The organism is Chengkuizengella axinellae (genome assembly GCF_030730905.1).
Classification (GTDB): domain Bacteria; phylum Bacillota; class Bacilli; order Paenibacillales; family KCTC-33759; genus Chengkuizengella; species Chengkuizengella axinellae.
Map to the genome: position 1 here is coordinate 1 of NZ_JAVAMP010000007.1, position 57,671 is coordinate 57,671.

The 57,671-nt window shown below is 34.1% G+C and carries 29 protein-coding genes (1 of these 29 running past the window's edge); 3 read left to right on the top strand and 26 right to left on the bottom strand.

Annotated elements, in window-relative coordinates; all coding sequences use genetic code 11:
• A partial coding sequence (locus Q5Y73_RS14215; protein WP_305992580.1) for an Ig-like domain-containing protein occupies positions 1-2,585 on the bottom strand: 2,585 nt, incomplete at its 3' end.
• 1,272 nt (positions 2,586-3,857) lie between these two features.
• Between Q5Y73_RS14215 and Q5Y73_RS14220 the strand changes: the two genes are divergently transcribed.
• A complete protein-coding gene (locus Q5Y73_RS14220) occupies positions 3,858-4,190 on the top strand; it encodes a helix-turn-helix domain-containing protein (protein ID WP_305992581.1) in 333 nt (110 codons plus the stop codon).
• A gap of 281 nt (positions 4,191-4,471) precedes the next feature.
• On the opposite strand, the gene Q5Y73_RS14225 is transcribed toward Q5Y73_RS14220, so the two are convergent.
• The 19 genes from Q5Y73_RS14225 to Q5Y73_RS14315 all read right to left on the bottom strand — a co-directional run bounded on the left by Q5Y73_RS14225 (position 4,472) and on the right by Q5Y73_RS14315 (position 39,081).
• Positions 4,472-5,605, bottom strand: coding sequence for a response regulator (locus Q5Y73_RS14225; protein WP_305992582.1), 1,134 nt, complete (start codon positions 5,603-5,605; stop codon positions 4,472-4,474).
• 161 nt (positions 5,606-5,766) lie between these two features.
• On the bottom strand, positions 5,767-8,910 hold the full coding sequence (locus Q5Y73_RS14230) for a hybrid sensor histidine kinase/response regulator (protein ID WP_305992583.1): 3,144 nt from the start codon (positions 8,908-8,910) through the stop codon (positions 5,767-5,769).
• A gap of 164 nt (positions 8,911-9,074) precedes the next feature.
• Positions 9,075-11,312, bottom strand: coding sequence for a cellulose biosynthesis cyclic di-GMP-binding regulatory protein BcsB (locus tag Q5Y73_RS14235; protein WP_305992584.1), 2,238 nt, complete (start codon positions 11,310-11,312; stop codon positions 9,075-9,077).
• 36 nt (positions 11,313-11,348) lie between these two features.
• Complete coding sequence (locus Q5Y73_RS14240; RefSeq protein ID WP_305992585.1) at positions 11,349-12,623, bottom strand: glycosyltransferase family 2 protein; 1,275 nt, start codon at positions 12,621-12,623, stop codon at positions 11,349-11,351.
• Positions 12,616-14,382 (bottom strand): polysaccharide deacetylase family protein, encoded by a 1,767-nt coding sequence (locus Q5Y73_RS14245; protein ID WP_305992586.1) that lies wholly within the window; start codon positions 14,380-14,382, stop codon positions 12,616-12,618. The genes Q5Y73_RS14240 and Q5Y73_RS14245 overlap by 8 nt, the downstream gene beginning before the upstream one ends.
• Complete coding sequence (locus tag Q5Y73_RS14250) at positions 14,348-15,175, bottom strand: GGDEF domain-containing protein (RefSeq protein WP_305992587.1); 828 nt, start codon at positions 15,173-15,175, stop codon at positions 14,348-14,350. The genes Q5Y73_RS14245 and Q5Y73_RS14250 overlap by 35 nt, the downstream gene beginning before the upstream one ends.
• Before the next feature lie 7 nt (positions 15,176-15,182).
• Positions 15,183-16,334, bottom strand: coding sequence for a glycosyl hydrolase family 8 (locus Q5Y73_RS14255; protein WP_305992588.1), 1,152 nt, complete (start codon positions 16,332-16,334; stop codon positions 15,183-15,185).
• 289 nt (positions 16,335-16,623) lie between these two features.
• Entirely contained in the window at positions 16,624-19,692 is a 3,069-nt protein-coding gene (locus Q5Y73_RS14260; RefSeq protein WP_305992589.1) for a hybrid sensor histidine kinase/response regulator, read from the bottom strand.
• A 249-nt stretch (positions 19,693-19,941) separates the two neighbouring features.
• A complete protein-coding gene (locus tag Q5Y73_RS14265; protein WP_305992590.1) occupies positions 19,942-20,544 on the bottom strand; it encodes a hypothetical protein in 603 nt (200 codons plus the stop codon).
• A gap of 61 nt (positions 20,545-20,605) precedes the next feature.
• A complete protein-coding gene (locus tag Q5Y73_RS14270; protein ID WP_305992591.1) occupies positions 20,606-21,064 on the bottom strand; it encodes a hypothetical protein in 459 nt (152 codons plus the stop codon).
• A 40-nt stretch (positions 21,065-21,104) separates the two neighbouring features.
• Entirely contained in the window at positions 21,105-21,602 is a 498-nt protein-coding gene (locus tag Q5Y73_RS14275; RefSeq protein ID WP_305992592.1) for a hypothetical protein, read from the bottom strand.
• Between the two features lie 573 nt (positions 21,603-22,175).
• On the bottom strand, positions 22,176-23,327 hold the full coding sequence (locus Q5Y73_RS14280; protein WP_305992593.1) for a response regulator: 1,152 nt from the start codon (positions 23,325-23,327) through the stop codon (positions 22,176-22,178).
• Positions 23,320-26,400: a hybrid sensor histidine kinase/response regulator gene (locus tag Q5Y73_RS14285; protein WP_305992594.1), complete on the bottom strand. Its 3,081-nt coding sequence runs from the start codon at positions 26,398-26,400 to the stop codon at positions 23,320-23,322. The genes Q5Y73_RS14280 and Q5Y73_RS14285 overlap by 8 nt, the downstream gene beginning before the upstream one ends.
• A 304-nt stretch (positions 26,401-26,704) precedes the next feature.
• Positions 26,705-31,024: a cadherin-like beta sandwich domain-containing protein gene (locus Q5Y73_RS14290; protein WP_305992595.1), complete on the bottom strand. Its 4,320-nt coding sequence runs from the start codon at positions 31,022-31,024 to the stop codon at positions 26,705-26,707.
• Between the two features lie 271 nt (positions 31,025-31,295).
• Positions 31,296-32,111, bottom strand: coding sequence for an FxLYD domain-containing protein (locus Q5Y73_RS14295; RefSeq protein ID WP_305992596.1), 816 nt, complete (start codon positions 32,109-32,111; stop codon positions 31,296-31,298).
• Positions 32,112-32,664: 553 nt separating this feature from the next.
• Positions 32,665-33,912: a TolB family protein gene (locus Q5Y73_RS14300; protein WP_305992597.1), complete on the bottom strand. Its 1,248-nt coding sequence runs from the start codon at positions 33,910-33,912 to the stop codon at positions 32,665-32,667.
• Positions 33,913-34,047: 135 nt separating this feature from the next.
• Complete coding sequence (locus Q5Y73_RS14305; protein ID WP_305992598.1) at positions 34,048-35,160, bottom strand: response regulator; 1,113 nt, start codon at positions 35,158-35,160, stop codon at positions 34,048-34,050.
• Positions 35,153-38,323, bottom strand: coding sequence for an ATP-binding protein (locus Q5Y73_RS14310; protein ID WP_305992599.1), 3,171 nt, complete (start codon positions 38,321-38,323; stop codon positions 35,153-35,155). The genes Q5Y73_RS14305 and Q5Y73_RS14310 overlap by 8 nt, the downstream gene beginning before the upstream one ends.
• A gap of 215 nt (positions 38,324-38,538) precedes the next feature.
• Positions 38,539-39,081, bottom strand: a complete 543-nt coding sequence (locus tag Q5Y73_RS14315) for a TlpA family protein disulfide reductase (RefSeq protein WP_305992600.1) — start codon at positions 39,079-39,081, stop codon at positions 38,539-38,541.
• A gap of 137 nt (positions 39,082-39,218) precedes the next feature.
• Here Q5Y73_RS14315 and Q5Y73_RS14320 point away from each other — a divergent pair, with 137 nt between their 5' ends.
• Positions 39,219-40,238, top strand: a complete 1,020-nt coding sequence (locus Q5Y73_RS14320; protein WP_305992601.1) for a LysM peptidoglycan-binding domain-containing protein — start codon at positions 39,219-39,221, stop codon at positions 40,236-40,238.
• A 59-nt stretch (positions 40,239-40,297) separates the two neighbouring features.
• Here the strand turns inward: Q5Y73_RS14320 and lysA are convergent, their stop codons facing one another.
• Together lysA and Q5Y73_RS14330 are read right to left on the bottom strand one after the other, a co-directional pair.
• On the bottom strand, positions 40,298-41,605 hold the full coding sequence (lysA, locus tag Q5Y73_RS14325) for a diaminopimelate decarboxylase (RefSeq protein ID WP_305992602.1): 1,308 nt from the start codon (positions 41,603-41,605) through the stop codon (positions 40,298-40,300).
• A 36-nt stretch (positions 41,606-41,641) separates the two neighbouring features.
• On the bottom strand, positions 41,642-42,247 hold the full coding sequence (locus Q5Y73_RS14330) for a GNAT family N-acetyltransferase (protein ID WP_305992603.1): 606 nt from the start codon (positions 42,245-42,247) through the stop codon (positions 41,642-41,644).
• A 143-nt stretch (positions 42,248-42,390) separates the two neighbouring features.
• On the opposite strand from Q5Y73_RS14330, the gene Q5Y73_RS14335 reads away from it, so the two are divergent.
• Positions 42,391-43,179, top strand: coding sequence for a helix-turn-helix domain-containing protein (locus Q5Y73_RS14335; protein ID WP_305992604.1), 789 nt, complete (start codon positions 42,391-42,393; stop codon positions 43,177-43,179).
• A 208-nt stretch (positions 43,180-43,387) separates the two neighbouring features.
• Here Q5Y73_RS14335 and Q5Y73_RS14340 read toward each other — a convergent pair whose 3' ends face one another.
• From Q5Y73_RS14340 to Q5Y73_RS24880, 4 genes are all read right to left on the bottom strand, one after another.
• Positions 43,388-44,515, bottom strand: coding sequence for a response regulator (locus Q5Y73_RS14340; protein ID WP_305992605.1), 1,128 nt, complete (start codon positions 44,513-44,515; stop codon positions 43,388-43,390).
• 206 nt (positions 44,516-44,721) lie between these two features.
• Complete coding sequence (locus tag Q5Y73_RS14345) at positions 44,722-47,799, bottom strand: hybrid sensor histidine kinase/response regulator (RefSeq protein ID WP_305992606.1); 3,078 nt, start codon at positions 47,797-47,799, stop codon at positions 44,722-44,724.
• Positions 47,800-48,150: 351 nt separating this feature from the next.
• Complete coding sequence (locus Q5Y73_RS14350) at positions 48,151-53,106, bottom strand: fibronectin type III domain-containing protein (protein ID WP_305992607.1); 4,956 nt, start codon at positions 53,104-53,106, stop codon at positions 48,151-48,153.
• 624 nt (positions 53,107-53,730) lie between these two features.
• Positions 53,731-57,671: the 3' end of an S-layer homology domain-containing protein gene (locus tag Q5Y73_RS24880; protein WP_371320219.1), read on the bottom strand. Its footprint extends 4,675 nt past the window's final position; the window shows 3,941 of its 8,616 coding nt (coding positions 4,676-8,616); its start codon lies beyond the right edge, outside the window; the stop codon is at positions 53,731-53,733.

Sequence of the window (57,671 nt, forward strand, 5' to 3'; positions counted from 1 at the left end):
CCTTCTACTGTGATCGTTCCATTCTGTACACTATTTTCATCTACGTTAAAGACTAAATCGGATGAGTCGGTTTCATCGTCGTTTCCAGTAAGGATGATTTCTATTGATTCACCCTCATTTGTTATCACAGTTTGTTCATCTGCTACTGGCTTCGAATTCACTGGATTGATAGTAATGCTCACTGTAGCTGGATTTTCTGCATAGGCTGTGCCATCAGAGCCGTTCCATGTAAATTCTAATTCTCCATTCCAGTTCTCTGCTGACACAAACGTTAATAATTTCAAGTCATCTACTTCGATTTCATATCCGTCAGATCCATCCGCTATGATGACTTCATTGCCATCTAACATCAACGTCCCTTTCTCTGGTAAACTTATTAGTTTCACTCTAACTAAGCTATCTCCATTATCCACATCTTGGAACTCATCACTAAAATCTGTGGAAGTAAACGGAATCGTCTGACCTTCCGATCCAGTCTTCTCAATGTTGGACACAGTTGGCTCTGTATTTGATGGAATAGATACAATTTGTACTACTGTCTCATCAGTATCCCCGCTATCTAAAATAGCCGTTATAGTAGCAAATCCAATTTCATTGGAAGCAAGAATTGTAACTGCTTCACCATTCTCATCTGTTGTTATATTATTAGGAGCTACGTCTCCTAGATTAGTTCTAAAAGTAACATTTTCACCTTCTACTACATATGGATTTCCATCCTCATCTTTAGCTGTTACAGTAGCCGTAATTTCAAATTTGTTATCTCTCAACTTTGTTACATTTGTTATGTCAATTGTTGGAGCTTGTTCATACTCATTCTCATCAGTATCTATAGGATTATATTTATTATCAAAATACCAAGAAGTTATATAATGTGCTTCATATAATCCACCTGTAGCAGCAGTAAAACCAATAAATGCTTGATCTCCACCTATAATATCACTTAAAGTAACACCATCATTATGAATATCACCTTCAAAATTACCGCTCAGGTCAAAATTTTCGCCTAAATTTATACTCCCATCATCATCAAAAGAATATTGTGTTAAATTATCGAAGTTATAAGACACGACTGCACTATCAGGTCTACTATTACTTTCTGCTATTCTAACTTCTATCGTATTATTACTGTTCTCACCATAATCAATCCACACATGTACTACAGAACCGCCATTGAAATCGATAGAGTTTTCATCTACTACAGCAACGGATCTAATATGCCCTCCTACGTTGATTCCTATATGATTATTGCTTTCTAATTCACCAAGATCATTTGGACGTACCCACTGATCATTATTATGGGTATCAAATTCCACTGCTAAGCTTTTTAATATAGCATCATTTTCATCCGTGCCATCACCTAATCCTCTATTTATTTCCGCATAACCTATCCCCCCACCATCATTTAATTCTCCACTGGAAATCGGTTGTATTACAAATGCAAGTCCATCAGCACCGTTATTACTTGTGTCTTCGATTTTAAATGTAAAATAAGTACTAAAAGAATCCCCATTTTTTATAAATATTTTGTTTTCAATAAAAGCACTTCCAGCTTGTTGTGCTTGGTCTTCAGTAAGACGAAGTATAGGAGGAGAGTTAGGATCATTATCATCATCTACCGCCTCTGGAGTATATTTTTTACCAGTAAAATCAAAACGATCTGTTTCACTAAAATCTGCTTTAACTGATGTAATCACTTGTTTAGGTTTACTCTCAACTGGGTTTGCTAGCATTTTAGAGACTGGAAGTAAATTTTCCAAGATTTCTTTTTCTACGACATTAACATCAACAATATTCTCATTAGTGATTCCTTCAATTTTTATTGTTAATGCTTGATTTCTTTCATTGTTCAAAGTAATTTCAACAACTGCTGATCCTTCTGAAAAGGTTATTGCATCATTATAAATTTCCCCTTCTTTTCCCTCAGATAAATCATCACTTATTACTGTTATCCCGATTTCACCTTCTAATTGGATTCCATCTTCATCCATTGCCTCTGTGATTTCTATACTGAACTCTTCACCCACTGCTGGATTCTCATTTCCAGCTATTATAGAGACACCACTTAGATCTATTACTGAAGATATAACCGTTACATCAATACGTTTTTCCTCTGTCATCCCATCTACATTTACTGTTATAATGTGTGATTCTATCGTCGTTAATATTATTGGAATTGTCGCCGATCCTTCTACGAATTCAATTGGCTCACTATGTAAATTGCCTTCTATGTCACTAGTTACTATAATTAGTATAGGTCCATTTAATAATTCACCATCTTGATCTATTGCTTCATTAATATTTAATTCAAAAGGATCATTTTCAGTTATTATTTCTTCACTTGCTCTTACAAGCGCATTACTTTGATCTTCAACTTCTCCTTCCCCATCAATTTTTCCATCTAGTGGTTGCGAGTCAACTGCTTCTTCTTCAATAGTACTATCTTCATCCTCAATGATTGGGGTTTCAATAGTATCACTGTCCTCTGCAAATACAATACTTATATTTGGTAAAAAACTCATTAACAACATGGATAAAATTAGTACACAAGATACAAATTTATTTTTTTGACGATTACTAAATATCAATTTCATTTCTCCTTTATAAAATATTTATACGTATCCATTGTTTTTAAATCTATTGATCTATCAAATTATAAATGTAAACATATCATTGCTCAGCTTCCATAATTAGTTACACCAAGCCACTTTATTCCTTAAAAAAATATAATGATGAATAAACTTGTTTCAAAAATCATCTATCAATTGATGAGATATTCTAAAAAACTTTTTTAACAAATTCTACTTCTCCCCTTTAGAATTGATATTTCCTCATATTTTAAGTTTTAGAGCTATATAGTTGAAAAGACAGTCACAAATAGCCACATTATTTCTTAAAAATCATGTATTTTCTACTTTCTCTTATGAATCAACACATCCTTACTAAATTTATCTAAAGCTCAAAAAGACTCACCTCAGTACTTTCTCAGTTATTCAGCATTTAAAGTTACAATATGCCACTTTTTTACATAAAAAAAATATAATTACTTCTATTAATATTTTTATGATTCAACACATTTCTACATATCCTTTTAATTTCAAAATCACCCACCTATAATTGTCACCTTTAAAAACAGGACTAAGATACTATTGTTTTTCATTTGTATAAGTTATAAAATATTTACAAGCAAAAAGTCACATGAAGCCACTTTTATACACAAAAAAATATAAATATCATTTAATCATTTCATTATCTGATATTTATTTCTAAGTTTCTCAGCAATTGTGATTATTATAATTACTTGACTAGGCATTATACGATTTTGAATAAAATCTCATCGGATTCTCTAGAAGATATCTTCAAATTCATCATGTAAATATGGAGTCCCTTTTTAGCATCATTTTTCTGAATATCTTGAGAGTGCAGTGTTGTTTTCATTGAAACAATTACTTTTAGATTCGTATGTTGTAAAAATTTATCGAATCTTTTAATATCCTGTATATTTTTATACCATATGTTCTGCTGATATTCAATCCATTTGTATAAATATCCCAAATTATATTTTTTATAACTCCAAAAGTAAACAAAGGACTAGTTTACTATTTTTATCTCATATAACACTATAAAATTCAATATATAAGAAAATATTATATAATTATGCTATTATAATTTATGTTAGGGGAAACGTGTAGGTTGGCTAGATTTAAAAGCAAAGAAAGAGGAGTGTTTCTCATGTACAGGATGACTGATGCCGGTGTCCACTAGATAGAAGTGGTATGATTCTAGTCAACTTTCATTGTATGTTTACTACATTAAAACATTTACAAATTCTTAAAGTGTAAAAAAGGGAGCAGATACTTGTGTTAGGAGATCGATTAGTTGCATTAAGAAAAAAATTAAATTTGACCCAAAAAGATGTTTCAGAGAAGTTGGATATATCAAGATCTACATATGCTCAATATGAAATTAATCGAAGAGTTCCTGAATTTGCTACATTAAATAGATTAGCAGATTTTTATGATGTATCCCTTGACTATTTAGTTGGAAGAACAAATCCACAACTCTCCGAGGATAAAACTACTGAAATCATTAATGAAGTCATTAAAGAATTTAACATTGAATTATCTAATGAAGAAGATGAAGAAAAATTCCGTGAAGTGATTAGGTTATTATGGGATTCAAAAAAAAGATAATCATTCCATTAAATTTAAGATAAATTCAAGTAATTTATTCCTATCTATATCATCCAATACTTGCATTGATGCAAGTATTTCTTCTAAATAGTGTATATTATTTTCTTCCACAGTACACTCCTCCTAAATAATAGTTCATTATCTATCACAGAATACCAAAATCCCCTCACAAAATTCTCACAAATGAACTTAATTTCGACAATATCTTCTGATTTTCTAAAAAAAAGAACATAAAGATAAGAATCCACCTATCCTTATCTACCTTTTTTGATCTTTATTATTTATTTTTGAATATATTTCCTTAACACTTGTTGAGCTTCTAATGGTGTTGAAACATCAAGTTCTTCATTCAATAATTTCTCGTATTGATTATAATGCTTTTGCAAACGATTAAAATCGTCGTAATAAGTAGCATATAGTTTTAAAAGTATCAAATTCATCTCTTCATGAAGAGGGTATATAATAAGGTATTTCATAAGTTTCTGTTCAGCTTGATGAATACTGCGTATTTTAATGTAATATGTAACTAAATTACGGGTTAGCCTTGTATAATGACCCAATAATTCTTCTCTAAAATTCAAACACCAAAAACTATCTTTCACCCCAAATAAAATTCCTTTATATAATGAAAAAATTCGCTCACTTTCCTTTACATTTTCTATTGTAACCTCCAGATATTTTTGAGCATAATTTCTCAACTCTTCAACGTCAAAAAATACCTCTTGGTCTTTTTTTAATAAATATCCATCATTTAATTTTTCTATAAGAATTAAAATGCCATTTTCTTTTAACGCTTTTTTTAATAGATATATCGTGTTATGCAAGTTATGTATAGCTCTACTTTCATCCATATCAGACCAGAACAAATCAACTAATTTCCATTTTGAAATGGTTTGATTAGAATTCATAAGAAAGTAAGCTAATAGTTCTTCTGTTTTTTTTGTAGGCCATTTTATAACTGAGCCCGAAGTTGTTCTAACTTCAAATGTTCCAAAACAATAAATGGACACACGTTCATTCTCATCTGCATTTTCAGGTTTTCCCATGAGTAGATTATGTGTTTTTATAAGTCGATTTGTAATGCGATTGATCGCTTCTGGTGTAATTGGTTTTAATAAATAATCAACAGCGTGAACTTTAAATGCATCCAGAGCATATTGCTGATAAGCAGTTGTAAAAACAATTTGGATATTTTCATTCACTTTTAACATTTTTTCAGCCAAGTCTAAACCATTCATTTTAGGCATCTCAATATCTAAGAAGACAACATCTGGTTTCTTAGATAGAAAGTGATCCAATGCCTCAGCCGGATTAGTGTAACCCCCTATAATCGATAGGTGTTTGTTTTCTTGAATAACTCTTTCCATTAGTCCTAATATCGGTAGTTCATCTTCAACAATCATTACTTTGAGCATAACCTTCATCCTTTATAGTTCTAGCCAATATAATTATTATATTTAAGTACTTAGTAAATAAGTGAGTTTTTAAACATTTTTCAGTATAATTATTATACCTAATTCCAATCATATAACCACACCTGAATTTTAATTTACTCCTTGTGGGACATATGAACTAATCAAGCAAGTTCTTCTATTTCCATCGTTTGTTTAGGTAAATCTATTGTTATGATAGTTCCTTTACCTAATATTGATTCCACTTTCAAATTTGAGCCTTTTATCCATAATAATCGTTTCTTAATATTAGACATCCCTACACCAGCATTTTTAATATCTCCATTTTTAAACTGCTTCAAAACATGATCAGCAATTCCTACTCCGTTATCTTCAATACAAATGCTAATATATTCCTGATGATCGTGTATCGTTAAAGTAACTAATCCTATCCCATCCTTCTCAAATAGTCCATGCCTTATCGCATTTTCTACAAAAGGTTGGATACACAAAGATGGAACAAATAACTTTTCAAGTCCCTTATCTACGTCTATATGAAAGTCTAATTGGTTAAATCGGGATTTTTGGATTTCAACATAAGCTTTTATTAACTTTATTTCTCTTTCAAGTGGGACTAACATTGTAGAGTGGTCTGTAGTAAAAACAATACGTAAATACTGACTTAACATGCTCAATAAGTTAGCTGCTTTTTTCCCATCTGTATAACAAAAAGCAATGATATTACTAATGGCATTGTATAAAAAATGAGGTTTAATTTGAGCCTGTAAAAAAGCCATTTCGTTTTGAAATGATTCTATCATGGAGGTTTTCATAGAAATAAGCGTTTGAATCCTGGCTAAAATCGTTTTTGCATCAAATGGCTTAGTAATGTAGTCGTTTGCCCCTGCTTTAAATCCTAATTCAATATCTTCGGGTAAATCTATAGCCGTTGCAAATAAAACAGGGAGTTCAATTAACGAATAGTTTTTTCTTATTTGTTGACACAACTCAATTCCTGTCATTTCTGGCATCATCACGTCTAAAATTACAAGATCAACTTGTTTAAACTTCTCCAATTTTTTTAATGCTTCTTTTGCAGATAAAGCTGTGATCACATTATACTCACGATTAGATAATAAATTCATTAATATTTGAATATTAGAAGGCTCATCATCCACGATCAGAATCGTATGTTTGTGTCCATTTACAACATCAAAATCATGATATGATGATGTTCCTTTTTCAAATTGTATTTTGGATTGCAAACGATGTTGATTAGTCACTTTTTGATCTGATAGTTCAGCCCTTGGCAACGAAAAACAAAGTCTCGTTCCTCTTCCCACTTCAGACCAATCCACCCTTATCTCTCCTTTCATTTTCTCTATTAATTGTCGACTAATATATAAACCTAATCCCATGCTCTGGTACTCATTTTGATTTGACAATGGATCCAATTGTTCGAAATAACCAAAGATCTCTTCTTGTTTTTCTTCAGGGATTCCTACTCCTGTATCTTCCACATAAAAATAGACCATTTCATTTACTAGTCTAGAAGAAACAGTGATTTCACCTATTTGAGTGTGTTTTATTGCATTATGAATGAGATTATATAAAACTTGTCGGATTCTATTTTCATCTCCAGCGACTAAAGTAGATTTATCAATTTCGTTGATGAATTGAACTTGTTTACCTTGAATTTCAAAAGCCAATACATCAAAAACCATTTGAGTGGATACTTTTAAATCAACGTTGGTTATATATAACTTAAACTCTCCATTTTTCAATCTTGCCACATCAATCAGATCATTCACTAAGTTAGATAACCTCATGGAAGTGTCATGAATTAATGAAAGATTTTCTCTTTGTTTTGCTGATATTCTAGAATCTGCTTCCTCCAATAAAAAAGCAGATATATTTAAAATCCCATGTAGAGGTGTTTTTAATTCATGTGAAGTTTTTGCTAAAAACTCATCCTTCATTTCATTGATGTTAAACAGCCGTTCAGATAAATCCTCAAGGTTATTGTAAGCATTTGTATAACGCAATGCTAATAACATATTCATGACTATAATATAATAAGCAATACCTGCTTTAACAATCCAGATAGTTTTATTAATATTTGCAGCACTGTTCACTGAAATGGAGTACATCACAGATTCACAAATTAATATAATAAGACTACCATTTGTACCAAATAACATTGCGATTAATAATAATAACTCCTTTTTTTCTAAATGAACATACTGTTTATTGATGTATAACCATATGAGTTTAATGAAGATAAACAAAGTAATTAAACATATATATAACCACAAAAAATATTCAATGTTTGTATACACAGAGAATGATGTAAAAATAGTAACAAAGAGGTAAATTACAATGGGCAGCAAGATGACCCTAAACACTCTATTCGTGAATAGTGTAGATTCCAATGAATAAACAAATAACAGAAGAAATACTATGCTTGCAAAAGATGAAATATCCTGTACTTTATAAATCACATCTGATGATATTGTAGGAATGAGCATCACTAAAATTTGTTCACTATCAGCCGATAGTCTTAGTAGAAGAGAAAAATAAAAAAGTGAACTAAAAAGATACGTTTGTTCCTTCGTTCTCTTACGATAAATACTAATATGATAAAAACCAAAAAATAATACAGAAACAATGAGAGATAAATCTGTACTGAATAAAAACAAATCTAGTTTATGAATATCCTGTTGCAGACCAAATTTGATATCACCGATCATCCCACCTTCATTTCGATCATATTTCGAAGTCTGTACTAAGAGAATGATTTCATTATGATCAGAATAAAAGTAGGTAACATAAGGTGTACTACCAGAAACATGATCCTCCCTCACCATTGCTGGTGTTCCACCCTGACCTTTTATCTGTCCATTAATAAATAACTTATGAGCCATACGAATACTGGTGATTTTTAATCCTAATATTTCATCCTTTAGTTCACCACTGACCTTTATCGTTAACTTATAAGTAGATGCCCCATTTTGGTTTATTCCACTAAACTGCTTCTCATTATTGCGATTTGGAACCATCAAATAATTTGTTAAAAATAGAGAAGAATGAATAAAATCCTTTGGTTCCAATAAATACCCATCATAAAATTCCCATTCTCCGTTAAGTGAGACAATACCCTCTTTTTGAAAATCCCATTCTGATAAGTCCAACACTCCTTTATGAGCAATCGGATCAGAAGAACTAGGTTGGGTTAAGACATACACATAGATGGAAAAAAAGACACAACTAATAGTAATGATCAGTAATCCTATTATTTTCAAGTATTTTTTATATAGATTTGATTTCATTCATTTATACATTTCCTTTTAGCATAGGTTTTATAGCATTTTTCAATATATCAAAAGATCCTCACAAAATTCTCACAAATTTCGACAATGACTATGAAAAGGAAGTTATAATTTCTTATACACATCAAAAAGCCATTCAAAAAAAATCTTTGAATGGCACATACTTATTTTCCATCTATTTTTCTTCTATTTCTTAAATACATGTATAAAATAAAAACAATAACGATAAGTGAAAATATAAAGATATAAATTTCATAAGGTATACGGTTATTCATCTTCTCTTCTGTATCTTTTAAATTATTTTCTGTTTCATGTAATGTACTATCATTATTAAAGTAAATTGTTGAAATATTACCATTTGCACTCAGTGCAAGCATTTGACCATCACTAAGGTTATTCTGCAAATGCATTAATAATACTTCATCAACAACTTTATCAGCTTCTATCTCTTTTCCTTGGAAAATGATCATTGAACGTTCCTTATTCCATACTGATGGCTGTATCCATGAAACAAAATTTGTTGCTTCATTAATGATATTAAATTGATTCAGTTTCCACATTGAACTTTCATATTGTACAAGGAAATCCTGAACCCTATCCTTAAATAACCCGTATCGATTTATTTCGCCTAACATTATAATATGATAATTTTCTAATTCCTCTTGCTGTTCTTCTGATAATGGTTCCTTTAGAATTAAAGGTATGTTATTTAGTTGTATGAGTGTATTCTGCGTTGTTTTATAGAACATATTCGTCACAGCTGCTAATTGTGTAAGAAAATGACCATCTATATTCTCTGGTACAATAACTGCTGTTTTCTTAAAGCCAAACTCATTCATAAAAGGACCGGGAAAGAAATGGAAAGAGTTTGATGCATTCATATTAAACTCACCATCAAAATAACTACTATTTTCAATCATAATCCATCGACCTGTTTTATTGTCATTGTTACATGCATTATCAACGTCTCTAATATTTGATTCAAAGGATACTTCTACAGTTCTGGTGTTTTGCTCCTGCAGATTAAATTCGATTAATGGGATTTTGATTTCCAGTTCATCCTTATTTTCCTCTTTAATTACATTTGTTAAGGCAAACGTTTTTGGAATTCCATTTAAATAAATGGTGAACCCATTTAACCACTCTTGTTTAAGATCATCTTCATCCAAATGCTCCAATAACATTTGAGAAAATTTCACTTTTAATAATAGAAAACTCTCCTCATCTCTAAGCATCCAGGTTGGTAGGTTAAAAAATAATGAGTTACTATTCTGTTTTATTTCGTCTACAATGATAGATGGATAACCATAATCTTCAAAACTATATTTTTGCTCCTCTTTTTTGTTGCTTTTATTCAACATAGGGGTTTGGATAACTAATTCATTTCCTGTTAATTGATTAACAGCCATATCATCGGTTAAAATATGCATATTTTCTGCTATCACATGATCATTTTTTGCTAATACAAATAATAATTCTTTCTTTTCCTTTTCCTGTGCTTTATTTATTGTGAACATTTTAAGGATAAACTCATTATTATTCACATCTTCATAAGGGAGAAGACCTTTCATTTCAGTTGACCAGCTATCAATGGAACCTATTGCAACTACATGTTTGATTTCCTCTTTACTTTTCCACCATTCACTCTCAGTCATGATAGTAATATGCTGCTCACCACTGCCCTTTAGCGATAAATAAGAATTTATTTGAACCGCTGCTGATAGTATGGAGGCAGATGGGTTATCAGGTAAAAGGATCACGGAGTAATCCTCACTATATATCCCCTCCTCCGCGAATGGAAAAGGATATTCACTTAAACCTTGTTCAATCATCACACTTGATTTTGTATCTATAAAAATGAAGGAAGAAGGTAATAATTTCACCCAATTTGCAGGACTATTTTGATCAGTACAGATATTGTCAGATATGACACTATACTTATTCAGTGTAATCTTATGATAACCAGGTGTTAGATTCTCTTCTTGTAAAGGAATTCTCAACTTTCCACCATCACTTGTTTCCTCTGTTAGAAAAACACTCTCTTGCGGTTCATCATCAATATAAACCGTTAAGGTAGATAGAGTAGGAATAAGTAGGCTTGAATGTGTGTAATGTATTTCAATGTAGTTATTTGTCCCTTTTTCATTCATTGGTACAAAATAAAACATCTCCATCTCTTCCTCAACCCTATCTAGTTGAGAAGCTCTAGTTATTAATTGATTTATATATCCTGTAGATTGTAGAGATGAATTTGAATGTATAGTGCCTACCTTCTCTCCAACTGGTTGAATCTGTACTTTATCCAATGTGTTACCAAATACAACTATATCCTTATCCAAAACACCACTAATCTCAATGATTAAAAAAATACTTATGAATATGACTATATTTCTTTTAAACACAAATCCACCTCACATGGTCTAAGTAATACTTATACTTTAACTCCATTTATTTTTCTCTTTTCCAACAAACCTTTCTGTTTTATACCATTTCACTTCTTGTCCAAATATGATGCGTTTTATTTCTAAATACAAAGAACATACAACTAACAAAATCCATAACTGAGAGTATGTAAAATACATAAATGAAACAATAAACAAATTTTTATAATTAAATTCTGTCTTTTCAATACTTAATGTAATCATTACCTCAGTAATATAGAGAAAGTATGCTAGTATCCATAAAACTAAAGAGACTACTCCAATGTTTAATTGTAAATCTAGGAACAAATTCAATACAAATAATAGATTGGATACAATCACACCTAAAAAAAACAAAAAATATGTGAAAAAGAAATAAATTAAATCAAATAAAATAACCCTTTTTTTCAAAGAAAATATTTTAATCAAAAATTTAATTACAACATATTGATTTCCCCGTGCCCATCTTGTTCGTTGCTTCCACCATACTTTCCACGTCTCAGGCTCTTGTTCCCAAGTAATTGCAGCAGGGAAAAAACGAATATAGTATCCAAGATTATAAACACGTATTGTCAATTCAGTATCTTCAGAGAGTGCCTTTACATCCCATCCGCCCAACACTTCTAATAAGTCTCTTCGAATTGCAAAATTAGTCCCAGGGATAGTGGTCATTTTAAACCAGTTAAAACGCCCAGCTTGTGCCATCCATTGGAAACATATCGTTTCAATATTAATAAACCTTGTCAGCAAATTTCTTTTTGCATTTATAACTCGAAACTTTCCTACAATTGCACCTGCTTTAGGGTCATTTTTCAGAGCTAGCACTAAGGAGTACACTGCATTGCGCTCAGGTGTATTATCAGCATCGTATACAACGATGACTTCGCCTGTGGATTGTTGAAGCCCTTCATTCAGTGCACTGGATTTTCCTTTTCCTGCATTTGGTGGTTTGGTATTAACCACCTTTACATGTGGGTGTTTTTTAGAGATATTTGTTACGATCATCCCCGTATCATCTGAAGAATTATCATTTATCACTATAACTTCCAATCTATCATTAGGGTAATTCAATCGAACCATCGATAATACAGTTCTTTCAATAACTAGCGCCTCGTTATGAGCAGGAATCAATATGCTTACACGTGGTAATTGATCTCCAATGTTTTTCTCCCAGTCCTCTATAGGTCTTCGAAATCGAAGGTAGTGTAGATATCCACCTTGCATTAAAAACATATGGTATAACAGCATGATCCAAATCATAGCCAACGAAAAATAATAAAGGATGTTAATCATTAACTCGTCTCTCCATAAACAATTGTTTTCTTAGATTCATACGGAGGGTCAAAACATAAACAATAAACAGAAAAACAGCTACAGAAACAATAAATGCGATGCTCCATAATATCATCTCTAACTTACTTGAATTTGTTAATATTCTTCCTATTGCATTACCTTTACTATTTTCATTTTCCTCCACTCTTTCTATAATTTGCTGTCTTTTTTCCGTAAGAGACTCAACATTTATATTAAGCTGATTTATATTTTTTACATTAATCCAACTTACATCTGAGATAGACTCTACCTCATCTATCATCTCTATTAACCCATTCACTCCTAAATAAGGATGATAAAACATTCCAAAAACACTTCCTTTTATAAGACGATAGTCATCTATTTTTTTACGAAACTCCTGTAAGGGAGCTTGGGAAGACATATCATAGTACCCAACAGTTTCAGGAAGAAGCATCATACCTGACAGAGCTTGTGGCGTAGATATATATGGTGTATTCCCTATTGTTTTCCAATCACTATCACTTAGTTGGATTTGACCGACTATAATTTCAAAATATTCTGAAATAATTTGATAGCCTTGTTGACTCATTGTATAGTGAGGAGCCTCAAAACCTACGGGAGTTAAATCTAGTTCACTTAACTCTTCAATCCCCTTCTCTACTCTATTTATAATATATTCTCTTTCAAATCCCTCAATTTGTATTATATATTTTTCATATTCTTGTTTAGAAATAAATTGATGATGTTCCAACCTTTTTTCATTTTGATCCGAAGGAGCAATGATCGGAGAATTATTTAGAACATCCCAAAACTCAAAACCTTCTCCTGTTTCTGAATCACGATATTGATGAGTATATCCATGTAATAGGATACTTCCACCATGATCTTGTAAATAATGTAGTGTATCTACCAACTCTGGTTGATCCTTCAAATACTGATATTCTCCTGTCTCAGGATTTATATATACTGGAATTAAGGCAATCATAAATGGGATTTCACGATCAATTAGCTCTTGTCCAACTTCTAATAATAATTTCGGATCAGAAAACGGATGTACATCCTCTAAACGTATATAAGCTAAATGTTGTCGGGGAAGCTCCTGTTTCATAAATGAATGTAGTATTTCACTTTGTAATATTGAAAGGGGGTCAAGAGCATGATAGGCAGCAAAGTAATAGTCCTCATTCTGTGATACAACTAATGGCACGCATTCCTTCCCTCTAAAACCACAATACAAAATATCACCAGATGTCCATTCTATATGACGAATTTGTTCATTGCTTGCAAATAAATTTGGTTCTGCATCCTCACTCTTTGAAACTCCTATAATGACAGTTTCATTGTCCGCTTTAATAAATGAAAAACGATGATTGATTTGCTCTACATTATGGCCAATGACCATCATGCTCCCTGTAAATTTTTCAAAAATAGAAATTGTTCTTTCAGATAATTTCTTCCTAACTTCACCTATATAAATAAGGTGTGTAACTCCTTCCAAATCATCTGAATCTAATAGATTCTCATTAATAAACCTACTCTTATTTGTAATTCCTCCTAAGAGAAGGTCAAACATTCTTAATTTTTCGTTCATTTCATTTCCTAGGGAAGAATAAACAACAAGTACATTTAAGTTATTTCTTTCTTCTTCAGCATTTACATAAATAGGGAGAAACATCATCATAAGAAACAAGTATGGAACAAATAAAATTGATTTATACCGTTTATTATTGAACATAATATTCAAGATCCGTTGAGGCATTTTGATACAACTCCATGTAATCAGATTGCTCCATTTGATATCCAGAAACACCAAATGATTTTGTTAAAGTAATTTCAATGGAACGATTCACCAAAAGATACGTTGATAATATACGCTCCATCTTTGCCACAATGATTTCTTTACTTTCAATTGAAGCATTTACAAGTATGATCGCAAAAGTAGATGAATCTATTCGATATTTCCCATCACTTAATCGAAACTCTTTTAACATTTGGTCAGCTATATACCGTAATAAATGCTCTGCTTCACTTGCCCCATACAATTTTATAAACTGTTCCATATGTTGAATACGTATCAACATCAATGTAAAAGGAAGATTTGTCCTGTCAGATCGTTTAAACTCTTCCTCCAAATCCATAAAGAAACGTTTTCGATTATCAAACCCAGTAGTTTCATCTATACTTACAAGTCCATCAAATTTTTCAAACATTTCCTTATTCACCCTTAAAACTGAATTCACCCAATCTCTTTGAATGCCTGTAAGAACCGCCATAAGTAAAAGGAAAAACATCATGTAAATAATTTCATTTGTTTCCCACAAGAGCCTATTTGCATATATTTGATTCCATAACATTAACGTCCCAAACAAAAACAAAAACAGTAAACTGAAACCAAGGCCTGCACTTAATCCATTCATTAATCCAACAATGGATACTGTAATAATACAGGCTATAAATAAATAACTTTCCCATCCTCCTTCCTTAAACGAATAAGAACTGATTCCAAATAATAAGATGAAGATAAAAAATATAATTTGATATACAACAATCATATATTTCCTACTGTAATACTCCCTCATTTATTAACCTACTTTCTGCGAACAAAGGTAACAGGTTGTCAAATACGTGTGTATCTTTAATTTCATAATTCACATACCCTCCATAATAAGGATTTGATGGGTTATGTATACGGGAACGAATCATATGAAAATAGATATCCAATGCAAACTCAACTTCTCCAAGTTCAATTGCAGTCAATATCACTAATGCATACACAGCTGGAGATTCATATGCAACAATTGGCTTTTTTGTAGTTGAGTTATACCTTCCAAACAGTATTCCATTCTGCTCATACTCTTCTTTGATGAAGTTCCATAGTTCCACATTTTTATTACCTGTTGGCAAAACATGATACATGATATAAAGCTGATCAATTAGATTTATTTCTTTATGGTAAACATATTTTTTTTCCTTAATATTATATTGAAAAGGATAGAATCCATTTGTTGTAGGGAGGGATTGATACATCTTCAACAAATTTTTATACTTCTCTTCGTCTAGGTATCCATGCTCATATATCTGAATAAAAGCATACATGTCTAGATACGATATGGTAGAAATACCTCCAGTCATTTTCATATCCCAGTCATAATAATCTGCCCAGTACCCATCAATAAAGTGATATTCCACTATATTTTTAGACAATAAATCTGCTAGGGAAACATATCCTTCTTCATTCCAAATTTCACCGGCATTGTAAAGTGCTTTTATTATTCTAAGATCGTCAATAAGTGCGTTTGTAGAGACATTTCTTGTATGATCATTACTTACTTTCCATTTCAAAAGATTTTCTTTTACTAGGAAGTATTTTTTCAACACTTTTACATATTCTGAAAATAAAACTTGATCATTTTTTTCCACAGCATAAAGCATCCAAAGACCGATAGATTCTGAAAGAGATTCATCTCCATTTGCAACATCGTTGGAAGAAATATTGCTTTGTTTTATGTTTGTTTTCATTGTTCCATTCTCATTGATTAGAAATTTGTTGATAAATATTTCTGTTGGGAACAAAGGGTCTGTTTGAGTTCTGTTTAAATAAACTTGATTGACTGTAGCTTGAGTGGAATTCATATTTTTTTCGATGATATACGCAATAAAAAAAACAATTAGTATAATTAACACATAAAGATTTAGTTTTATATTTCTCACTTTATCTTCCTTTAAAAACATATTTTTCATTCTTTGAACTAACTCATGATCAACTTTAACAAAATACTCTCACAAAATTCTCACAACATAATATATATTCACAATTTCCCACACCAACCTTTTGTATATAGTCGATCATTGGTCAGCGCATTCTTGAAAAAACACTTAACAACAAAAAAACCACAACCAACTTTGATCTATATACAAAGTGGTAAGTGATCTTTTTTTACGTTTAGAGTTCTCGCGCTGAAAATTAGATGATCTTATCAGATGAAATGATGCTGTTATCTTATTTAGGTAAATCTAAAGTTATTCTGCTCCCTTCATTTAAGGCTGATTCTACTTCTATGTTAGCGCCCTTAATGGAATCTAGCCTCTTTTTAATGTTTGACATTCCTATACCTGAGTTCTTCAAATTTCCATTTTCAAACTGCTGTAATATTTCAGGGGATATGCCTATTCCATTATCTTCTATCACTACACGAATATACTCTAGGTCACTATAAATGGACAGTGTAACTTGTCCTATTCCATCTTTCTGAAAAAGTCCGTGTCGAATGGCATTTTCAACAAACGGTTGAATACATAATGATGGAATATGTTCATTTTCAAGACCTTCATCAACGTGATATTTGAACTCAAATCGATCAAACCTAGCTTTTTCTATTTCCACATAAGCTTTAATTAAACTCATTTCTCTTTCAAGTGGAACAACCATGGTTTTATGGTCCGTATTAAATATAATGCGTAAATACTGACTTAACATGTTCAATAAGTGTGCTGCTTTTTGCCCATCAGTGTAACAAAAAGCAATAATATTACTAATTGCATTGTATAAAAAGTGGGGTTTAATCTGAGCTTGTAAAAACGCCATCTCATTTTGAAAAGCTTCTTCCACAGATGTTTTCATAGAAAGCAGGGTCTGAATTCTTGCTATGATCGTCTTTGAGTCAAAAGGTTTAGTAATGTAATCATTCGCTCCTGCTTTAAACCCAAGTTCAATATCTTCAGGTAAATCTTTTACGGTTGCAAATAATATAGGTAATTCAAGTAAAGAATGAGTTTCTCTAATTTTTTGACACAACTCAATGCCAGACATTTCTGGCATCATCACATCTAATATGGCTAAATCAATTTGTTCAAATTGCTCTAATTTCCTCAATGCTTCTTTTCCAGAAAAAGCAGTGATTACATTAAATTCATATTTGGACAGTAAATTTAGTAAAAGATGTATATTTGATGGTTCATCGTCTACGACTAAAATGGTCTTCTCATACTGTCCCACTATGTCCAAATTATGCTGTGATGAGATGACTTTATTCTGTTGGATATTAACTTCTTTCAGTAACTCAATTTCCTCTATTTTTTTCGAACAATCTGCTTTTGGCAACGAGAAACCGATTCTAGTCCCTTTACCAACCTCTGACCAATCTACCCATATTTCACCATTCATTTTTTGAATGAGTTGTCTACTAATATATAAACCTAATCCCATACTTTGATACCCATTAAGTGGTGATGATTGATCTAGTTGTTCGAAGTAACCAAATATCTCCTCTTGTTTCTCTTCTGGAACTCCTATTCCTGTGTCCTCAACATAAAAGTAGATTTTATCATCACTTAATTTAGAAGAAATCGTAATATTACCAGCTTGTGTGTGTTTTATTGCATTATGAATTAAGTTGTATAATACTTGCCTAATCCGATTTTCATCTGCGATCACTACAGCCGGTTCATTCATTTCATTAATGAACTGAATTTGTTTCCCTTGAATTTCAAAGTTCAATACGTCAAAAACGATTTGTGTAGATACTTTTAAATCAACCTTAGTCAGTTGAAGTCTAAATTCTCCATTCTTCAATCTAGTCACATCAATAAGATCATTAACTAAGTTGGATAATTTTATAGATGTGTCATGTATCAGTGAAAGGTTTTCTTTCTGTTTAGGAGTTATCTCCTCATCTTTTTCATCAAGCAAAAATGAAGATATATTGATAATACCATGCAAAGGAGTTTTAAGTTCATGTGATGTTTTAGCTAAAAATTCATCTTTCACTTTATCAACGATTAACAGCTCTTGAGATAACTGTTCATTTTTCTTGAATGCATTGGAAAACCTCAAAGACATGAGTAAGGAAAACATTAACAAGAAAGCAAATGGCTCTATAGGAACTAAAGATAACAAAACATCTTCATAAGCAATGTCATATATTGCCATAGTATACTTGACCACATACCCACTCATGGCAATAGCTCCAAAAATCATATAAAAGCTGCCTTCCATTTTTTTTGAGGCTGCTGAAATCAATACATACGTAACATAAATGTGTGCAAAAACTATAAAAATAGCAATAGGTATATGCATCCACAGTGGTACATAATTGGGAAACACAATATAATATAGGACCATGATCGAACCTACTACTACTGCTGTCCAAACAATCCTCTTTGAAGCCACATCTTTAAATGCAGTATAGAGATATAAAAACAAGGAAATACAACCAATTACACCTGTATTAAGCTGTAATCTTAGAAAAGTATTATATGACGTTTCTGGAAAGAACATATACCATACTTTTTCACCATGAACAGCAGTAAATAATCCAACTAATAAACAATAGATGGAGAAAAAAAGCAAGAACAAATCCTTTTTCCTTTGCGAGTACATTCCTAGAAAATAAAGACCCATAATAACAAAAACAGAGGTTTGTACCCAATCATGCATCATGAGTTTATCTCTCAAATACGAAATGTGCTCTTGTTCCCCAAAATGAATAGAGTTGATAATTCCTCCACCCACTAAATAATCATAATTCGCAACTGGAATGATGATCTCATTGATCCCTTTCTCTAATGTAAAATAAACAACATAAGGTCTATTTGTAGGTGTATAGACCTCTTCTTCACCTGGATCACCACTGGATGAAACCTCTTCTCCATTAACAAAAATCCGATTAGACATATGAATTGACGACGATTTAATCCCAAAAACTTGATCCTCATCATCAATTATAATTTTTAACCTATAGGTCGCTTTTCCATATGGACTCATGGATTTACCATCGACTTCATAAGTTGTCCAATTCGCTGGAACTTGAACATAAAGAAAAGAAGCTTGTTGATTCTTAGCATTCTTAAAATCATCAGGAGTTAATAATTGGTTTGGAATAAACTCCCACTCACCATCTAGAGGAATACTTCTTTCATCAATGTGATTCCAATTTGATAAATCCAGTTCCCCATTCTTCGCTATGGGTAAATCTTGTTGAGTAAACTGATTTGAAACAAAATGAATACTTCCAAATATGATGATGTGTGCTAATATGATAATCCCAGATATGATTAGAATTTTTTTCATGATAAACCCCTTAATATATATTATCTAGAATTTATGTATCGATGTATTTCAATTAATACAGTATATCAGATCTTATTATTTCTTATGGTGGAAAAAGTGGAATAGATTATATGCTCAACAGTGTTATTAAACATCATATATTTCCGATCCACAAAAAAATTCAATATGAAATATCATTCACATTGAATCGCTTTTTAATCAACATATAACATTTTTAAAGACTGCATATTCATTCATAAATGAGACAAACTAATAAAATAGTACTATTCCGTTTTTTGAATGTAGGGACTGTGTCTTAGATTGAGTGTTTGCCTGATTGAAAATTCTACTTTCTTTATCCCAATTAGACTTTATATCTTGTTTAATTGCTGCTTGGTTTGTTGTTGTATCAGATGAATTGAATATTACAATTGAAACACCACTGCAAGTTGAAAAGATGAATTGATCTCCACTATCGTCGTTAGTTACAACAATCCCTTCTCCTACAGCAGTTACTTGCACTGGACCCAAAGTACTTATTGTTACGATATCGCCAACTTTAAACTTGTTCGTTATCGGATCTTCTATACATGCACACTCCCCTTTTACACTTTTTTGAATTGGTTTTACTAAATCTGATTGGGGTTTAGGATTATCAGGTTGGAAGGCCAAAATTTGAGAGACAGGTGCACATGAAGGGAGTCCATTTGAAGAATTAATTCCAGATACAATAAAATCTTCTACAGATATTCCTATTAATGTTAAATTTGTTATACCATAGAAAAACGTTATGTTTTCACCCTCAAATTGTTTAATCGCACATTGTAGTGGACATAAACAGCAGTCGCATACATTTTCCTGGAAATAGCCCATTTGAATCACTTCCTTTTTTTGTTTTAAATTCATTTCTTTGTTTATTTTTAAATAGATCCTTTTATAACATGTCAACAAATAGAATATTATTACATGTTGAATAGATGCGTTGAGTTCCATCAAAATTGGTTACTACGATCCCTTCCCCTACAGCATTTACTTGTAACGGACCTATAGTATTTATATTTACAATATCCCCAACTTGAAACTTATTTGTAATCGGATCTTCAACACATGCACATTCCCCTTTTACACTTTTTCGAATCGGTTTTACTAAATCTGCTGGGGTTTTAGGGTTTGTAGGTTCAAAAAAATCAATTTGAGAGATGGCTACACAAACAGGATTTCCATTCCCACTAATTCCAGATACAACAAAATTTTCTACAGATGATATAGTTAAAATCTGTCCTTCACCAGGTAATCTAAAAAAAATGGTTACCTCTTCATCTTCAAATTGTTTTAAAGCACAATGCATCGGACATAAACAACAAGCACATATATTCTTCTGGAAAACACCCATTTAAATCACTCCTTTTTTAGTTTAGTTTGTGAATAAACTTTTAACTTTGTGTATTTATTGCTTGATTTGTTGTTGTCGGAGGTAAAAATTCTACAGAGAAAACAACATTACATATTGAGATAATGGTATGAATTGGAGAATCAAGCAAATTAACTACAACAATCCCTTCTCCTACAGCATTTACTTGTAATGGAGGTGAACCATTTATTGATACAATATCCCCAACATTAAACTTGTTCGTCATTGGATCTTCAATACATCCACACTTCCCTTTTACACTTTTTTGAATCGGTTTAACTAAACCTGCTGGTGGTTTCGTGATCATAGATGCAAAAGAAAAAATTTCTGAAACGGGCACACAAGCTCTATCTCCATTCATTGTTCCAAATACAATAAAATCTTCTACAGAAGATAGGTTTAACTCTATATTGGGGTCAAGTAAGGTTGAGATAAAAACCACTTCCCCTTCAAATTGTTTTAAAGCAAATTGCATCGGACAATAACAACAATCACATATACTTTCTTGGAAAAAGCCCATTGCATCACTTCCTTTCCTAGTTTTTTATATTCATTCCATATTGTATGTTTCTACGCTTCAAATGGTTTGGACGATTGTACCACTTGTATCTATCTTAATTTCTACAAAAATAAAAACCAGAAATGAACTCATTAAGCAATGTTTAAATATGCTTTGGGAGTTAGTTCATCTCTGGTTTCCATCTTTATATCAAAATCATAATTTACTTATATAATGGTTGTTTCATCATAACGTAGTAATCAATTTCATTTCTGCGGCTCTATCAGCTCTAATATAAAGTTTATCAATGCATTGGTGTCCGTGTTTTTAAAGGCATCTATTGATGTTAAAATTTCTTTTGCTTCTTCAATGTTTCTATCCATCATTCAAATTCCCCCTAAGAAAAAATACAAAACCCACTAAAACAGTGGTTAAACAAAAGACTAAAATATTATATCAATACGCTCTTAAAAAACACTTAACAAACACCTCTAATTATGAGAAATAATACAATAACAAAAAATCCCTTAACTACTTGAACATGATATCAAAATAGTCAAAGGATTATGATTGTAAATCATTTTTTTTGTAAAGTTAGAGATTAATGTTTAATTGATTTAATATTTGTTTAGTTAATTCAGAAGGACTGATCTCTAGCTCATCTAACTTTTTAACTAATTTTTTATAAACACTTAATACTTTATCATGATTCCCCATTTTTAAGTAACAAGTCATTAATAAACGATACCCTTCTTCATTATAACTGTTTAAGTGAATTAGCTCGTTCAAAACCTCAGCAGCTTGTTGGTATTGCTCATTTTTTTTATACATTTTTGCAAGAGCCAGTCTTAACTCTAAACTCTTTTTATTTAAGCTTTCTCTTTCTTTTTCAGCCCAAAAATAATCATTGCCATCTAAAAGTATTTTATCGTTACTTATCGTTAATAACTTTTCAATTTCTTGAGTTGTTTCTGTTGAAGCATCTACTAAATCAATAGCTTTCACAAAATCTAAATAGTCTGATTGCAGGTAGTTTGCATTTATATAATATTTTTGTTCTTTAAACAAAATAATATCGGTAATTCCAAATTGCTTAAGGTTCTTACGAATATAACTAATGCATGTATGAAGGTAAACCTTTGCTTTAGTAAAATGTTCATCCCCCCACAATGCTTCAATAATGACATCCCTATGGACCCCATGCTGTGCATGTAAAGTCAAAAAAGCAAATAACTCCTTCTCCTTCGCCGTACGCCATTTATATTTTCCATATCCTTCGATAAACACCTCAAACTCCCCAAATGTCTGAACATGTATTTTAGGAGTTACTACTTCCTCAAGTCTTGAAGCCGCTGTTTTTTCAATGGCACACTTATTTGTGTCTACCACCTTTTTCTTCATTCTTTCCACTGTCTTTTGCAGTCTACCTTTTTCAAGTGGTTTTAAAATATAATCCATTGCTCCATATTCAAACGCTGAAATGGCATATTGATCATATGCAGTAGCAAATACAATTTCAATATTCGTCTGTTCATTATGGAGAAGCTCAGCAAACTCAATCCCATTCATTAGCGGCATTTCTATGTCTAAAAAAATGACATGAGGTTGATTTTGCTTTATCATCTCCAATGCTTGGGCAGGATTAGTCATTTTACCAACGACTTCGACCCCGCTTATATCATTCAGAAACAATTCTAATAAGCTTAATGCATGTTCCTCATCATCGATTAAAAAAGCTTTAATCATTACCCCTCACCTCATTCGCTTTTACATTTGGTATAGTAATGGCAACTTTTGTACCTTGATTAGGTTCACTTTCAATCTGCAACTCTGTTCCAAACAGCATCTTTATTCGTTGATGAATATTTTGAATACCCACATGCGAACCTACTGTTTCTAAGTTTAATAGATGTTTTATCTTTTCTTCTGACATACCGATTCCATTATCACTTACTTCTATAACTATTTCATTTTTATATACTTCTACCTTTAATTGAATCATTCCTTCGGTTGATTTTTTAAGAATACCGTGACGGATCGAATTTTCAATCAGTGGCTGAACAATCAGTGGCGGGATCATAAAATCTACATTTTCACCAAGTTCATATTGCATATTTATTTTCCCTTGATATCTAGATTGTTCAATTTCAACAAAAGATTTAACTAAAGATAACTCTTTTTCAAAAGGAACTAAATTTTTCGTGTTGCTGAAATCAAAGCCTTCCCTTAAAAATTTGGAAAGGTGCATCGTAACATCACGTGACTTATCCATATCCGTATAACTAAGTGACACGATCGTATTTAATACGTTAAATAGAAAATGTGGTTTAATTTGCGATTGTAGAAAGGCCATTTCCAAACTCATCACTTTATTCGCTGAACGTTTCATTTGAATTAAATTGTCCACTCTGGCTTCCATTTCTGATAGATCAAACGGTTTATGCAAAAAGTCATTCGCTCCAGCTTGAAAACCTGCTAACAGATCTTCTGCATGAATGCCTGCAGTTACCATTAACACTGGTAGCTCTGCCAAGGTATATGTTTTTCTAATTTCGGAGCAAAGCTCATAACCTGATACTTCCGGCATCATCACATCGGTTATCACTAGATCCATATGATTTTCATTGATGACAGTCAATGCTTCTTTCCCATTAGTTACACCAATCACTTCATAACTTGCAGCTTCTAATGTATCAATTAAGATTTTTAAATTTGGAAGGTGATCATCTACAACTAAGATTCTATATTCATTTTTATTGTCTGAATAATAAGGTGTTTCTAATGATACTGCAACTTCTTCCTTCACATTTTCAATTTGGCTATCTTCTCTAACCATTTGTTTAGAAGTGGCAGCTGGCAATGTAAACTCAAAAACAGAACCCTTATCTACCTCTGAGGTGACACTTATTGTTCCTTTTTGCAATTGCACCAGTTCTTTTACAATATTAAGTCCTAATCCAACTCCCATTTGACCGTTTTTTATCGCTGTGCTGCCCTGTTCAAATGCGTTAAAAATGATGTCCAACTGATCCTCTGGAATACCAGAACCAGAATCTGCAACAGAAATTTCTATGAAACCATCTGCGATCTCTTTTGCATAAACTTCAATCTCGCCTTCCTTTGTATGTTTAATGGCATTATCAATTAGATTACTTACGATTTGTTTAAAACGATATTCATCTGCCCATACATGCTTTAAATCGTTTCGTACTTTGTTTATTAGTTTGATCTGCTTCTCTTTTGCTTCAAAATCGTAAATCTTAAGGATCACCCCTACATTAGAACGAACATCAATCGATATAGGATTCACCATCAGTTCTCCTTGTTTCAAGTTAGACAGATCAAGGATATCATGGACGAGGACAGATAATCTTTTTGCAATGGATGTTATGAGCTGTAAATTTTCATTTTCCCTCGATGATAAATTTGAACCCGATTCCTTTACCATAGACTGAGTAATGTTCATAATCCCATGCAGTGGTGTCTTGAATTCATGTGAAGTTTTCGCTATAAATTCGTCCTTTACTTTATCCACTTTTATTAATTCAGTAGACAACTGCTCGTTTCTTTTAAATGTATTTGAGAATCTTAGCGACATTAAAAATGCAAGCATAAGCAAGAATATAAAAGGTTCTATTGGAAATAAAGTAATTACGCTCTCCAACGCTACGTAATATCGGAGTGAGTGTACAGTCATAGCCAAAGCCCCTATGATCATAAATACACCGCCATCCATCTTTTTCAACGTAGCCAAAACCATAACATATACAATATATGTCAATGAAACAAACATGTAAGCTGACGTAGTATGCAGGAACCACACTGGAACTAAACTTGGAAATAAAACTTCATACAGCATAATTAAACCGCCAATTGCTGTTCCAGCTATAACTATTTTTTTAGATGCTATTTCCTTGAATGCTGTATAAATGTATAACAATAAAGAAACATGGGTAGTCATAAAGGATAACAATCGAAGTCTAGATACAAGTTCATAACTGCTGTCAGGAAATACGATATACCATACTTGTTCTCCGTGAATCGCTTTAAATAAAGCAATGGCCATACAATATATTGCAAAAAGCAAATAATAATAATCTTTTCTTCTTTGAGAGTAGATTCCTATAAAATAAATACCCATGATGCCAAAAATACTAATCGTCACCCAATCATGCATTAATGCTGTATCTCTTAATTCAGAAATGCTCTGCTGCTCCCCAAAATAGATGGCTCCGCTAATACCTCCACCTGCGTAGTAATCGTAATTAGCTACTTGTACGACAATTTCATGGACACCACGCTCTAGGTTAAAATAAGTCACATAGGGTAGACTACCAGGTGAGTAGGCGCTTTTTTCATCTGCTACTGTACCTTGAGAACCCATTAACTTTCCATCTATAAATAGTTGATGAGCATTTAGAATAAATGAGGTTGTCTTTATACCATATAACATGTCCTCATCTTCAACTTTGATTTTTAAACGATAGGTTGCTTGTCCAAATTCACTCATTGGTTGACCGTCAACTTCATACGAAGTCCACATAAAGGTAGGAACATGAACATATTGAAGCGTTCTTTCATTGTTTTCAAATTGAACGAAATCATCTGGATTTAATAACTGATATGGATAATACTCCCACTCTCCGTTTAGCGGAACTCTACCATCTTCTTTAAAATCCCATTCAGATAAATCTAGCATTCCGTTGTCTGCTGTAGGCATATCTGGTGGATTCAATTGCTTTGTAAATACATTCAAAGAGCCATACGTTGATAAATAAATTAAGATTAAAATCACAAATGCGATAAAACGTTTTTTCATAGTTCTGCCAATACTCCCTTATCTTTTTAATAACGGTAACTATATGTACCATATATTAATGAAATCAATTTCAATAGTATAACAAAAAAATGAATGTTAGGGGATGGTAAACTAGCGTATTATCACCAATATTTCCTTCATCATATTTAAACAGAACAACAACTCCAATCGGTGACTTTTCAAAAAGCATAAAAAAATACACCTCCAATTGTTAGTCATATGTCTAACAATTGGGGTGTGCAGTTTATTTAAAAACAATAATAAGGTTTCTTTTCTAAGCATTAAAAAAGTTATAAAATTTAAATTAATCTAACATATCCAGCTTAATTAAAAATCGATAGATAATAACCGCTGCTTCAGCTCTTAATGTTTCTGCTGTTGGTTCAAAGTTGTTATTCGAACGTCCGCCAACTAATTCTAAATATTTTGCTACGTATACATCCTCTTGCGCCCATTCCCCAATTTGATCTGAATCTGTGAATTTTTCAATTGCATTCCACTCTTCTTCACTTAGATTCACATCCTCTATTGTCCGATAAGCTCTCATGATCATCGTCATCATTTCTTGTCTGCTTACGATTCTACTCGGTTCATATTGTTCTTCTGAAATACCTTCAACAATCCCTGCATCTCTTGCTGCTTTAATATATGGAGCGTACCAACTCTCTGTACTTACATCATTAAATCCTGTATTTGAATCACTCAATTCTAACTCTAACGTTTTAACAATGAGTGTGGCAAATTCTGCTCTTGTTATTCCAGTATCTGGATTGAAGTTTCCTTGATCATCTCCAGATAGTATTTGTTTAGAAACAAGCTTCTTGATGATGTCATTAGCCCAATGACCTTCCGTATCTTCAAACGTTACTGTATTTTCATCCGCTGGATTATTGTTTTCATCTTCCTTCTCGGACTCTGGATCAACTTCATCCGTTACATCCTCGCCATCAACTGGATCTGTTTCTTCATCTTTATCATCTTCATCATCTGGTTTTGAGGTTGTTGGTTTCTTCTTGACCTTTACTGTTCTCTTAGCTTCTGCAACATTGCCCGCTTCATCTGTGACAATATACGTAATGATATACTCTCCAGTTGTAGAGGTATCCACATTTCCTGAAATCACAATCTTATCTGTGATATCGCCATCCACATTATCATGTGCTGTGGCACCTTGTTCTGTATAAGTTCTATTTTTGTAGATTGTTACGATGGATGATCCGTTTAATTGTATGACTGGTGGTGTTTCATCTGCAGGAGAATCTTCCCTCAATACCGTTATTTCGTATCTTTTATTAGTTCCCCCATCTGTTTCTTCGACCACTACTGGAATGATCGTTTCTCCTATTGAAAGTTCAATTGATTTTTCGCTCACTTCTTCACCATCTATTGTTATGGTCTTAGAAACATCTGTATTATCGACCGCTGCATTTACAGTTATACTCTCCACATTGTTTTCTACCTCAACGGTATAAGAGGTTTCCTCAGGAGCAAACGTTGGATCTAATACCCCTGGATTCACATAGAGATCTGATAAATCTGCAAAGGTATTGTTTATTTTTCTTGTCACCTTAATGGCATACTTCATTTCAGTACCATCCTCTGCGGTCACTATAATTGGAATTGTTGTTGTTCCTACAGCAAGTTGAATAGTAAAATTGATTTCATTACTGGGTGGTTCAGAAGGTCCGCCATAGGGATTTATAAGTAGTACTTCTGCATTTTCATCTTCAGCAGCTGCTTCAATCGTTAAAGATTCTACATTAGTATCTACTTCCAATGTATAATTCGTAGTATTGGGATCAAATGCTGGGCTCAAGACGAGATCCCCATCATTTAACGTCAATGTTTCTAATTTTGCATTGTTAGAAAGAACTGGCGCTTCCCTTACTACATTCAAAATATATTCTTTTGTTTCACTATCTTCTGCCGTGACAAGTATTTTAACCTCTGTCTCTCCTACTGGCAATGGAATTGTCTTTTCTATCCCTATTGGCAATGGATTTTCCTTTGAAGTGCTGTCAACAGCTGTTATTTGATTTTCTAAAGAAGATTTAGGTTCATTCGGATCTATAATTTGTATACTAGCTTGCTCATGCGCTGCTATAGCAGACACATCAATACTTTCAACTTCATTTTCTACATTTAAAGAATAAGTTGTAGTATCAGACTGAAAACTAGGTTCAATAGAAAGCTGTTGTCTTGCATGATAAACTTCTAGAGATTGTAAATCTGCATTATTAGACAACGTGGAATCACCAACATAATATGATTCCATTGTATTAAAAATCTGTGCTTCTGACCCACCACCAATAGCATAAATGGTTTTATCCACTACAGCTACTCCTGCTACAATTCTAGCTGAATTCATATCTTCAATGAACTCCCACTGATTTGTTTCAAAATTATATTCTTCAACTGAAGATAAATCGGCATCATCATATCCACCAATAGCATAGATTTTTCCATTCACTTCAGTCACACTAAAATATTTTCTTGCTTTATTCAATGAGGCCATTTCGTGTCTTATCCAATTATCTGTATCTGGATCATATACTGCCACTGTATCTAATTGATTAGATGATCGGCTTCCACCAATTGCAAATATCTTCCCTTCCACTTCAATGACACCATGACCATACCTTGTATCAGGCATATCTTCCATGGTTTCCCAAGTGTTTGATTTTGGATCATAAGCTTCCACTGTACTTAATTCAACAGTAGTCCCTTGATCCGAAATGCCTTCTCCACCAATAGCATATATTTTTCCGCCGACTTCAGCAACTCCAAATCGAATTCTTGGAGTAGGCATAGCTGCCCAGTCAACTTTATCTCCTGTTTCACTTTCCCATTTAACCCATTCATTTAATGATGGATCATAAACTTCAACTGTACTTAAATAATTACCATTTATCTCATACCCACCAATCACATATATCTTTCCATCCAATTCAACTATAGATACAGAAGCTCTAGGTGTTGGCAGAGTAGATATTTCTTTCCATGGGTTTGTATCAGGTAGAGCTTCAGGATCATATTCTAACACCTTATTGTTTAGGGTCCGATCACTACCATGTCCACCAATCACATAAATTTTTCCGTTTACTTCTACCGCACCATGACCTGACCTTCCATCTGGCATCGGAGATTCTATATTCCAGACCTCACGAGAGGTAGCCGTTTCTCTCACTACATTGATCTCATAAATTTTCGTTGATTCGTTTTCTGCTGTGACCCTGACCTTAATTTCTGTTAATCCAACTGGAAGTGAGTTTTCCGATGAAATTGGGTCTTCTAAATCTGGAAAAATAATATCTACACTTGCATTCTCATCTGATGGTATTGCATTTATTATTATTCTATTCATATCATTGGGAACTTCAAAATCCCATGTTGTTTGAGGATTGGAAGCATCAGTTATCAACATTTCCCATTTGTCTGGCTCATCTCCATCATTAAAGAAACTTAGCCGTAGTGACGATAAATTTGCATTGTTATCAGATCCAGATGGTTCATCTCTTGTTATGTGAATAGTATAAAACTTTTGTGATCCACTATCTGGTGTTACGATGACTGATATGGATGTTGTTCCTACAGGAAGATCGAATTCTCTTGTTGTTGTCGATTCTTCATCAACTAATTGCTTTAACAGTTCATCTGAATGAAAAATACCTAACGTTGCATTTTCATTTATTGGTTCTGCTGAGACCGTAATCCTATCCACATCATTTCCTACCTCTACATTAAACGTGGTTTCGGAAGGGTTATCAGCTAACAATTCTCCATCATCATTCATTCCATCATAACTAACTTGTAATGACTTCAAACCTGCAAACATGTCTACTCCCTTGTATATTTCGATTTCATAACTTTTTGTTGATTCCCCGTCTTCTGCTGTGACGATGACTTCAATTTCTGTCACTCCGACTGGTAGTAGTGGAAATACAGATGCATTTTGATTTCTTTCTTCAGGAACAATTGGAACAATCGGAGCAATAATCTGTACTGATGCATTGTCATCATTTGGTGTTGCATCTATTATTATACTATCTACATAATTAGGAGCTTCCATTAACCAATGTGTTTGAGATGTAGGATTATCACTAGAAATCAACATTGTTTCCCCTTCAAGTTCTCCATTATTAAGCATACCAACTTCTAATGACGCTAAATCTGCATTATCAGATTTAGCCGCTTCTCTCACTACCCTGATCAAATAACTTTTTGTTGATTGCCCATCCTCTGATATGACCTTGATTTCAATTTCTGTTAATCCCTCTGGGAGTGAATTTCCTGATGAATTTGGGTCTTCTAAATCAGGAAAAATGATCTCTACATTTGCGTCTTCATTCAGTGGTGTCGCTTCTACCATTATTCTATTTATACGATTGGGGACTCCAAAATCCCAAATCGTTTGAGAATCAGAAGCATCAGATATCAACGTTGACCAACCTGGATCATTTCCATTTTCATGCAAACTTAACCTTAGTGACTCTAAATCTGCATTGTTAGACAACTCCATGACCCTACCGTCGTTAGATGCAGATACAACTGGTGTTCCTGCAACAGGAATAACCGATATGATTGCTATAACTAGACTAAGTAGTATGTAACTAATTTTTCTCATTTTATTATTCCCTCACCTTATCTATATGATATTATGACTAGCTCCAGCTTCGTTGTACTTTGGATATCTTCTATAAGTGCATATTCAAAAAGTTCGGTTTTCAGCACCAAGAAGATTGTACGAACATGCAGCAAGCTGGAGCGGAGTGTAGATATGTTACATGAGCACCGGACTTTCTTCGCTGAGTGTTTGGGCCCTGAAAAAGTATTAGGCTTAGACAACAATGTACTCCATCACTTTTTTGGGTATAGTCTTTATTTGATGTCGATTTTTAGAAATCCCAACCATAAGCTAACACTTCAACACTTACAACTTGATTGCCATATTCTACAGGGATTTCTGGGTAAAACAACTCAAAACCAGCTTCACTACCAGGAGCTACACCTACATCCACCGAACCATCTAATATGCCTAAAAGCGAACCGTCCTCCGCATATAAAGCTGCAGATACGCTGATAAATTCATGTTTTTTATCCGTTGTGTTTTTCACTACACCAGTAACGGTATAAGGAGAATATTCATCTCCTGGGAATCCTTTGACTCCAGAAGTTTCCATCAAATAAGGATCTTCTCCAGTTTTTCCATAATCAAAGTTATATGACGTTTCTTTAAATAAACTTGGATCATTAATGCCATCTAAAAACGTGCTTTCTGTAATAAATGCTTTTTGACCAGGTAAAACAATATCAGGAACTGCATATAACCACGTTTCCGTACCAAGAATTCCTCCTTCTTGATCTTTAAAGTTCATTTGAGCCTCACCAATTTTAACAGGCTCATCTCCAGTGTTTTCAAAAATAGCTGCTGAATGGACCCAAACCGTCCCTATAGAGTCCACCCACGCTACCTCATTTTGTTGTGTGATTTCAAGGCTTATACTTTCCTTTGGCTCTTCTTTTTCAACGTTTACTTTATTGTCTTTCGTTTCCTCTTCGTTCTCTGTATTTTCAGTTTCTGTATTCTCTGTATTTTCCTCTGTAGTTGATGTCTTACCATTCTCACTAGTTCCAGATACTTCATCAGATGAACACCCTATAAGCGCTAGTGTTAAAGCCGTCAATGTTAATAAAACAAATAATTTTTTCATTTTTCATCCTCCTTATGATTTTGTTATCTCTTGCTGCCAAAAACGAGTTTAACAAAACGGTCTTACAAAATTCTTACAAGGAGGTGAGTGTAGGAAACTATAATAAAAACAAATAATAGGATACGAAACTAAAGACCTATAAAGAGAATCTTAATTTCAGTGGGAGTTTTTAAATCTCCCTTTGAAAGTTAAAGGACCTTATCAGGAAAAATCAAGCTGTAAACTCCACTTGAATGAGAGGGAGTCTACAGCTTGTTGATCGTGATAAATACTCAATAAAAAAACAGAAAGTATAAAATACTCTCTGTTTTCATGAAAGAACTGGTTTAAGATTGTAAATGAATAACAATGAATTTTAAATTTTCTCCTTGTTTAATTTTCTTAATTTAAAAAAATATGCAATGTATGAGAAACCTGTGAAAACAAGAATGATCAAGGATAAAAGCCCAGAAAAATAGCTCAATGGTCCCATTTTTCCAAATGTTCACCCTTTGCCGCTAAGGACATTTAACAAGATACCAAGAAGTTATCCTCCGCATTACATGTCAACTTTTTAGGACTGATACAAGTGAAAAACCTCATCCCAGTCCCAATGTTCATAATACCAATAGCCGACATGGATATTCTCAATCCAAATTTTCTCTTCTATCCCTTCGGAATTCGCAACCCAAACATCCGCTTCACTTCTATTCGTTCTAATCCAACTTAATTTTTCCTCGTCATCTAAGTATTGAGGTCGAAAGTCACCTTCCTTTGTTGATGGAAATGTGACTTGCTTTGAAACTCCTGTTCCAATGTGAACTTTATATATAGCTGGCATCGGTCTTTGCTCAACATCTATCGTCCACTCCATTTCCATGGAACGTGAGACGTAGACATTGTCATCATCCTGCCAAGTTAAATCCCGATCAACATATCCTTTGGGTGTGTATCGATCAGACATGTTTTGTTCTATCATATACACTTCCAATTTCTTATTCTCCATAACATTTCGGTTATATCCTTGAATAAAACCTAATAAATTTTGTTTTGGTGCCCATTGAAACCATGCTCTGTAATTTAACATTTCTTCAATCATACTGAATCTACTCCCATCATTAGAAAGGACACTTACAGTGTTCGTATCAGTAGACATGGATGGTGTTGGGACCAACAGAAAAGCAATCCATTGATGATCATAAGACCATTTAAACTGGCTTGTTCCATAAAACCGATCCACCTCTTTAACTGGAATGGTATAAAGATGTTCGGACTGATGTTCATTTTTTTTGAAATCAATTAAAATTTTTGTTAACACGATGTCTGAATAAACACTGTTGCCAGCTTTTGAAGAAGTTAATAGACCGCTCCCATCTGGCAGCCATGAGTAGTTGATGATGTCAGAAGTTATATTTTGTGAGTGACTTAATAATGATATATCCAATACCTTCAAATCATTCTTTTCTTGAAAAGCTAAGACATTCTGATTTGGAGCCCACTGAAAATTTTTATGATCAAAAGAACTAATTTTAAAACGTTTATTTGATTTAAGATGAAATATCCAAAGTCCCTCCTCAGTACTGTTGGTTTCTTCTTCTGTTTGACTTGTCATGTATGCAATCCATTTTCCATCAAAAGACCATTTAGGATATCTAACATTTACATCTTGTGTTACCTTCACTTCTTCATCACCCATTTTAATCCATAAATCTTGATCTCGAACAAAGGCTGCTTTCAATTCTTTACGTGGTTGTGCGAAAATTGTGGAAAAAGGTTGAATAAACAAAACAAACATAATGAGACACAATATTATGTTTTTCATATATGAGGCATGATTCTCCCTTCTCTTATCCTGTACCCCTTATTTTTTCCAAACTATGAAATTATATTATAGAAAAACTCCTAACAAAGTCTATCGGAGATGTCATCGAATATAATGTAAAAAAATACGCCCCCTTTATTCAAAAGAGGCGTATTTCTTTACTTCATCGGAAGGTTCAACATCAAGTTCTTCCTTTAGTAGTTTCACATATTTAGTATAATGATCTTTCAACTGTTCTTTATAACCACATCTGCTTGCATACAACTTGAACAGCTTCACATTCATCTCTTCATGAAGAGGATACATCGTTAGATAAAGCTTCATCGTCTCTTCTGCATGCTCTAACATTTTCTTTTCCACATAATAATTCACTAATTGCTCTGTTAAATAGGTATACCGTTCTGCCAATTCTCTCTCAAGCCCTATACTCCAAATATAGTCCTTTAATTCAAATAGACTTCCTTTATACAAACGGAATGTTTTTTCACTTTCTGCAAGATTTTCTTTCGCTACCTTTTTATTAGTAGAGAAGTAGTTTTTGAATGCCTCTAAGTCACATTCAATGTTTTGCAGATCAAACAAATATCCTTCATTTACTTTTTCCACTTGAATAGGCAACTGGTTATCCCTTAATACTTTTTTCATGCGAGAAATTGTCGTATGAAGGTTAGTTGTTGCATGTTTATGATTAGGCCAAAATAACTCCATTAACCTCCACTTGCTAATGACTTGATTAACATGAAGCAGAAAATAAGCAAAGAGCTCCTCTGTTTTTCTTGTTGGCCATTTTATTACAGATCCATCAGTACCTCTTATTTCAAAAGTTCCAAAACAACGGATGGAAGCTCCTTTACTTTCCTCCAAAGATTTAATCTTTGTGAGTTGTTCATGATTTTTAATTAAACGAGCGCTCACTCTCTCGATATCTTCAGGGGTGACAAACTTAACCAAATAATCCACTGCATTCACTTTAAATGCATCCACCGCATATTGTTCAAATGCTGTTGTAAATACGATTTGAATATTCTCATTGGTCTGGATTAACTTTTCCGCTAACCGCATACCCGTCATGTCTGGCATTTCAACATCAAGAAAAACCACATCAGGTTGAAGGAGAGGAAATTGATCTAAGGCTTCTATTGGGTTACTGAAACTGCCAACAACAGATAAATGCTTGTTCTGATCAACAAGCATATTCATCATTTCTAAAGTCGGTTGTTCATCTTCTACAATCATGACCTTAAGCATACCGTTCCTCCTTCCCACGATTGAATTCAATGTCGTATTTCTTGTTTAATTCTAATGTGATTTTTGTCCCTTGCCCTGCCGCCGATTCAATATTAATCGTTGCTCCCTGCAAAGAATCCAACCTCTTTTTGATATTGGTCATTCCAATTCCTGCATTTTTGATCTCACCTTTTTTAAACTGCTCCAACACATCTTCCGAAATACCGATTCCGTTATCTTCAACGATGACACGAATCATTGCATTGTGATCTTCAATTTTCAGTGAAACATGACGTTCTCCTTTTTGTTTAAAAAGTCCATGTCTTATTGCATTTTCAACTAAAGGCTGAATACTTAATGCTGGGATAACAACATCATCATTTAAACTATCTTCTATATTTAAAGTAAAGTACAGCCAGTCAAATCTAACTTTTTCAATTTCTACAAAGGCTTCTACCAGCTGCAGCTCTTGTTTTAACGGTACGAACATCGTCGTTGGGTCTGTATGATAAATTATCCTTAGGTAAATATTCAGCATCTTCAATAAACGGATAGCCTCCTGCACATCTGTATAACACAACGATGCAATCGTACTTAATGCATTATGAAGAAAATGTGGTTTGATTTGAGCCTGTAAAAAAGCCAACTCATTCTGAAATGCTTCTTCCATCGAAACCTTCATAGAAAGCAGTGTTTGAATTCGTGCTAATATCGTTTTTGTGTCAAAAGGTTTTGTTACATAGTCATTGGCTCCTGCTTTAAATCCTAAATCTATATCACCTGGCATATCTTTTACTGTAGCTAGTAAAATCGGCAGCTTGATTAACGATCTTGTTTCTCTTATTTTTTTACACAAATCAAGTCCTGACATTTCAGGCATCATTACATCGGATATGACTAGATCAATTTCTTTATGCTGACTAAGCTTTGCTAATGCCTCTTTTCCTGAATAAGCAGTAATAACATTATAGTGCTGTTTCGTTAACAAATTAAATAATATTCGTATATTAGTAGATTCGTCATCCACAATTAAAATGGTTTGTTCATACTTCTGATCTATTTCAAGTTCAGACTGTGAAAATGCAGTGGATTGCATTTGCTGATCTGATTCTACAGTGGATTGCTCTGGTAAATTTTCAATCTTTGAAAAAGGAAGCGTGAAGCTGAACCTAGTACCCTCACCAACTTCTGACCAGTCCACCCACATTTCCCCCTCCATCTTTTCTACTAATTGACGACTAATATATAACCCTAATCCCATGCTATGATATCCGTCTTGTGGTAATGGTTGATCCAATTGTTCAAAGTATCCAAAAACCTTTTCTCTTTTTTCCACTGGAATACCTATTCCCGTATCCTCCACAGAGATTGTTAAGGTATCCCCTACTAGATGAGAAGTCACTGTAACTTGGCCTTGCTTCGTATGTTTAATCGCATTGTGAATCAAATTATATAAGATTTGACGCACTCGACTTTCGTCAGCAATCACAAGTGTCCCTTTTGAAATGTTGTTTACTAAGTCAATTTTCTTCCCCTTGACTTCAAATGCCAACACATCAAAAACAATTTGCGTAGAAACTTTCATATCTACCCTGGATGTTTGTAGCTTTATCTCCCCGTTCTTCAAGCGCGACACATCAATCAGATCATTTACTAGATTAGAGAGCTTGATAGATGTATCATGAATCAGTGACAGATTTTCTTTTTGTTCATCTGATATCCTCCCTTTTTCTTCTAATAAATAGGAAGAGATATTCATAATTCCATGCAAAGGTGTTTTTAGCTCATGAGATGTAATGGCGAGAAACTCATCTTTCATTTTATTCATAGATAACAATCTCTTAGACATACGTTCAAGTTTGCTCACTGTATTTGTATTTCTAAGCGCTAATAAAATATACATTAGAGCAACAAAAATGACGATGCTTATTTCTCTAAATTCTCCTAACTCATACATCACTTGGGATCTAGTTTTCATGATAGTATCCCACTCAATCATTTGGCCTGTCAATGCTGCTAAAATATCAAACAAATTAATACTGCCATAATACATTAAAAATAGGAAAATAAATAAAATGGATAACAATATGGACTCTCTTGTTTCTTCATCTTCATATTTTCGTTTGAAGTAAACCCATACTAATGAAATTAATATAAAGGACATACTCCCACCAGCAAAAAACAAAATCGCTATTTCCATATGTGTATAGACAGAATAGGGAAGGATTGCAACAGCCAGGATATAAGCAACCATAGGATAACAAAAGATACGAATACTCCACTTAGGAGTCAGATCCCTATCCAACTTCCAAAGAGATAAAAAGATAAATATGATGGCCGAGTAGGCTGTTATATCTTGAATTTTATATGAAATGTCCATTGGGATCATTGGAAAAGACATCATAAATATCTTTTCGTTTCTGCATGAAAAAGTAATGAGTAAACTTATGAAAAAGAGCCCGTTGTATAAATAAAAAGTATTTCTTTGACGACCCATGGAATAGGTGACTACTTTGTAAACAGAAAAAAGCAGCAATACAAAAATAATCGATAAATCTGTACCAAATGAAATTAAACTTAATTTGGAAATATCTTCTCTAAGCCCAAAGTCTATTTCACCAATAATGCCGCCATCATAATAATCATATTTAGAAACTTGGATTATAATATCAAAGGTTTCCTGATCCACGTTAAAATAAGCTGCATAGGGTATATTACCTATTTTATGTTCTTCATTTGAAACCCCTATTAATCCACTTTGACCTATGAATTGTCCATTTACAAATAACTTATGTGCCATTCGAATATCATTGATTTTTACTCCAAAAATTTGTTGTTCATACTTCTCTCCCACATTTACAGTTAACCGATATGTAGCAAAACCATCTTGATTGATCACGCTTGAGGATTGTTTTTGACTTCCAACACTAGGAACATCTTGATACAGATTAGTTGTTGAATTGAGAAAATCATCTGGTGAAAGTAGCTGATCCTCATAAAATTCCCAATCACCATTCAAGCCTACTAGTCCATCTTCTTCAAAATCCCACTGGGATAAATCTAATATTCCTTGTTCAGCAGTTGGTGCAGTCGGATTCGAGTTTGTCAGTGGATTTAAAAAGTTTAAAAATACGATTGATAAAATGATTCCAATCACAATAATTTGTTTTTCATGTTTACTCATATCACTTCACCCTGCTCTTATTACAATTCATTAATATTTTACATTCGATTGCATTATTAGGATATATTACACTATCATCCTAATATAATGCTGTTAAATTAAGCATCAGTCAAGTGATATGAAGCTGAACATTACGTGACTATATAACCATCACAAAAAAATATCACTATAATCAGCAAGAAGAATAGTGATACTTTTTGTAATATGAATATTTCTTAGTGCAGTAGTGATTTCAATTTTTTCTCTAAAACTTCTGGTTCTACTGAGCCAAGCACTTTATCAACAATAATACCATCCTTATCTATAAAATAGGTTGTTGGTATGGCTTGTACAATATACAAATCCGTTACTTCAGCATCTTCATCCATCAGAACCGGGAATTGAAAGCCATAGGTTTCAGCAAATTTCTTGGCACTTTTTAAAGAATCCTCCGCCGTAATATTAATTGCCACAATTTCAATATCAGGTTTATACTTCTCATATAATTTCACAAGCTCAGGTGCCTCTAACTTACAAGGTCCACACCATGAAGCCCAAAAATTTAAAATCAATGGCTTTCCTAATTTATTGTCATATTTATATACATCACTATTATCCAGTGTTTTCAATGTAAAGCTTGGCGCTTCGCCACCTACTTCTGCGAATAGTTTACTTCTTAACAGCACACTTTGAGCTTCTTCCTCAGTCCCATCTAAAAAAACAATGCCGATAACGGTCGTAACGAGTATTATCCCTAAAATAAACATCCATTTCCTCAATCTGTATCTCTCCTTTAGTTAATCACACATGTACTTCAACCAAATTCCTATATCATGTATTTTTTCCATCATTTGTCCGTTTTATTAATATTTTATATACGATATGATAGATTTAATAACATCAAGGGGATGACATCATGAGAAAAAAAATAACTTCTATTCTATTAGGACTTACATTAAGCGCTTCCATGGTTAGTACTTCGTGGGCAGCAACTACTTACACTGTAAATTCTGGAGACGTTTTATGGAAAATAGCAGACCGTTACTCTCTTACAGTGAATGAACTAAAGGACTTAAACAACCTAACATCAGATGAGATATACCCAGGGCAAACGTTAGTAGTTTCAAAAGATAGTGATCAATATGTCGTTCAAGCAAATGATACGTTGTGGATTATCTCACAGAAATTAGACATTAGTATACAAGCCTTGATCGACGCAAATCCTCAGCTTTCTAACCCTAACAATCTAAGAATCGGACAAGTAATTTATCTTCCAAATACGAATAATAGCAGCGGCAATTACATAGTTCAAGCAAACGATACACTGTGGATTATATCTCAAAAGTTAGGGATCAGCATACAAGATTTAATTAATGCCAACCCACAACTATCTAACCCAAACAATTTAATGATAGGTCAATCTATTCAAATTCCAGGTTCAAGCTCAAATCCAAGCAACCCTATCGAAACCCCAGGTGAACAAGACATTTTTGCGGACGGTATGTTTCCTCTTAAAGCAGGAACATATGAACCTTATGTAAATAGTTATGGAGATGGTAGAGATTATAATACTGGTGGAAGTGGGACTCGGAGCCATGATGGAGTAGATATAATGGCAGATAAAGGCACGCCCATCTACAGTGCGTTGGATGGAAAAGTGATTAATTATGGTTGGAACGAGTACGGTGGCTGGAGGCTCACTGTTCAAGTAGATGACTCAACTGTATTCTACTATGCTCATATGTCTGGTTATGCCGAGGGCATGGAAATGGGCACTGAAGTCAAAAAAGGTCAAATCATCGGATATGTTGGAAGTACAGGATACGGTCCAGTAGGAACATCCGGAAATTTTGAAAATCATCTACATTTTGGAATCTATAAATTACCGAATTGGAATACGATAGATCCTTATCCTTATCTTAAAAATTGGGAGTAATATATATTATCAAAGGTACTCATCCATTCTTGGGTGAGTACCTTTTTTATGAGTAAAAATTAACAAAGTTCGAGATCATTCTGAATCAATTGATCCAACGTTTCTCTTTTCAACACTAACTTTGATTTCCCATCTTTCACAAAAACCATAGCTGGTCTAGGTATACGATTATAGTTGTTGGCCATGGAGTAACCGTAAGCCCCTGTTGAAGTAACTGCTAAGATTTCTCCTGCTTTCACTTTTGGAAGCTTGATATCATGAATTAACATATCTCCGCTTTCACAGCATCTCCCAGCGATAGAAACTACCTCTACAGGATCATCTTCAACTCTATTTGCGATAAAAGCATTATATTTTCCTTGATACAACGCCGGTCTAAGATTATCTGTCATTCCACCGTCAACGGCTACGTACTTCTTAATATCTGGAATTTCTTTTTCAGAGCCGATGGTATACAGTGTAGTACCCGCTTCTCCAACAATACTTCTCCCAGGTTCAATCCAAATTTCAGGCAAAGAATCTAGCTTTCGTTCATTGCATTCTATCTTCACAGCTTCTACGATGCTATCAATAAACTCTTCAGTCCCTAAAGGATGATCCTCCTCTGTGTAACGAATACCGAATCCCCCGCCCAAGTTAATCACTCTAGTCTCTATATCAAATTGTTGTTTGCTCTCCTCAATCAAATCAAAAAATCTTTGCAGTGCAATAAGATATCCTTCCTTCTCAAAAATCTGTGAGCCTAAATGACAGTGAAATCCTAAAAAACGAAGATTGGATCTGCTATTCAAAAGTTCTACAGCTTCTAAAGCTTGACCGCTGATGATATCAAAACCAAACTTTGAATCCTGCTGTCCTGTTTGCATATATTGATGTGTATGTGCTTTGACTCCAGGTGAAACCCGAAATAAGATAGAAACGGTTTGATGATATTTTTCAGCAAGTGTATTCAATAAATCGAGCTCATAAAAATTATCTACAATGTAACTGCCCACTTTGGCTTGAAGAGCCATCTCTAGTTCTTCTGGTGATTTGTTGTTTCCATGAAAATGGATACGAGAAGCAGGAATACCCGCTTTCAGTGCAGTGTATAGCTCACCAGCCGAAACGACATCCAAACTTAAACCCTCTTCTTTTATCACTTGGCAAATAGCTATATTACATAAAGCTTTGCTAGCATAAGCGATATCAAATTTGACATCATGTTTTTTAAAAGCATGGATATATGAATGGATCTTTTCTCGAATAGACTTTTCATCATATACATATAAAGGTGTTCCATATTGTGCTGCTAAAACTATTGCGTTACATCCACCAATTTCTAATTGCCCCTGCTCATTACTTTTACTTGTTCCACTTAAATACATTTTGATTCCTCCCCTTTATTTCATATTTTCTAAAGTTCAATTATGTTCCGAAAATTCTGAAAAATAATTATATTTTATTTCCTCCCATTCAGATGCAATAATGCTAAAATAAACATCATCTCTGCTTTCTCCAACAGCATTGATGTAGTTATCCCTAAAAACGCCTTCCTTCTTTGCTCCTAATTTTTGAATCGCTTTTTGAGAACGAACATTGTCAATATCTGCACTGAATTGCACTCTCCTAAAACACATTTCTTCAAAAGCAAATTGTAAAAGTTCAAATTTACATGCCTGATTTAATCCCGTTCCTCTAAATTTCTCACCGATCCAAGTCCATCCAATTTCCAATCTTTTATTAACAAAATTAATATGTCCAAAACGAGTTGAGCCTGCTATCTCATTCGTTCGTTTATCTATGATAATAAATGGATAGGATTGATGGTTTACTTTTTCCTTCAAAGTAGATCTAATATATTTTCGTAAATCTTCTTCACTGAATATTTGACCAACTACATATTTTCTGTTTGCTGTTTCAAAAATAATTTTAGACAATCCATCGTAGTATTGATCAGAAAATGGGACTAATTTTGTGCGTTGATTTTCCAGAGTAAATGCTTGCTTAAAAAAATATTCTTTTTCCATTGAATCATCTCATTTATTTGTATTTTTACACGTGTATTTGTTATATAATATACTTAATTATCTTTATATATTAAATGTAAATTCATTATAAATATTTGTATTTAAATACATCACTAAATTCATTATGTAAGGTGGAATGAACAATGTTACAGCTTCAAACTGAGGCATTTGAGGTCACTAGATATTTTGCAAAAATTACTTGCGAACCTGAGTGGAAATGGATCAAACGTGATGTCCCTCTCCCCCACTATGATCTTTTTTATGTTTGGGATGGAGTAGGTGAGGTTATTGTAAACGATCAATCTCATGAAGTATTAAAAGGGTCTTGTTTTTTGTTTAGACCTGGTGATTTTACAAGTGCTGTACATGATCCACAAAATCCGTTAACCATTACCTATATCCATTTTTCAGTAGACCAAAAACCTGAGCGAATCCCAGCTCGATATAGGATGATAAAAAACACAATGGATTTTCAGACGATCCTTACCTCCTATGTACGACTCATGTTGAATGAGGATGAATATACAGTTCATGAAGCACAGCTTATTTTAAAGCAGCTCATGATTCACTTATTTCGATCTGATCAAGTTTCAAGTCATGACGTTCAAACAAAACAACATCATTTAAAGGAATCTATATTTGAAGTGGCTAACTATATTCATGAGCATCCCAGTGAATGGTTTTCTTTAGATGAACTTGCAGCTAGAGCACAAATCTCTCCAAGATATTTTTCTTTAAAATTTAAAGAGCTGATTGGAAAATCTGTTCGCGAATATATGATTGAATCCAGAATTGAACGTGCAGAATATTTGTTGTATTACACAGGAATGAATGTAACAGAGGTGGCAGGTGCGCTTGGTTACGAGGATATTTATTTTTTTAGCAAACAGTTTAAAAAGTATAGAGGGTATAATCCTTCGACGTTAAAGTAGTTGGGACATAACAAATTTTAAAAATAAAAGGAGACTCGATATTAAGAAGCAGGATCGTAGTTTCAGATGAATCTCTTTTTCTCTAGAAAAAAGTTATTTAAAAGCAAAAGGTACTCAATCCAATTTAACATTGGTAAGAATACCTTTTAAATGTTGAGTTCTATTTGTTCTAAATAATTTTTACTTTGATTGTTAAATTTATCGATTATTATACTATTCCCCTAATCATTTTTTGAGCTTCTAAAGGAGGTTGAATACCAAGCTCATCATTTAATAATTTTTTAAAATGTTGATAATGATCATTTAAGTGATTTGTTTCAGCGTAATAAGTCGAATACAGTTTTAATAACAGCAAATTCATCTCTTCATTTAAAGGGTATATCGATAAATACTGATTCAATTTTATTACAGCTTGATCAGTCTGATTATTTTCAAGGTAATACAGTACTAAATTTCTAGCTAACTTAGTATAATGCTCCGTCATCTCGACCCTGTAATTCAAACCCCATAAACAGTCTTTAGAACCAAACAATGTTCCTTTATATAAGGAAAATACCCCCTCACTTTCGTCCACATTTCTCTTTGTCACCTTTAAATGTTGTTGAATGTATTTCCTTAATACTTCTACATCAAAAATAATAGATTGATCTTTTTTTAATGAATACCCTTCAGTTGTTTTTTCAATTTGTATCAATAGATTGTTTTCCTTAACTACTTTTTTTATTCTATAAATCGTATTGTATAAATTTTGTATTGCCCGACTTTCTTCCAATTCTGCCCAAAACAGATCAATCAACTTCCACTTGGTCACTATTTGATCATGATGCATTAGGAGATAAGAAAACAACTCTTCTGTTTTTTTTGTTGGCCACTTTACAAGAGTTTTATTATCATTATTTCTCACTTCAAATGTTCCAAGACACTTTAAAGATACGAAATGAGTTTCTTTTAATTCTGTTTTAAACGACAATAATTCATGTATTTTCATCAAACGATCAGTAATTCGATCGATCGAATTTGGTCTAATTGGCTTCATTATATAGTCAACTGCATGAACTTTAAAAGCGTCTAAAGCATACTGTCGATAAGCAGTTAAGAAAACAATTTGTATGTTCTCATTTATTTCCAACATTTTTTCAGCTAACTGTAATCCAGTCATTTTCGGCATTTCAATATCAAGAAATACAACATCTGGTTTTAATAACGGAAACTCTTTTAAAGCTTCGATCGGGTTAACAAAGCTCCCTATAATGGATAACTGCTGATTCTTATTAATCAACATTTCTATTAATTCCAATATCGGCTTCTCATCCTCAACAATCATTACTTTTAACATTTCCAATCATCCTTCAAAAAAAATAATATCATGATCTTAAATAAGCTCGGTAGTTTAAAGCGACAGGAAATCATGTAATAGTTAAGCTAAAATGCACATAAATATTCTAACACAATAACCTCTCAAAAAACTCTCGAAAATTTTCATCTCTCTATATACTACAAAGTTTAGATGAGTACTTTTTATATTTCCTTTATTAACATAACTTATGCGAGTTGAGTTATTTTTTTAATCTGTTTAGGTATATTTAAAGTCACCTTAGTCCCTTGATTTAATTTTGATTGTATATCAATATTAGCCCCTTTAATAGAATCCAGTCTCTTTTTAATGTTTGTCATTCCTATACCTGAGCTTTTTAATTTTTCATTTTCAAACTGATTCAATATTTCAGGGGATATGCCAACTCCATCATCTTCTATCACTACACGAATAGACTCTTGAAGATTCTGAATGGTTAAACTAACCTCACCCATCCCATCTTTTTGAAAAATCCCGTGTCGAATGGAATTCTCAACAAAAGGTTGAATACAAAATGACGGAATACGTTCATCTTCAAGTCCTTCATCAATGAAATATTGGAATTCAAATCGATCAAACCTTGCTTTTTCGATTTCAACATAAGCCTCTATTAAATTTAATTCTCTTTCAATTGGCGCAGATGTAATTTTGTGATCGATATTAAATATAATTTGTAAATATTGACTTAACATATCCAACAAGTAAGCTGCCTTTTCCCCATCTGTGTAACAGAAGGAAATAATGTTAGTCATCGCATTGTATAAAAAATGCGGTTTTATTTGCGCTTGTAAAAAGGCCATTTCATTATGAAACGCATCTTCCATCGAACTTTTCATCGAAAGCAGGGTTTGAATTCTAGCTAAAATGGTATTCCCATCAAACGGTTTGGTAATATAGTCATTCGCACCTGCTTTAAACCCTAATTCAATATCTTCTGGTCGATCCTTTGCCGTTGCAAATAAGATGGGTAATTCTAACAAGTTATGTTTTTCTCGAATGGCTTGACACAGCTCGATTCCGGACATGACTGGCATCATTACATCCAATATGGCAAGATCTATGTCTTGGTATTTATCCATCTTTCTTAACGCTTCCTTGGCAGAAAATGCTGTGATAACATTATATCCTTGTTTAGATAATAGATTGAGCAACACATGAATGTTTGTTGATTCATCATCTACGACAAGAATGGTTTTATCATACGTATGGATACTATCAAAATCTTCCCCTGATGATAGGTTAGAAGTTGAAGGCATGTCTGGTTGAATGAATGTATGTGTATCTTCACCTTGACTAGCTTTCTGTTCCGAATACTCCGTTTTTGGCAAGGTAAAAGCTACTCTCGTTCCTTGCCCCACTTCAGACCAATCTACCCAGATTTCACCACTCATTTTATGAATTAACTGCCTACTAATATATAATCCTAACCCCATGCTTTGATAGCCATTTTGAGGGGATAGTTTATCCAACTGCTCAAAATATCCAAAAATCTCATCTTTCTTGTCTTCAGGTATACCAATCCCTGTATCCTTGACATACAAATACACAATATCATTAACTTGTTTTGAAGAGATGATGATTTCCCCATGCTCTGTATGTTTGATCGCATTATGAATCAAATTATATAAAATCTGCCTCAGTCTATTTTCATCTGCGACTACAAAGACAGAATCTTCTATTTTACTTATCAACTGAATAGGTTTCCCTTTCACCTCAAAAGCAAGGACATCCAGTACAATTTGAGCAGATACTTTAAGATCCACCGTAGTGGATTGCAACCTAAATTCTCCATTTCTCAATCGAGTAACATCGATTAAATCATTGACTAGATTAGAGAGTTTAAGTGAGGTGTCGTGAATGAGTGAAAGATTCTCACTATATTTCTTTGACTTACTTCCTCTCTCTTCCTCAAGCAAAAAGGAAGAAATATTGATAATACCGTGCAGCGGAGTTCTTAACTCATGAGACGTTTTTGCTAAAAATTCATCTTTCACTTCATCTACTTTCAATAATTCTTCGGATAATTGTTTATTTCTTTTAAACGCATTTGAATAACGTAAAGACATTAATAGAGCAAACATTAAAAGTAGAATGAAGGGTTCCAAAGGAAATGATAAAACAAATTTTTTAACCCCTGCAGTTACAGAGAAATACTGTTTTAACATAGGTATACTCATTGTCAGTGACCCAACAATCAAATATACAGCACCTTCCATTTTCTTCAAAAATGCTACGCACATGACATACGTCCCATAGGCCATCGAAAAAAACATGTAAACATAAGTGGTGATAAGCATCCAAGAAGGAATATTTCTTGGGAACAAGATTTCGTAGATGATAATACCCAGACCTAATGAAACAACAACCCAAACCAATCTTTTTGATGATACGTGTTTAAAATAGGTATAGATATATAATATTAAAGATAAATGTGCAGCCATAAAGCTTACATATCGAAGCCTCGGCATGAGCCAGATAGGAGTATCAGGAAAGACCATGAACCATACGCCTTCACCATTCACAGCGTAATATACTGCCATTGCTAAACAATATATGGAGAAAAATAGCAAGAAACTATCCTTGTTCCATTGACCATACAGTCCAATGAAGTAAAGCCCCATAATTAAAAAGATACTAATCGTGATCCAATTATTCATCACCAAGGAATCACGTAAGCTTGAAATTTCCTCTTGAGTGCCGAAGTTTAAGGAGATGTAGATACCACCACCAAGCGCAAAAGCTTTATTTTCCACCTGCAAAATAATTTCATTGATACCACTATGCATTGTTGCATAACGAACATAAGGTATGCGAGGAGAAGATATAGGGTTGTCACCTATTAATTCTCCATTCACAAATAATTTAGTTCCATGTAATATATCCGTTTTGAACCCAAAAGTCTGGTTTTTTCCTTCCATGTTGATTTTTAATCGATAGGTTGCTACCCCAATGGCATCCATGGTTTCGCCATCAAGATCATAACTGGTCCAATACTGCACAGGGACAGGAACAATATAAGGTTTCAACTCACCTTGCTTGCTTTCCTCAAAATCAATAGGCTCAAACGCTTGATAAGGATAAAACTCCCATTCTCCATCAAGGGGGATATTTCCGCCCTCTTCAAAATCCCATTCTGATAAGTTTAATACCCCATTTTCTGCCATAGGAGTACTTTGGTTAGTTGGAGATTCAAATAGAGTCATTACTCCGAAAATAGTTAATGCTATTAAGATTAACAGCATTACAGCTCCTACTTTAACTTTCATGATCCACCTCATAATATCCTAGTATTTTTTTAATAACATATATAATAAACATCTCGTTAAAATTCTATATTGTTCTCATATCTATATTATAGTTTTTAAGCTTCATTGCATAGTGAATGGTATAATCTAGTAACTACAAATTTAAATTCCAAAGCGCCCCTTTATTGTGATATTTGTTGTTGGTTAGCTTTGGTCCATTGAACTTTTATTTAATGAAATAAAAAAAGACAACCCGATCAAATCTAGTTGTCTCCATAAAGTAAAAGCAAATTATAACTTCAAATGAATTTTAAAAAGGGTTCAAATGAAATGAACTCCGGCACAATACCGAAGTCATTTCATCTATTTAGATTATATTAATCCAGACTTTTCTAGAAGTCTCTGAATCATAATGGCAACCTCTGCTCTTGTAATATTCACTTTTGGTGCAAGCTCCAATTCATTTTTTCCAGTAATTATACCGGCTTGAAGAACATCAGCTAGACTCTTTTTCGCCCATTCCGAAGCTTGATTCGCATCTTCATATGATCCAAGTTGTTCTTCTATTGTTTTGGACGGAAGCTTTTCTTTTAGTTCGGTAAGTTCCATTGCTTTTGCGATGATCACCATGGCCTGCTCTCGCGTTACCTTCTCATTTGGTCGGAAGGTTCCATCTTCATATCCTTTTATCAATTGATAAGAATATGCTGTGTGAATCACATCGTTATACCAAGCTGTGGACTTCACATCTGTAAATGGGGTTGCTCCTTTTTCTAGTTTCAGTCCAAGACCCCTCACGATGATCGCTGCGAATTCTGCACGAGTAATTTCTTCGTCTGGTTTGAACATGTTGTTTCCAACACCACTAATGATCATTCGTGAACCCATATCGTTTACTGCTTCCTTCGCCCAATGACTTTGAACGTCTTTAAATGAAACTTCATTGCTTATGAGCGTATAGATACTGTTTGTTGTACTACTTATATTCGCAAAATATTTTCCTTCCATTTCAATGATCTCTGTTGGCACAGATCTATATGTTCCGTCTGGTTCTACTACAACTCCAGTTGTAATAAGACTTGGATCTACGCCCTTTGGAATAGCTATCAATCTTTCTACGAAACCAGTGAATGTATCTATTTCTATTGTTTTATCTCCACTTTTCGCTTTAACAGTAAACTTAATGGGTGGAACGATAATGCTCAGTTCCCCTTCAGCTGCTACATTCTCTACCATTTCTAGCACTTCATCTGATGGTTTAGAAATTTCAATTTCTACTTGAATATTTTCAACCTCTGTATCTTTTCCAAATTGTGTTGCTATTTTATTAATATCTATCTCTGCAGCTGGAAGTGTATACGTAGCATGATCAGTCTGTATTTCTAATACAAGTTGTTGTTCCTCCATGTTCTTTACAATCTCGCCATTTAACTGTCCTACAACTACATCTGATGCTGTTTCTACTTTCAGAATTACAATGTCATTTTCTTGTGACTGTTTTAATTCTGTTTCTATTACTTCCGCAGCAGGTGTAACCATCGTAATCGTCTTTCCTTCTTCTGTTTTTTCGGTTTTCATTTGTGTTTCGATTTCTATTTCACTAGGTTCCTGATTGTCTGTTTCATCCGTGGTTTCTGTTGTTTCCTTTAATGTTACATCTTCTCCTGCAGTCATATCTTCCTCAGGAGTGATTTCTTCTTCCGTTTCATCCTCAGTATTGTCGTTGTTGCTTCCACCGCTGTTACTTCCTCCATTAGAAGTTGACCGCGGACTCACTGCATTAGATTCCTCTGAAGCTTCACCTTTACCTACGCTATTGATCGCTTTGACTGTAAACATATAAGTTTGAATATTCGAAAGACCTGTAATGGTTACTGGACTCTCTGTTCCAATCACCTGGATATTCCCTGGCGAAGCTGAGACCTCATAACCTGTAATTTCACTGCCTCCATCATCGTTTGGGGCTGTAAAAGAAACGGTGGCTTTTCCGTTTACTCCTGCTGTGGCTGTCACATTGGTTGGAGCTAATGGCACCGTCATCGGGACGGCACTTTCTTGATTGGACAACTCACCTTCTCCACTGTCATTGACCGATGCTACTGCAAAGAAATAATCGGTACCGTTTGTTAAATTTAGTACATCATAGGATAGACTTTCTACTCTTCCTACTAATTTACCTTGAATACCAAACTCAGTACTTTGATAGATGTTATATGCTGTGGCTCCTTTTACTTCTTCCCAACTTAAAATTACTTGCTTATTACCTGAAGATACGATTGTGACCTCTGTTGCTCCTGGTATAGTGATGTCAGTAACCGTGCTGGATGATTCACTGTTGCCTACTGCATTTTTCGCGATCACAGTAAAGGTATAATTCGTTCCGTCCTCTAGTCCCGTGACCGTAATTGGACTCCCGTTTCCTGTCTCCTTCACATTTTCATCTGCATCTATGACCTCATACTCCGTAATTTCACTTCCTCCATTGTTTGGTGGGGTAAAACTAACGGTTATTTCACCTTTTCCACCGATTGCTTCGATCTCCGTTGGTACAGATGGCACTGTCATTGGGACGGCACTTTCTTGATTGGACAAGTCACCTTCTCCGCTGTCATTGACCGATGCTACTGCAAAGAAATAATCGGTACCGTTTGTTAAATTTAGTACATCATAGGATAGACTTTCTACTGTTCCTACTAATGTACCTTGAATACCAGACTCAGTACTTTGGTAGATTTTATATGTTGTGGCTCCTTCTACTTCTTCCCACTGTAGGTTTACTTGCTTATTTCCAGGTGCTACTTTTGTAATCTCTGTTGTGCCTGGTATAGTGATGGCAGAGACTTGGTCGGACGATGGACTGTCTCCATAGTAATTCTTCGCGATCACAGCAAAGGTATAATTCGTACCATCTTTAAGTCCCGTAACTGTGATTGGACTCTCGACTCCTGTTCCCTTCACATTTCCCTCTGTATCTATGACCTTATAAACGTCGATTTCACTTCCTCCATTGTCATCAGGCGCTGTAAATTGAACCTTAACCTCGCCTTTTCCTCCGATTGATGAAACTTTGGTTGGAGCTGATGGAACCGTTTTAGTAAATCTCTGAACATATAATGTGTATGTTGTTTCAGCTCCGTCTAGGCCAGTGACCGTTATAAACACAGAGCCTTCTAATCGTATATCAATTTCACTTCCACTTTCTACGATATTTCCATTTATCTTTATCGTCACTTGATCATGCACTGCTTCTGGTGTAACTCTTACGGTTTCTATTGCATTTGTTACTAGTAGGTCATATTCAAATATATGCGGAATAAAATAATCTCTACTTAAGTCCCCACCAATTACTATGATATCCCTTAAGTATGGCAATCCAGAATAGTGAACTTGAGCTCCTCTTTCTCGTAAAGTTATAATAATTTCTTCTGCTTCATCATTCAGTGGATTCCCATCCAAATAAATGGTTTTTAAATTCTGGAGACTATCACTATGAACTAAAGGCGAAATATCTGAAATGTTATTATATCTTAAATCAAGGGTGCGTAAACTCCAAAGTCCCACATTAAAAGTGGTATTACCTAGAGGTTCTATATCTGTAATCTTATTATTGCTTAAATCAAGGGTGTGTAAACTCCCGTTTAAATATAGGGATTCTATATTTGTAATCTTATTATTGCTTAAATTAAGAATTTCTAAATTTGGTTTTAAAATTATGCTTGAAATATCTGTGACATTATTATGAGCTAAATCAAGTTCATATAAATTTTGGAGACCATATAGACTTGAAATATCTGTGACGTTATTATTAAATAAATCTAGGAAGTATAAATTGGTGACATTCTCCAAATTCGTAATATCTGTGATGTTATTTACAGCTAAATCAAGGTAGCCTAATTTCGTCAGATTACTTAGGCTTGAAATATCTGTGATGTTATTAGCACTTAAATCAAGGTATTCTAAATTCGTCAGATTGCCTACACTTGTTATATCTGTGATATTGTTTAACCACAGATCTAGGTAGACTAAATTCGTCAGACTTTCTAAACTTCTAATATCTGTGATATCAGATTTTTTTATAACAAGTCTTGTTAAATTGATCAGACTACCTAGATTTGTAACGTCTATACGGTTGGTATATAAAGCCATACTACTATCAATAATAAGGGATGTTAATTGCGTGAGTTCCCCTAGACTGGGAACTCCTGAGGGGGATGGGGCAAGTAAATTAAGTTCTGTTAAATTCACAGCATATTCAAGACCTTCATAACTCCCATAAAAGGGAGCTATTAAAGATAAATCAGTTAGTTTTTCTAGGTCTTCTTCTTTTAACTCATGGTCCTCGGGTAGTTCTAGTCTAGATTTAATATCTTTTTCTAATAAATCATCTTTAATAAGTGAATCTGCTGCAATGATACTAGCTGGTTCCATCATTAAAGTGCTTGGCGAACTCTCTTCAACATGTAGTGGTTGAGCCCTTAGAATTGTAATCGCATAAGTAAGTTCAGCTTCCCCATCTTCCGCCGTGACTCTGACTTCAATTATATTTTCACCCACAGCTAAATCCATCGAATCTGATTCAGTCACTAAATCTCCATCCATCTCCATTGTTATACTCGCTTTATCATGTTCAGCTGTTGGATTGATGGTGATGGTGTCTATTACATTTTCAACTTCTAAAACATGTTCAAATTTGTTCGCTTCGATGGATAGACTTATTGGACTTATGCCATCTTTTTTTATCATAATTTGACTTAAATTTGAGTTATCAGATAATGTGGATGCTTTTGTTACTTTAATGGTGTATGTTTTTTCTATTGTTTCATCTTCTGCAATTACTTTGATTTCGATTGTGGTCTCCCCATTTACTTCTAAAGGAAGGTTTATCTCACTTCCACTTGGTACTATATCTGCATCTACTTTGATCATTGCATTTTCGTGTTCAGCTGTTGGTGTAATTGTAATGGATTCGAGTCCGTTATCCACTTCTACTACATATTCCGTTTGATTTGGATTAAACGATATGTTTCCAGCACTTATCGTTAAATCGATTAAATTTGTGTTATTGGATAATGTCGATACATTTTCGTTTCTACTGGTATTATCGAGTTGTTCATTTCCTGTATCTATCTCAAGACCTTGTTGTCCTAAGGGTTTTCCTATCTCCCCCATATCAATATCCTCGCCTAAGTCAGATAGTGTTGTAAAATCTTGATTGATTACACCCTCATCCCCATTTGCTGCTACATGCATCTGTTGTTGAATTACAGGTTGAATAAATAAAATGATGACTAATAATATGGAAATCATTTTATAAAACGGATTTTTCAATTATTCTTTCTCCCTTCACAATACGGTACATTCTTCTCACAAAATACATTTCCAACTCGGTTATACTTTGGATTCACATCCAAACACTTCCTACTTTTAAAATTTCATGATGTAATCACCTCAAAAGTAACTTAGGAACATCGCCTCCTTTTCTCCCCCCCCCCCACACTTCTAAATACAAATGAATGAGGTCCAACCATCACATCCAATGAAATTGAAAAAAAGGTTCCTTCGCCTTGTAGTGTAAATTTAGCAAGCTTTATACAAAAATGACAAGCAGGATGGACTACATCTCCAAACCGTTCATGCACTTACATTTGATTATGAATAGAATTCAGACCCATTATAATAAAAGCACCTCTCAAAAAACTCTCAAAATCTTTGTCTTTAAACCCTCTTGCCTCATGAAAACGTTGCTAATTCAGTTTTGGATTCATGAAATCTACCTCTAAACGGCGACTTGCTTCTTGCCCCGAATGAACTTTCATAAATAAAAAAAGACAACCAGATCAAATCTAATTGTCTCCATAAAGTAAAAGCAAATTATAACTTCAAATGAATTTTAAAAAGGGTTCAAATGAAATGAACTCCGGCACAATACCGAAGTCATTTCATCTATTTAGATTATATTAATCCAGACTTTTCAAGAAGTCTCTGAATCATAATGGCAACCTCTGCTCTTGTAATATTCACTTTTGGTGCAAGCTCCAATTCATTTTTTCCAGTAATTATACCGGCTTGAAGAACATCAGCTAGACTCTTTTTCGCCCATTCCGAAGCTTGATTCGCATCTTCATATGATCCAAGTTGTTCTTCTATTGCTTTGGATGGAAGCTTTTCTTTTAAATCGGTGATTTCCATTGCTTTTGCGATGATCACCATTGCCTGCTCTCGTGTTATTTTTTCATTTGGTCGGAAGGTTCCATCTTCATAACCTTTTATTAATTGGTAAGAATATGCCGTCTGGATTACGTCGTTATACCAGGCTGTCGCTTTCACATCTGTAAATGGTGTACCTCCGATTTCTAGTTTCAACCCAAGACCTCTCACAATGATTGCTGCGAATTCTGCGCGAGTAATTTCTTTGTTTGGTTTGAACAAATCGTCTCCAACACCATTAATAATCATTCGTGAACCCATATCGTTTACTGCTTCCTTCGCCCAATGACTTTGAACGTCTTTAAATGAGACTTCATTGCTAATGAGCATATAGATACTATTGGTTACACTACTTATTTTCGCATAATATTCCCCTTCAAGTTCAATGATCTTTGTTGGCACATGTCTTAATGTGCCGTCTGATTCTACTACAACTCCAGTTGTGATAAGACTTGGATCTACGTCCTCTGGAATAGCTATCAATCTTTCTACAAAACCAGTGAATGTATCTATTTCAATTGTTTTATCTCCACTTTTCGCTTTAACAGTAAACTCAATGGGTGGAACGATAATCGTCAGTTTCCCTTCAGTTGCTGCATTCTCTACCATTTCTAGCACTTCATCTGATGGTTTAGAAATTTCAACTTCTACTTGAATATTTTCAACCTCTGTATCTTTTCCAAATTGTGTTGCTATTTTATTAATATCTATCTCTGCGGCTGGTAGTGTATACGTAGCTTGGTCAGTCTGTATTTCTAATACGAGTTGTTTTTCCTCCATGCTGTTTACAATCTCACCATTTAACTGTCCTACAACTACATCTGATGCTGTTTCTGCTTTCAGAATTACAATGTCATTTTCTTGTGACTGTTTTAATTCTGTTTCTATTACTTCCACAGCAGGTGTAACCGTCGTGATCGTCTTTCCTTCTTCTGTTTTTTCGGTTTTCGTTTGTACTTCGATTTCTATTTCATTAGGTTCCTGATTGTCTGTTTCACCATTGGTTTCCTCTGGTGTTTCTTCAGGTGTTTGATCATGATCGGATGGTTTATCATCGTTTCCACTTGGAGGCTTATTTCCTCCTGTAGACGGTTGCTCATCCTCTTCCAATTCTGTGATCGTGGCTTCTGCTGTCACTAAGACATCTAAATTCGTGATGTCACTGGCTAACGCTCCCTTTGTGAGCGCTAAATCCACTTTTGCTCTTGCCGATTCTACCGATGATTTATTTGCCAACGTGATCGTGGCTGACAAATTATCGATTGCTTCTATTGCTTCCGTTATTGCTGTGTCTTTCTCCAACTCCAATGCTGCGATCGTTGTTTCGGCTGCTACTAAGTCATTCAGGTTCGTGATTTCACTTTCCATTGCTCCTTTTGTGAGCGCTAAATTTACTTTTGCTCTTGCTGATTCCACTGCTGATTTTTCTGTCAACGTGATCGTGGCTGGCAAACTAGCAATTGCTTCTATTGCTTCCGTTATTGCTGCAGCATTCTCCAACTCCAATTCTACGATCGTTGTTTCAGCTGCCAACAAGACATTCAGGTTCGTGATCTCACTGGCTAACGCTCCCTTTGTGAGCGCTAAATCCACTTTTGCTCTTGCCGATTCTACCGATGATTTATTTGCCAACGTGATCGTGGCTGACAAATTATCGATTGCTTCAATTGCTTCCGTTATTGCTGTGGCTTTCTCCAACTCCAATGCTACGATCGTTGTTTCAGCTGCCAACAAGACATTCAGGTTCGTGATTTCACTGGCTAACGCTCCCTTTGTGAGCGCTAAATCCACTTTTGCTCTTGCTGCTGCCACCACTGTTTTTTCTGTCAACGTAATGGTGTCTGGTAAGCTAACTATTGCTTCTTTCGCTTCGACTATTGCTTCATCTTTCTCTGACTCCAATTCCGTGATCTTTTTTTCGGCTGCTACTAAGTCATTCAGGTTCGTGATTTCACTTTCCGTTGCTCCTTTTGTGAGCGCTAAATTTACTTTTACTCTTGCTGATTCTACCGATGATTTATTTGCTAACGTGATGATATCTGGCAAATTATCGATCGCTTCTATCGCTTCATATATCACTTCAGCTTTCTCTGCTTCGGACTGCTCCAATTCTTGAATCGTCGTTTCGGCGGACTCTAAAGCATTCAGGTTCGTGATTTCACTTACTTCTGCTCCCTTTGCCAGCGCTAAATCTACTTTTACTCTTGCTGCTTCTACTGCTGGTTTATGTTCCAATGTGATCGTCGCTGGTAAGCTAGCTATCGCTTCTTTCACTTCGGCTATCGCTGTGGCTTTCTCCAACTCCAATTCTGCGATCGTTGTTTCGGCTGCCAACAAGACATTCAGGTTCATGATTTCGCTTTCCGTTGCTCCTTTTGTGAGCGCTAAATCTACTTTTTCCCTTGCTTCTTCTATTGATGATTTATTTTTCAACGTGATCGTGGTTGGTAAGCTAGTTATCGCTGCTTCCGCTTCGGCTATCGCTGTGACTTTCTCCAACTCCAATTCCGCGATTGTTGTTTCGGCTGCCACCAAAATATTCAGGTTCGTGATTTCGCTTTCCGTTGCTCCTTTTGTGAGCGCTAAATCTACTTTTTCCCTTGCTTCTTCTATTAATGATTTATTTTTCAACGTGATCGTGGTTGGTAAGCTAGTTATCGCTGCTTCCGCTTCGGCTATCGCTGTGGCTTTCTCCAACTCCAATGCCGCGATCGTTGTTTCGGCTGCCACCAAGACATTCAGGTTCATGATTTCGCTTTCCGTTGCTCCTTTTGTGATCGCTAAATCTACTTTGGTTCTTGCTGCTTCTACCGATGATTTATTTGCCAACGTGATCGTGGCTGACAAATTATCGATTGCTTCTATTGCTTCCGTTATTGCTGTGGCTTTCTCCAACTCCAATGCTGCAATCGTTGTTTCGGCTGCTACTAAGTCATTCAGGTTCGTGATTTCACTTTCCGTTGCTCCTTTTGTGAGCGCTAAATTTACTTTTTCTCTTGCTGATTCCACTGCTGATTTTTCTGTCAACGTAATGGTGTCTGGTAAACTAGCAATTGCTGCTATTGCTTCCGTTATTGCTGTGGCTTTCTCCAACTCCAATGCTGCAATCGTTGTTTCGGCTGCTACTAAGTCATTCAGATTCGTGATTTCATTTTCCGTTGCTCCCTTTGTGAGCGCTAAATCTACTTTGGTTCTTGCTGCTTCTACCGATGATTTATTTGCCAACGTGATCGTGGCTGACAAATTATCGATTACTTCTATTGCTTCCGTTATTGCTGTGGCTTTCTCCAACTCCAATGCTGCGATCGTTGTTTCGGCTGCTAACAAGACATTCAGGTTCGTGATTTCATTTTCCGTTGCTCCCTTTGTGAGCGCTACATCCACTTTTGCTCTTGCTGCTGCCACCACTGATTTTTCTGTCAACGTAATGGTGTCTGGTAAGCTAACTATTGCTTCTTTCGCTTCGACTATTGCTTCATCTTTCTCTGACTCCAATTCCGTGATCTTTGTTTCGGCTGCTACTAAGTCATTCAGATTCGTGATTTCATTTTCCGTCGCTCCTTTTGTGAGCGCTAAATTTACTTTTGCTCTTGCTGATTCCACTGCTGATTTTTCTGTCAACGTAATGGTGTCTGGTAAGCTAACTATTGCTTCTTTCGCTTCGACTATTGCTTCATCTTTCTCTG

Excerpts from the sequence above, each read along its gene's own strand:
- Q5Y73_RS14295 (WP_305992596.1), bottom strand. The coding sequence starts at position 32,111 with ATGAAAAAATTATTTGTTTTATTAACATTGACGGCTTTAACACTAGCG.
- Q5Y73_RS14330 (WP_305992603.1), bottom strand. The coding sequence starts at position 42,247 with ATGGAAAAAGAATATTTTTTTAAGCAAGCATTTACTCTGGAAAATCAA.
- Q5Y73_RS14280 (WP_305992593.1), bottom strand. The coding sequence starts at position 23,327 with ATGATTAAAGCTTTTTTAATCGATGATGAGGAACATGCATTAAGCTTA.
- Q5Y73_RS14275 (WP_305992592.1), bottom strand. The coding sequence starts at position 21,602 with ATGGGCTTTTTCCAAGAAAGTATATGTGATTGTTGTTATTGTCCGATG.
- Q5Y73_RS14265 (WP_305992590.1), bottom strand. The coding sequence starts at position 20,544 with ATGGGCTATTTCCAGGAAAATGTATGCGACTGCTGTTTATGTCCACTA.
- Q5Y73_RS14250 (WP_305992587.1), bottom strand. The coding sequence starts at position 15,175 with ATGATTGTTGTATATCAAATTATATTTTTTATCTTCATCTTATTATTT.
- Q5Y73_RS14260 (WP_305992589.1), bottom strand. The coding sequence starts at position 19,692 with ATGAAAAAAATTCTAATCATATCTGGGATTATCATATTAGCACACATC.
- Q5Y73_RS14305 (WP_305992598.1), bottom strand. The coding sequence starts at position 35,160 with ATGCTTAAGGTCATGATTGTAGAAGATGAACAACCGACTTTAGAAATG.
- Q5Y73_RS14320 (WP_305992601.1), top strand. The coding sequence starts at position 39,219 with ATGAGAAAAAAAATAACTTCTATTCTATTAGGACTTACATTAAGCGCT.
- Q5Y73_RS14300 (WP_305992597.1), bottom strand. The coding sequence starts at position 33,912 with ATGAAAAACATAATATTGTGTCTCATTATGTTTGTTTTGTTTATTCAA.
- Q5Y73_RS14335 (WP_305992604.1), top strand. The coding sequence starts at position 42,391 with ATGTTACAGCTTCAAACTGAGGCATTTGAGGTCACTAGATATTTTGCA.
- Q5Y73_RS14225 (WP_305992582.1), bottom strand. The coding sequence starts at position 5,605 with ATGCTCAAAGTAATGATTGTTGAAGATGAACTACCGATATTAGGACTA.
- Q5Y73_RS14285 (WP_305992594.1), bottom strand. The coding sequence starts at position 26,400 with ATGAAAAAACGTTTTATCGCATTTGTGATTTTAATCTTAATTTATTTA.
- Q5Y73_RS14290 (WP_305992595.1), bottom strand. The coding sequence starts at position 31,024 with ATGAGAAAAATTAGTTACATACTACTTAGTCTAGTTATAGCAATCATA.
- Q5Y73_RS14245 (WP_305992586.1), bottom strand. The coding sequence starts at position 14,382 with ATGCCTCAACGGATCTTGAATATTATGTTCAATAATAAACGGTATAAA.
- Q5Y73_RS14340 (WP_305992605.1), bottom strand. The coding sequence starts at position 44,515 with ATGTTAAAAGTAATGATTGTTGAGGATGAGAAGCCGATATTGGAATTA.
- Q5Y73_RS14230 (WP_305992583.1), bottom strand. The coding sequence starts at position 8,910 with ATGAAATCAAATCTATATAAAAAATACTTGAAAATAATAGGATTACTG.
- lysA (WP_305992602.1), bottom strand. The coding sequence starts at position 41,605 with ATGTATTTAAGTGGAACAAGTAAAAGTAATGAGCAGGGGCAATTAGAA.
- Q5Y73_RS14240 (WP_305992585.1), bottom strand. The coding sequence starts at position 12,623 with ATGATTAACATCCTTTATTATTTTTCGTTGGCTATGATTTGGATCATG.
- Q5Y73_RS14310 (WP_305992599.1), bottom strand. The coding sequence starts at position 38,323 with ATGAGTAAACATGAAAAACAAATTATTGTGATTGGAATCATTTTATCA.
- Q5Y73_RS14270 (WP_305992591.1), bottom strand. The coding sequence starts at position 21,064 with ATGGGTGTTTTCCAGAAGAATATATGTGCTTGTTGTTTATGTCCGATG.
- Q5Y73_RS14345 (WP_305992606.1), bottom strand. The coding sequence starts at position 47,799 with ATGAAAGTTAAAGTAGGAGCTGTAATGCTGTTAATCTTAATAGCATTA.